Origin of the sequence: Mesorhizobium sp. M1169, assembly GCF_040318345.1 — a bacterium.
Lineage (GTDB): Bacteria > Pseudomonadota > Alphaproteobacteria > Rhizobiales > Rhizobiaceae > Mesorhizobium.
In genome coordinates this window covers 1-56470 of record NZ_JAMYME010000038.1, presented here as the reverse complement: position 1 = coordinate 56470, position 56470 = coordinate 1, and the positions used below count along the sequence as shown (strand labels likewise).

The 56470-nt window shown below is 60.3% G+C and carries 51 protein-coding genes and 8 pseudogenes; 25 read left to right on the top strand and 34 right to left on the bottom strand.

Annotation, left to right across the window (positions count from 1 at the left end; all coding sequences use genetic code 11):
* Positions 1 to 267 precede the first annotated feature (267 nt).
* Positions 268 to 2088 carry a heavy metal translocating P-type ATPase gene (locus tag NKH41_RS27265; protein WP_352515814.1) on the top strand — a complete coding sequence of 607 codons (1821 nt, stop codon included), beginning with the start codon at positions 268 to 270 and terminating at the stop codon, positions 2086 to 2088.
* Positions 2089 to 2254: 166 nt separating this feature from the next.
* Here the strand turns inward: NKH41_RS27265 and NKH41_RS27260 are convergent, their stop codons facing one another.
* The 10 genes and pseudogenes from NKH41_RS27260 to NKH41_RS27210 all read right to left on the bottom strand — a co-directional run bounded on the left by NKH41_RS27260 (position 2255) and on the right by NKH41_RS27210 (position 11106).
* Positions 2255 to 2857 carry a sulfotransferase family protein gene (locus tag NKH41_RS27260; RefSeq protein WP_352466294.1) on the bottom strand — a complete coding sequence of 201 codons (603 nt, stop codon included), beginning with the start codon at positions 2855 to 2857 and terminating at the stop codon, positions 2255 to 2257.
* Between the two features lie 177 nt (positions 2858 to 3034).
* Positions 3035 to 3181 carry a hypothetical protein gene (locus NKH41_RS27255; RefSeq protein WP_352453916.1) on the bottom strand — a complete coding sequence of 49 codons (147 nt, stop codon included), beginning with the start codon at positions 3179 to 3181 and terminating at the stop codon, positions 3035 to 3037.
* 296 nt (positions 3182 to 3477) lie between these two features.
* Positions 3478 to 4518, bottom strand: a complete 1041-nt coding sequence (locus NKH41_RS27245; protein WP_352466293.1) for a sulfate/molybdate ABC transporter ATP-binding protein — start codon at positions 4516 to 4518, stop codon at positions 3478 to 3480.
* 131 nt (positions 4519 to 4649) lie between these two features.
* Complete coding sequence (locus tag NKH41_RS27240) at positions 4650 to 4808, bottom strand: hypothetical protein (protein ID WP_352466292.1); 159 nt, start codon at positions 4806 to 4808, stop codon at positions 4650 to 4652.
* A gap of 47 nt (positions 4809 to 4855) precedes the next feature.
* A pseudogene (cysT, locus tag NKH41_RS27235) lies at positions 4856 to 5602 on the bottom strand (sulfate ABC transporter permease subunit CysT); the annotation flags it as partial.
* On the bottom strand, positions 5599 to 6627 hold the full coding sequence (locus tag NKH41_RS27230; protein WP_352453290.1) for a sulfate ABC transporter substrate-binding protein: 1029 nt from the start codon (positions 6625 to 6627) through the stop codon (positions 5599 to 5601). The pseudogene cysT and the gene NKH41_RS27230, both read right to left, overlap by 4 nt.
* 184 nt (positions 6628 to 6811) lie before the next feature.
* A pseudogene (locus tag NKH41_RS27225) lies at positions 6812 to 7239 on the bottom strand (UbiA family prenyltransferase); the annotation flags it as partial.
* A 349-nt stretch (positions 7240 to 7588) separates the two neighbouring features.
* Positions 7589 to 7854, bottom strand: a pseudogene (locus NKH41_RS27220) (hypothetical protein).
* A gap of 1279 nt (positions 7855 to 9133) precedes the next feature.
* Positions 9134 to 9847, bottom strand: a pseudogene (locus tag NKH41_RS27215) (IS6 family transposase).
* 362 nt (positions 9848 to 10209) lie between these two features.
* Positions 10210 to 11106: a LysR family transcriptional regulator gene (locus tag NKH41_RS27210; protein WP_352453291.1), complete on the bottom strand. Its 897-nt coding sequence runs from the start codon at positions 11104 to 11106 to the stop codon at positions 10210 to 10212.
* Positions 11107 to 11185: 79 nt separating this feature from the next.
* Here NKH41_RS27210 and NKH41_RS27205 point away from each other — a divergent pair, with 79 nt between their 5' ends.
* From NKH41_RS27205 to NKH41_RS27185, 5 genes are all read left to right on the top strand, one after another.
* Positions 11186 to 12400: a trans-sulfuration enzyme family protein gene (locus tag NKH41_RS27205; protein ID WP_352453292.1), complete on the top strand. Its 1215-nt coding sequence runs from the start codon at positions 11186 to 11188 to the stop codon at positions 12398 to 12400.
* A gap of 29 nt (positions 12401 to 12429) precedes the next feature.
* A complete protein-coding gene (locus tag NKH41_RS27200) occupies positions 12430 to 13464 on the top strand; it encodes a transporter substrate-binding domain-containing protein (protein WP_352466291.1) in 1035 nt (344 codons plus the stop codon).
* 68 nt (positions 13465 to 13532) lie between these two features.
* On the top strand, positions 13533 to 14648 hold the full coding sequence (locus NKH41_RS27195; protein WP_352466290.1) for an ABC transporter permease subunit: 1116 nt from the start codon (positions 13533 to 13535) through the stop codon (positions 14646 to 14648).
* A gap of 3 nt (positions 14649 to 14651) precedes the next feature.
* The gene (locus tag NKH41_RS27190) at positions 14652 to 15743 is read left to right on the top strand and encodes an amino acid ABC transporter permease (protein WP_352515815.1); all 1092 of its coding nucleotides are present in this window, start codon (positions 14652 to 14654) and stop codon (positions 15741 to 15743) included.
* Between the two features lie 44 nt (positions 15744 to 15787).
* Complete coding sequence (locus NKH41_RS27185) at positions 15788 to 16537, top strand: amino acid ABC transporter ATP-binding protein (protein WP_352466289.1); 750 nt, start codon at positions 15788 to 15790, stop codon at positions 16535 to 16537.
* Between the two features lie 48 nt (positions 16538 to 16585).
* Here NKH41_RS27185 and NKH41_RS27180 read toward each other — a convergent pair whose 3' ends face one another.
* Positions 16586 to 16924 carry a hypothetical protein gene (locus tag NKH41_RS27180; protein WP_352453299.1) on the bottom strand — a complete coding sequence of 113 codons (339 nt, stop codon included), beginning with the start codon at positions 16922 to 16924 and terminating at the stop codon, positions 16586 to 16588.
* Positions 16925 to 17082: 158 nt separating this feature from the next.
* Here NKH41_RS27180 and NKH41_RS27175 point away from each other — a divergent pair, with 158 nt between their 5' ends.
* Both NKH41_RS27175 and NKH41_RS27170 read left to right on the top strand, forming a co-directional pair.
* On the top strand, positions 17083 to 17913 hold the full coding sequence (locus NKH41_RS27175) for a hypothetical protein (protein ID WP_352547716.1): 831 nt from the start codon (positions 17083 to 17085) through the stop codon (positions 17911 to 17913).
* Entirely contained in the window at positions 17895 to 18512 is a 618-nt protein-coding gene (locus NKH41_RS27170) for a hypothetical protein (protein WP_352547714.1), read from the top strand. The genes NKH41_RS27175 and NKH41_RS27170 overlap by 19 nt, the downstream gene beginning before the upstream one ends.
* Positions 18513 to 18663: 151 nt before the next feature.
* Here NKH41_RS27170 and NKH41_RS27165 read toward each other — a convergent pair whose 3' ends face one another.
* Positions 18664 to 19254, bottom strand: a complete 591-nt coding sequence (locus NKH41_RS27165) for a TetR/AcrR family transcriptional regulator (RefSeq protein ID WP_352453301.1) — start codon at positions 19252 to 19254, stop codon at positions 18664 to 18666.
* Positions 19255 to 19309: 55 nt separating this feature from the next.
* Between NKH41_RS27165 and NKH41_RS27160 the strand changes: the two genes are divergently transcribed.
* A complete protein-coding gene (locus tag NKH41_RS27160; protein ID WP_352493445.1) occupies positions 19310 to 20326 on the top strand; it encodes a methyltransferase domain-containing protein in 1017 nt (338 codons plus the stop codon).
* 209 nt (positions 20327 to 20535) lie between these two features.
* On the opposite strand, the gene NKH41_RS27155 is transcribed toward NKH41_RS27160, so the two are convergent.
* The 7 genes and pseudogenes from NKH41_RS27155 to NKH41_RS27125 form a co-directional block, all read right to left on the bottom strand.
* A complete protein-coding gene (locus tag NKH41_RS27155; protein ID WP_352453303.1) occupies positions 20536 to 20829 on the bottom strand; it encodes an oligopeptide/dipeptide ABC transporter ATP-binding protein in 294 nt (97 codons plus the stop codon).
* Between the two features lie 448 nt (positions 20830 to 21277).
* Positions 21278 to 22264, bottom strand: coding sequence for an ABC transporter ATP-binding protein (locus NKH41_RS27150; protein WP_352453304.1), 987 nt, complete (start codon positions 22262 to 22264; stop codon positions 21278 to 21280).
* Positions 22264 to 23262 carry an ABC transporter ATP-binding protein gene (locus tag NKH41_RS27145; RefSeq protein WP_352453305.1) on the bottom strand — a complete coding sequence of 333 codons (999 nt, stop codon included), beginning with the start codon at positions 23260 to 23262 and terminating at the stop codon, positions 22264 to 22266. Before NKH41_RS27145 ends, NKH41_RS27150 begins: the two co-directional genes overlap by 1 nt.
* A complete protein-coding gene (locus tag NKH41_RS27140; RefSeq protein ID WP_023680719.1) occupies positions 23259 to 24152 on the bottom strand; it encodes an ABC transporter permease in 894 nt (297 codons plus the stop codon). Before NKH41_RS27140 ends, NKH41_RS27145 begins: the two co-directional genes overlap by 4 nt.
* 2 nt (positions 24153 to 24154) lie before the next feature.
* Positions 24155 to 25090: an ABC transporter permease gene (locus NKH41_RS27135; RefSeq protein WP_352466286.1), complete on the bottom strand. Its 936-nt coding sequence runs from the start codon at positions 25088 to 25090 to the stop codon at positions 24155 to 24157.
* Positions 25091 to 25099: 9 nt separating this feature from the next.
* A complete protein-coding gene (locus NKH41_RS27130; protein WP_502901344.1) occupies positions 25100 to 26617 on the bottom strand; it encodes an ABC transporter substrate-binding protein in 1518 nt (505 codons plus the stop codon).
* Between the two features lie 97 nt (positions 26618 to 26714).
* Positions 26715 to 27924: pseudogene (locus NKH41_RS27125) on the bottom strand (trans-sulfuration enzyme family protein).
* A 100-nt stretch (positions 27925 to 28024) separates the two neighbouring features.
* On the opposite strand from NKH41_RS27125, the gene NKH41_RS27120 reads away from it, so the two are divergent.
* Complete coding sequence (locus tag NKH41_RS27120) at positions 28025 to 28927, top strand: LysR substrate-binding domain-containing protein (RefSeq protein ID WP_352515817.1); 903 nt, start codon at positions 28025 to 28027, stop codon at positions 28925 to 28927.
* 57 nt (positions 28928 to 28984) lie between these two features.
* Here NKH41_RS27120 and NKH41_RS27115 read toward each other — a convergent pair whose 3' ends face one another.
* From NKH41_RS27115 to NKH41_RS27105, 3 genes and pseudogenes are all read right to left on the bottom strand, one after another.
* Positions 28985 to 29746 carry a recombinase zinc ribbon domain-containing protein gene (locus NKH41_RS27115; RefSeq protein ID WP_352547723.1) on the bottom strand — a complete coding sequence of 254 codons (762 nt, stop codon included), beginning with the start codon at positions 29744 to 29746 and terminating at the stop codon, positions 28985 to 28987.
* 60 nt (positions 29747 to 29806) lie between these two features.
* A pseudogene (locus NKH41_RS27110) lies at positions 29807 to 30658 on the bottom strand (recombinase family protein); the annotation flags it as partial.
* A gap of 24 nt (positions 30659 to 30682) precedes the next feature.
* On the bottom strand, positions 30683 to 30838 hold the full coding sequence (locus NKH41_RS27105; protein ID WP_156948310.1) for a hypothetical protein: 156 nt from the start codon (positions 30836 to 30838) through the stop codon (positions 30683 to 30685).
* Positions 30839 to 30952: 114 nt separating this feature from the next.
* Here NKH41_RS27105 and NKH41_RS27100 point away from each other — a divergent pair, with 114 nt between their 5' ends.
* Both NKH41_RS27100 and NKH41_RS27095 read left to right on the top strand, forming a co-directional pair.
* On the top strand, positions 30953 to 31531 hold the full coding sequence (locus NKH41_RS27100) for a putative toxin-antitoxin system toxin component, PIN family (protein ID WP_245278760.1): 579 nt from the start codon (positions 30953 to 30955) through the stop codon (positions 31529 to 31531).
* Positions 31528 to 31779, top strand: coding sequence for a hypothetical protein (locus tag NKH41_RS27095; RefSeq protein WP_023722511.1), 252 nt, complete (start codon positions 31528 to 31530; stop codon positions 31777 to 31779). Before NKH41_RS27100 ends, NKH41_RS27095 begins: the two co-directional genes overlap by 4 nt.
* Positions 31780 to 31861: 82 nt before the next feature.
* On the opposite strand, the gene NKH41_RS34245 is transcribed toward NKH41_RS27095, so the two are convergent.
* Both NKH41_RS34245 and NKH41_RS27090 read right to left on the bottom strand, forming a co-directional pair.
* Positions 31862 to 32290: a Y4oE-related protein gene (locus tag NKH41_RS34245; RefSeq protein ID WP_023722512.1), complete on the bottom strand. Its 429-nt coding sequence runs from the start codon at positions 32288 to 32290 to the stop codon at positions 31862 to 31864.
* Between the two features lie 111 nt (positions 32291 to 32401).
* Positions 32402 to 32908 carry a hypothetical protein gene (locus tag NKH41_RS27090; RefSeq protein ID WP_023722513.1) on the bottom strand — a complete coding sequence of 169 codons (507 nt, stop codon included), beginning with the start codon at positions 32906 to 32908 and terminating at the stop codon, positions 32402 to 32404.
* Between the two features lie 21 nt (positions 32909 to 32929).
* Between NKH41_RS27090 and NKH41_RS27085 the strand changes: the two are divergent.
* A pseudogene (locus NKH41_RS27085) lies at positions 32930 to 33165 on the top strand (helix-turn-helix domain-containing protein).
* Positions 33166 to 33505: 340 nt separating this feature from the next.
* Here the strand turns inward: NKH41_RS27085 and NKH41_RS27080 are convergent.
* Entirely contained in the window at positions 33506 to 34222 is a 717-nt protein-coding gene (locus NKH41_RS27080; protein ID WP_352547711.1) for a pentapeptide repeat-containing protein, read from the bottom strand.
* 1024 nt (positions 34223 to 35246) lie between these two features.
* Here NKH41_RS27080 and NKH41_RS27075 point away from each other — a divergent pair.
* The 3 genes from NKH41_RS27075 to tnpC all read left to right on the top strand — a co-directional run bounded on the left by NKH41_RS27075 (position 35247) and on the right by tnpC (position 37617).
* On the top strand, positions 35247 to 35459 hold the full coding sequence (locus NKH41_RS27075; RefSeq protein ID WP_352466278.1) for a DUF982 domain-containing protein: 213 nt from the start codon (positions 35247 to 35249) through the stop codon (positions 35457 to 35459).
* A 96-nt stretch (positions 35460 to 35555) separates the two neighbouring features.
* A complete protein-coding gene (gene tnpB / locus NKH41_RS27070; protein WP_023722957.1) occupies positions 35556 to 35900 on the top strand; it encodes an IS66 family insertion sequence element accessory protein TnpB in 345 nt (114 codons plus the stop codon).
* Positions 35901 to 35976: 76 nt separating this feature from the next.
* A complete protein-coding gene (gene tnpC / locus NKH41_RS27065; protein WP_352547709.1) occupies positions 35977 to 37617 on the top strand; it encodes an IS66 family transposase in 1641 nt (546 codons plus the stop codon).
* Between the two features lie 916 nt (positions 37618 to 38533).
* Here the strand turns inward: tnpC and NKH41_RS27060 are convergent.
* Genes NKH41_RS27060 through NKH41_RS27030 form a run of 7 tightly spaced genes read right to left on the bottom strand, consistent with a single transcriptional unit; the run spans position 38534 to position 47196 of the window.
* Entirely contained in the window at positions 38534 to 39529 is a 996-nt protein-coding gene (locus NKH41_RS27060) for a response regulator (RefSeq protein ID WP_031195385.1), read from the bottom strand.
* Between the two features lie 11 nt (positions 39530 to 39540).
* On the bottom strand, positions 39541 to 40563 hold the full coding sequence (locus tag NKH41_RS27055; protein WP_352469269.1) for a chemotaxis response regulator protein-glutamate methylesterase: 1023 nt from the start codon (positions 40561 to 40563) through the stop codon (positions 39541 to 39543).
* Complete coding sequence (locus NKH41_RS27050) at positions 40560 to 42863, bottom strand: hybrid sensor histidine kinase/response regulator (RefSeq protein WP_352934731.1); 2304 nt, start codon at positions 42861 to 42863, stop codon at positions 40560 to 40562. The genes NKH41_RS27055 and NKH41_RS27050 overlap by 4 nt, the downstream gene beginning before the upstream one ends.
* Positions 42860 to 43579, bottom strand: coding sequence for a chemotaxis protein CheW (locus tag NKH41_RS27045; RefSeq protein WP_051409790.1), 720 nt, complete (start codon positions 43577 to 43579; stop codon positions 42860 to 42862). Before NKH41_RS27045 ends, NKH41_RS27050 begins: the two co-directional genes overlap by 4 nt.
* Positions 43576 to 44829: a CheR family methyltransferase gene (locus tag NKH41_RS27040; protein WP_023722963.1), complete on the bottom strand. Its 1254-nt coding sequence runs from the start codon at positions 44827 to 44829 to the stop codon at positions 43576 to 43578. The genes NKH41_RS27045 and NKH41_RS27040 overlap by 4 nt, the downstream gene beginning before the upstream one ends.
* Complete coding sequence (locus tag NKH41_RS27035) at positions 44826 to 45290, bottom strand: chemotaxis protein CheW (RefSeq protein ID WP_023680840.1); 465 nt, start codon at positions 45288 to 45290, stop codon at positions 44826 to 44828. Before NKH41_RS27035 ends, NKH41_RS27040 begins: the two co-directional genes overlap by 4 nt.
* Before the next feature lie 7 nt (positions 45291 to 45297).
* On the bottom strand, positions 45298 to 47196 hold the full coding sequence (locus tag NKH41_RS27030) for a methyl-accepting chemotaxis protein (RefSeq protein ID WP_352516342.1): 1899 nt from the start codon (positions 47194 to 47196) through the stop codon (positions 45298 to 45300).
* A gap of 464 nt (positions 47197 to 47660) precedes the next feature.
* Here NKH41_RS27030 and NKH41_RS27025 point away from each other — a divergent pair, with 464 nt between their 5' ends.
* From NKH41_RS27025 to NKH41_RS27005, 5 genes are all read left to right on the top strand, one after another.
* The gene (locus NKH41_RS27025) at positions 47661 to 48899 is read left to right on the top strand and encodes a pilus assembly protein TadG-related protein (RefSeq protein ID WP_352493113.1); all 1239 of its coding nucleotides are present in this window, start codon (positions 47661 to 47663) and stop codon (positions 48897 to 48899) included.
* Between the two features lie 5 nt (positions 48900 to 48904).
* On the top strand, positions 48905 to 49345 hold the full coding sequence (locus NKH41_RS27020; protein WP_031195389.1) for a TadE/TadG family type IV pilus assembly protein: 441 nt from the start codon (positions 48905 to 48907) through the stop codon (positions 49343 to 49345).
* A gap of 40 nt (positions 49346 to 49385) precedes the next feature.
* Positions 49386 to 49739, top strand: coding sequence for a TadE/TadG family type IV pilus assembly protein (locus NKH41_RS27015; protein ID WP_352469275.1), 354 nt, complete (start codon positions 49386 to 49388; stop codon positions 49737 to 49739).
* 295 nt (positions 49740 to 50034) lie between these two features.
* The gene (locus tag NKH41_RS27010; protein WP_023680838.1) at positions 50035 to 50319 is read left to right on the top strand and encodes a PilZ domain-containing protein; all 285 of its coding nucleotides are present in this window, start codon (positions 50035 to 50037) and stop codon (positions 50317 to 50319) included.
* An 826-nt stretch (positions 50320 to 51145) separates the two neighbouring features.
* The gene (locus NKH41_RS27005) at positions 51146 to 51343 is read left to right on the top strand and encodes a hypothetical protein (protein WP_023722969.1); all 198 of its coding nucleotides are present in this window, start codon (positions 51146 to 51148) and stop codon (positions 51341 to 51343) included.
* Positions 51344 to 51596: 253 nt separating this feature from the next.
* On the opposite strand, the gene NKH41_RS27000 is transcribed toward NKH41_RS27005, so the two are convergent.
* A complete protein-coding gene (locus NKH41_RS27000) occupies positions 51597 to 51746 on the bottom strand; it encodes a hypothetical protein (RefSeq protein WP_352469339.1) in 150 nt (49 codons plus the stop codon).
* A 47-nt stretch (positions 51747 to 51793) separates the two neighbouring features.
* Positions 51794 to 52814, bottom strand: a pseudogene (locus NKH41_RS34240) (glycogen debranching N-terminal domain-containing protein); the annotation flags it as partial.
* Positions 52815 to 53294: 480 nt separating this feature from the next.
* On the opposite strand from NKH41_RS34240, the gene NKH41_RS26985 reads away from it, so the two are divergent.
* The 4 genes from NKH41_RS26985 (at position 53295) to NKH41_RS26970 (ending at position 55103) form a co-directional block, all read left to right on the top strand.
* Complete coding sequence (locus NKH41_RS26985; RefSeq protein WP_352469337.1) at positions 53295 to 53522, top strand: hypothetical protein; 228 nt, start codon at positions 53295 to 53297, stop codon at positions 53520 to 53522.
* A gap of 275 nt (positions 53523 to 53797) precedes the next feature.
* Positions 53798 to 54016 (top strand): hypothetical protein, encoded by a 219-nt coding sequence (locus NKH41_RS26980; protein WP_352469336.1) that lies wholly within the window; start codon positions 53798 to 53800, stop codon positions 54014 to 54016.
* A gap of 379 nt (positions 54017 to 54395) precedes the next feature.
* A complete protein-coding gene (locus tag NKH41_RS26975; protein ID WP_352469335.1) occupies positions 54396 to 54650 on the top strand; it encodes a DUF982 domain-containing protein in 255 nt (84 codons plus the stop codon).
* 207 nt (positions 54651 to 54857) lie between these two features.
* Entirely contained in the window at positions 54858 to 55103 is a 246-nt protein-coding gene (locus tag NKH41_RS26970; RefSeq protein WP_352469334.1) for a DUF982 domain-containing protein, read from the top strand.
* The last annotated feature ends 1367 nt before the right edge of the window (positions 55104 to 56470 follow it).

Genomic DNA, 56470 nt, shown 5'->3' with positions numbered 1-56470 from the left:
ACAGGATCGCCAAGCTTCGGGATTACTCTCGTCACGGTAGGGGCCGCCGACCGTCGCGCGCGCTGGGCGCGCTATTTCTCATCGCCGTTGGCCTCTATGTCGGATACCATGGCTGGACAGGACTATCCGCCGCGGGGGCCTGATGCGCTCATGCTTCAACTCAAGACCGCAATCCGAGATAGCGAGCCAATCATGAAATCCGAGACAGCAGCCACCGAAAGCGTTGAGCCGGCGCCTAAGACGGTTCCATCGGGTTGGCGAGTGTTGATGACGCGCGAACGCTGGACCGAAGTCGCGCGCATCATTTTTACCGGCTTGATGGCGTTGCTGTATTGGCAGCAGCTCATTCCAATACAAGCCTTGTGGGTGGCGGTTGCCATCGGCTTGTATCCGCTTGTCAAAACCGGCGCCGTTGATCTCGTAAAAGAGCGCAAGATCGGTACCGAAATATTCGTCACCATTGCCACGGTGGTGGCGCTGAGCGGAGGCGAGACCGTCGCCGGCGCGGTCCTCATGGTGATCATTTTGATCGCGGAGTTCATCGCCGATCTGAATATGGAACGAGCGCGAGCCTCGATCAAAGACCTGATCGGCTCAGTGCCGCAGGTGGCGCTTGTGCGGGACGCAGGTGGCGAACGCATGGTCCCGATCGAGAATTTGCGCGCGGGCGACGTTGTCTTGGTGCGGGCCGGCGAGAAGATCCCGGTCGACGGCACCGTCGTCGGTGGAGCGGCTTCGGTCAACGAAGCATCGATCACAGGAGAGAGCATTCCCAAGGACAAGAGCGATGGCGCCGATGTCTTTGCCGGAACCATCGTCGAATCCGGCGCCCTCGACATCGAGACCGAGAAGGTTGGTGCCGACACCACCTTTGCCCGCATCATCAGTCTGGTCGAGAATGCCGAAGCGGAAAAGGCACCCGTCCAGAAACTGGCGGATAAGGTCGCGTCATGGCTGATCCCGGTCGTGCTGATCTTCCTCGTTGCGGTTTATACCCGCGACGTTCGGATGATCGTCACTCTGCTGATTTTCACATCACCTGCCGAACTCGGATTGGCGACTCCTCTGGTGATTATCGCAGCCATTGCGCGAGCCGCACGCAGTGGAATTCTGGTCAAGGGGGGCGTCTATCTGGAGTCTTTGGCCAAGGTCGACGTCCTGGTGTTCGACAAGACAGGCACCCTGACGGCGAACAAGCCCGAGGTTGTCGGCGTGGAGATGCAGGACGGCACGCTTTCGGAAGCTGATCTGATCAGCCTTGCCGCCGCCGCCGATCGGCGCTCCGCTCACCCCTTGGCGAAAGCGGTCGTCAACTATGCCGCCCGGATGAAAATCGATGTCCCGGAACCGGAGCAGTACGAGCAGTTGCAGGCGCGCGGTGTGAAGGCGACGGTCTCCGGACGCACCGTGCTGGTCGGGAATGCATTGTTGTTGCGCGAGGCCGGCGTGCCGCTTTCCGATGCGATCGAAAAGGGCGGACAGACGCCGGTTCACGTCGCGGTCGATGGGAAATTCGCTGGCGTGATTTTTATTGCCGACACATTGCGACCAGGTGCGCGCGAAGCGCTGGCAAAGCTCCGTGCAACCGGGGTCAAGCGCATGGTGATGGTGACGGGTGACAATGAGGCCACAGCGCGGACCATCGCCAACGAGCTCGGCGTGGATGAAGTGCGTGCCAATCTGATGCCGCAGGACAAGGTCGCCGCCATCGCCGAATTGCAAAAGCAGGGCCATCGCGTGGCGATGGTCGGCGACGGGATCAACGACGCGCCGGCGCTGGCACGCGCCGATGTCGGCATTGCGATGGGGGGCGGCGGCACGCAGGCAGCGCTGGAAGCCGCCGACATCGCATTGATGAAGGATGACCTGGCAAGAATTGTCAGCGCCCGCGCGATTGCGCGACGCGCTTACCGGACAATTCAGGAGAATATCTTCGTCGGCGTTGGTGTTGTGCATGTTTTGGGCATTACCGCAGCGCTGATGGGCTGGATCGGTCCTATCCAGGCAGCGATTTTGCACTTGGGGCCAGATGTCCTGGTGTTCCTGAATTCGGCAAAACTGCTGCGCGTTCGAATCCAAGATGTTTAAGCGCATCTCTTTGAAGCCTAAGGCTTCGAACCGAACTAGCCAAAGCGGTCATTCGATTCGTCCGATCGGATGACTGCTACTGGCGCATGTGGTCGGTTGGCGCGTTCATAGATCAGATTGCCTGATGAGGCTCGGGAAGGTCCGGCCGGGGGTGGAAAACCGCCGTTCAGCGCCCTATGCGAGCACGAAATTCGGCAGTCGAATTGGTGCGTGGAAACGGTTCGGAAGGCAACTGTACATCGAGAAAGGCACAAAGCGGCTCCCATCCTTCGGAGACTTGATACGTGAGAAGGCGTTCAGGCGGCAGCGTTGATTTCACGGAAGCGTTATGTGCTTCATAGACAGCGATTGCGTGATCACGGTTATCAAATCGACCGCCAAAGACAGCGTTTCCAACCACCGCCACACCAAAGGACTGTGGATCATTGGTAGCAGCATCCATCGTGAGCCCTATTGTTTGCGCCATGCTGTCATACCAGGCTTCCGGGTCACGAACTGTCAGGATAACCTTTGCATGAGGGTAGTGGTCACTCACTTGGCGCCAAAAATGCGCCGTTGGCCAATCGACCGCGGAAAGATAGCCGGCATATGCCGCATCCCAGGTCGGGAGTTGTCCCTGGCCGGCGGCGCGCCACAGCGCCTTCTGCTCGGGATTGGCGTGGACATCTGCCATGTGATGACACGGCCCGAACCCAAGATGCTCCAACGCGAGCTTCAGCGAATATGTGCCAGTGCGACCCATGCCTGCACCAATGACATCTAGAGCCATGAGCACCCCAAGGAGATTTCAATCGGTCAAAATACCGCTGTTTTCTTTAATTCGCTATATCTTTGAAGGTCAGCTCCGAATCGCGTCAAGCCGTAGCGCGCGAAGGTCAGTATTGGAGAAGCGCCGGGAATGGTGGCTCCTGGCGCCGCTGTGGCGAAGACGCGTGGATCGACACCACTATCCGCTGACGCAGCGCTTGCTCCGGTCGATGACGTGGATGCCCATCAAAGGATGGGAGACAACCGACAGCGAGTTTCCGCCGGGAACGTGATCGCGGTCCACCAAAGCCATCTTGAACGGCAAGGCCGTGCAGACCTGCTCCATCAGGCTGCTCGACGTATACCGCGCGACATTCGAGCAGCGTGGACACAAGCTGGCAAGGCACGGGTTAGGCGCCGCGCTGTTGCAAGACACCGTTCTGCGCACGCGTTACGCCGCGACGACCTCGGGATTCGCGGCCTTCTTGTTCATGCCATATCGGACGAAGCGAAAGCCTTCTACGAGCACTACGGCTTTGCGGCTTCCCCGAAAAATCCGATGACCCTTGCGCTCTCGCTAAGGCGCGTTGAAAGAGCGGGCCGAAACGTCTTGTTGTGCACAAGTTGGTAATCGCCTCGTAATCAACCAGCCGGAAAAAGCTTCCAGCGCCGCGGCCTAAAAGCCACTCGAGTTTTCTGCGCCGCCGGATGGTCGACGGGCAATTCGATCTCGACCCGCTGGCGTTCGCCGCCGATTTCGAGCTCGACCCGCCTGGTGCCGGCGACGCGGCGGCTGGCGGCGACCGTGCCGGCGATGCAGCCGTTGCATTCGTCCACCAGTTCGACATCGTGCGGGCGAAAGAACAATGTCGCTTCGCCTTGCGGTGCGTGCGGCGCGGAGAGCCCGATCGGGCGGTCGGCGATCCAGACCTGGCCGTCCTCGACCTTGACCGGGATCGAGCTCGATTCGCCGATAAAGCCATAAACGAAGGGCGAGTTCGGGGTATCGTAGATCTCGTCGGCGGTGCCGACCTGCTCGATGCGGCCCTGGCTTATCACCACGACGCGGTCGGCAAGCTCCAGCGCCTCTTCCTGGTCATGGGTGACAAAGACCGTGGTATGGCCGGTGGCGTCGTGGATGTCGCGCAGCCAGCGGCGCAGTTCGCGGCGCACCTGGGCATCGAGCGCGCCGAACGGCTCGTCGAGCAAAAGCACGGCCGGTTCGATCGCCATGGCGCGGGCCAGCGCCACGCGCTGGCGCTGGCCCCCCGAAAGCTGCGCCGGATAGCGTTTTTCCAGACCGGAAAGCTGGACGAGGTTGAGAAGTTCCAAGGCGCGGCGGCGGATTTCCTTCGCCGACGGGCGTGACGGCCCGTGCCGGACCTTGAGTCCGAAGCCGATATTGTCGGCGACCGTCATATGGCGAAACAGCGCGTAGTGCTGGAAGACGAAGCCGACATTGCGCTCCTGAATCGACTTTTGAGAGGCATCCTCTTCGCCGAAGAAGATCTTTCCGCGGGTCGGCCGCTCCAAGCCGGCAATCAGCCTGAGCAGCGTCGTCTTGCCGGAACCGGAAGGTCCCAGCAGGGCGATCAGTTCTCCCGACTTGATGTCGAGCGAAACGTCGCGGAGGGCCGGAAACCGCTCAAACTCCTTGCGCACGTTGGCAACGCGAACTTCCATGCAAATCCCTTTTGTAGTTGATGCATGCCGTTATCCCAAAACCGGTTCCCACTTTTGGGCGACATCAAATCTTTGTTTTATGCATGTCGTTGTCCAAAAACCGCTACACACTTTTGGGCGACATGCATTTGTCAGTGTCCGCGCGTCGCGGCGATCTCGGCGCCGTAGCGCATCTCGAGAAGTGTTTTCAAGACCAGCGTGACGAGCGCCAGGCCGGCAAGCAGCGAAGCGACGGCAAAGGCGGCGGCGGCATTGTACTCGTTATAAAGGATTTCAACATGCAGCGGCATGGTGTTGGTTAGCCCGCGTATGTGGCCCGACACGACCGAGATGGCGCGATGACGATCAGAAGCGGCGCGATCTCGGATTTGAACGGCAGGTTGCCGGCGATGAAGATGACGGAACCGTACTCGCCGACGCCGCGCGCGAAGGCCAGCGCGAAACCGGTGACGATGGCCGGCGCCAGTCCGGGAAGCAGAACGCGGCTGATGATCTGGAAGCGATTGGCGCCGAGCGTTGCGGCCACTTCCTCCACCTCCTTGTCGATCTCCTCCATGATCGGCTGCACGGTACGAACGACGAAAGGCAGGCCGATAAAGATCAACGCGATGACGATGCCAAGCGGCGTATACGCGACCTTGATGCCGAGCGGCATCAGCAGGCTTCCGATCCAGCCGTTCGGTGCGTAAAGCGTGGTCAGTGCGATGCCGGCCACCGCTGTCGGCAGCGCGAAGGGCAGGTCGACCATGGCATCGGCGATGCGGCGGCCTGGAAAGCTGTAGCGCACCAGCACCCACGCGACGATCGTGCCGAAGACGACGTTGACAGCGGCGGCAATGAAGGCGGTGCCGAAGCTGATTTCAAGCGCGTTGATGGTGCGGCGATCGGTGACGATCGCCCAGAAGTCGGTCCAGCCGAGCGCCGCCGAGCGCCAGATCAGCCCGGACAGCGGAATGAGGAGGGTGAGGAAGGCAAGCGAGAAGCCGAGCGTCAATCCGAAACCCGGAATGACGCTCGGCTGTCTGAACCGCCACCCCGCCTTGGCGGGCGTGCTGTGGTCATGTCGTCCTGATCTAAATGCTATTGGGCCGGCTTATAGATCTGGTCAAATATACCACCGTCGCCGAAATGGTAAGGCTGCGCCTTCATCCATCCGCCGAAAATTGGATCGTCGATGCTGATCCGCTTGATTTCCGGCAGTTTGGCGAGATCCTCCGCAGGCACCAGGTCGGGCTTCGCCGGACGGTAGTGGTTCTTGGCGATGATCGTCTGGCCTTCCTTGGAATAGAGATAGCCCAGATAGGCTTCGGCAACTTTCCGTGTGCCCTTGGCATCGACATTGGCGTCGACAACGGCGACCGGCGGCTCGGCCAGGATCGAGGTCGGCGGGATGACGATTTCGAACTGATCGGCGCCGAACTCGTCCAGCGCCAGATAGGCCTCGTTTTCCCAGGCGATCAGCACGTCGCCCAGGCCCTTTTGCGCGAAGGTCACGGTCGAGCCACGCGCGCCGGTGTCAAGCACCGGAACATGGGAATAGAGGTTGCCGACGAATTCCTTGGTCTTGGCTTCATCGCCGCCATCGTTGGTGTTGGCCCAGGCCCAGGCCGCGAGGTAGGCCCACCGGCCACCACCGGAGGTCTTGGGATTGGACGTGATCACCTGGACGCTGTCCTTTGTGAGATCGCCAAAATCGTGAATGCCCTTGGGGTTGCCTTTGCGGACGAGGAGGACAATGGTCGAGGTATAAGGCGCCGAATTGTTCTCGAACTTCGTCCGCCAGTCGGGATTGATCTTCTTCGTTTTCGAGACGATCGCGTCGATGTCGCCTTGCAGCCCCAGCGTCACCACGTCGGCGTCGAGGCCGTCGATTACCGCGCGAGCCTGAGCGCCCGATCCCCCATGCGACTGCTGGACGGCGACGGTCTCGCCGGTCTCGGACTTCCAGTGGGCGGTGAAAGCCTCATCGAATTGCTTGTAGAGCTCACGCGTCGGGTCATAGGACACGTTGAGAATGGTGGTATCGGCAAACGCGAAACCGAGCGTGCCGAACTGGACAGATGTGGCGACCAGTGCGCCGAGCAGTTTCATGAAATGAGGTTTGGTCATTTCCGCCTCCGTTGAACTCGCGTCAAATCTACCGAATTGATAGAATTTAGATCAATGTTGCCTTTTTTGGCCTAGTGAAGCAATTTCTCGCCTATTTCACCCTAAATGAGGAATGTTTTTCCTCACATAACGTGACTCGGGATCCTGGGCTCCCGGACGCGATAACTAGAAACCGCCAGCCCTTCGGCAATACGCAAGTGGCGATCAGGCGCGTGTAGGGCGTCAGGAAGAGCAGGAGCGACGCCGCAAGCGCAAGCGGAATTGCCAGAAAGGCGATTGCTGGGACCATGCCGATCTGGCCGCTTGCCAGAGGGCGAAAGCGGGTCCGCTCAACGTGGCCGTCGAACCTGCGATCGGCAATGTCATTGATCGTGGACCCGGCGCTTCTCATCAGAAACGCGCCAAGGGTGAATAGCGCCAATTGCTGAACGGCGGGGATACCATGTGCCGCTTGGATCAATGCGGCCCAACAGGGAACAACGTCAGCCATATGCCCACTGGCCGATCCAGCCGCGCGAGCCGCGTGTAGGGCCGCCATGCACGCGGCAGCCGGCGATCCACCCAGTCACCTCTATGAATATCACTCAGGTCCGGTCGGCTCGAAGTCGCCATGAAGTAATCTTAATCCCGCGCAGAGAAAGGCATTTTCCTGTTCGGTTGAAGTGCCAAATTCGCAGCGTTGCGTATGCGCGCAATGGCAGCCTCGGGGTGGCAAGCGGAAGTCCAGCGTGAACGCGCGGAATAGTTGCTTTGCGGACCTGAGCCGGCATTAGGTTGCGCAAGCTGTAGCGGCTGATCTTGGCACGACCGAGACCAACGGCGGCGCTCACGCGCAGGACCGGCTCTTGAAGCCAGTGCCCAGCGGGCTCTACGCCAATAATGGGCGCTTTCCAGAATGACCGGAACCGCACGGCAATCGCTGAGCAAACCCTTCTAACCTTGGCCAGCGGAGCAATCACCTTTACGATTCGACCAGGATCACCAAGGACTCTGGCACCACTCCATCGAAGGCCATCGCATCCGCGGCTTCCTTGCTCTGCATAGCTTTCATCATGGCGTCCATGTCCGGAACGTCCATAAGAACGGCCACCCGGGTCGGATTTTGTGGATCTACAAATGTTCGTATGTTGGTCACGCCGAGCGGACCAAAAGCTCTTTGCGCTTCGGCGAGTCGAGCCAGTGCTTCGCTCCTTTTGTGATGTTATGGTGGCCAATGACTGTCGGCATTGCATCCTCCCTATCGTGACGGCGAAGTCCGGCATCGCCAAGAGTGCCAAGATCCATCCCCGTCGAACCACGGAGCGCCGTTTTGGTTGGACTGTCAATTATTTCGTTAAGGACGCGGAAGAACGATTCGGAGAGGGCGTTTCTTCCGGACGGTTCGACCTCAATGAACCAGGATCGCGGTCACGCGGCTGTGGCTATTGACATGTGACATGCGCAAACAGCCGGACAACAACTGCAAGGGCCCGCGTGGCAGATATGGGGATCCAGCGCGGGGGTCGGAAAGGGCAGTTGCGGGAGTAGGGCTGCCATTCATGACCCGGCGGGCCAAGGTCGTCTTCGGGTCGACTCCGGCCGTAGAGCGAAGGTCCGCTGTTGAGAGCGGCGGTGAGGGTCCGGTAATGGCGCTACTTACTCGTTCAGGTGGCCGCTACAGTTGATTGCTAGAGTTAGTCTAGCGTGTCCAAGCGCCATGAAGCGAGCTTACAGCCAAAAGGAAAGTCGGCGGCCCATTTTTCAATGAGCGTTGCCCGAACCCGCCGACCTGCGGATTGCCATTGGCCCCGCGATTCGCAGCTTTGCCGGAACGGAGGCGTGCCGTCTAGCAATGTAAGCGTGTACCATTTCAGCTGCGGAAGTTTTCAAGATCTCTGCCTTAAATCTTTCGGCCATCGCTCGCGCAATCTGTGCTGCCTATAAAGTCGCGCAGCACGAGGTGATCTAGGTTGCAGGGTTGGCGCGGCAAGCGTTCCTCGGCCAGGAATCAGGCGCCAGCGCTGAACAACGCAGCCGGGACGAGTTTCCGGATTCGTTACCGCCATCGGCGATTTGCTCACGGGCTTCGCAAGTCCACGGTGCACTCGTGAGACTCCTAATTGCGCTCCGCCGCGCCGAATGATTACGGAGTACTAGCCTGCCCAATCCCAGCGCGCCCAGAGTTCTGGCTCGCGTGTGAACCATTAGGCCGGCGGGACGTTGCTCTGCGGATCCAACAGCTGACGGCACGACCGTGGAGGAATCCAAGCATCATTCTACGCCTCAGAAACAAGACACGCCCGGTGCCTTGGCGAACTTTCCTTATGACCGAATGACCGTCGAGCGATTTCGGGGGCGTTTCCGCGAGCGAGGTGGAACGACGAGCGCAGGAGCTGGTTTGTGCCGGGAAAGACGGCGCCGCTACCTCTTTGGCGACCTCTATTCGACCCGCGGGAGCATCATCAACCCCAAGAGGTGATGTCACATAAACGGAGATGGGCTGTCGTTGTGACTTTTGGGAATGATTTCAGGCGATCACGCCGGCAGCAGCTTTCCATTGCGCCATGGCATTCAAGCGGTGAAGATGGATTTGAAAGGCGGAGCGTTTTGAACGGGGCGGGACGAAGAGATTGCGGACTGCAGAGAACGTCGAGACGAAACGCTGGAGGCTCCCCGGTGATCGAAAATCTTGTATCATCCGCTCTCGTTTTCGCAGTGGCACATGCGAATTCTCCGCTCTGTTGTTCAAGCCCTTGTGCGACCGGTGCTCGATGTCCGTCATGACTAGACGCCGCGCTGCTCCATAGGAGCCGAGCTTGTCGGTGATCATGCGCTTCGGCACCTGGCCCTGCTTCTTCAACAGCCGTGTCAGCACGCGCTTGGCGGCCTTAGTGTTGCGCCGGGTCTAGCCGATCTCGTCGAGCACATAGCCGTCCTGGTTGACGGCCCGCCATAACCAATGCTTCTTGCCGGCGATCATGATGGCGACTTCGTCGAGGTGCCAGATATCATTTCGACTGGGCTGCTTGCGGCGCAGGCGCCGGGCGTAGTCCAGCCCGAACTTCTTTCCCCACCGACGGATCGTCTCGTAGGAAACGACAATGCCGCGCTCCAGCAGCATTTCTTCGACACGACGCAGGCTCAGCGGAAATCGATAATCCAGCCACACCGCGTGGGCGATGATCTCGGGTGGGAACCGATGCCGTTTGTAGCTGATCTGCGAAGTGTTCGTCCCCAGCATCTATCGCAGCGATCCCTGACACGCGGTTACCGTGACAACGCCCCTGGGAGCGCCTGGACCAAATCGGGTGCCCAGTTCTAATATGTGGCGGGTGGTACGACGGGATCGCTCTACCGTCATCTCAGGAATGCATGGTGGGAAGACTCCCGAGGGCGACCTTGCGCATGTTCGAAGGTGGCCATCTATTTCTCTGGCAGGATAGCTCCGCGTTCGCCGAGATCGTCCGGTTTCTTGCAAACGAGGAAGCCGGCTAAAGGGCGAACACGAATTTGCGCCGTGCGAGGCTGCGTGAGGCCATGGACGTCCGCGCCTTACTGAGGCAAGACCGGTCGCGTCTATGTTTAGGCGGCGAGCCACATTGCCTATGCCTCGCTCGATAGCATATTGCGGGCGGCATAGAGTTCGCCAATGAAGTCGGTGATCAAGGTCGAATTGATGCCGTCCGGCGGGCGCAGGAGTAGCGCGCGGAAATTGACGGCCGGCTCGAATGGCCTGGCCAAAATACCGCCGATCATGCCGTCCGCAATGACGGAGGGATTGACCAAGCCGATTCCCATGCCCTTCGCTGCAAGGATAGCGATGGTCAGGCCGTAGGGCGTTTCGATCAGGATGCGCGGCCGTACCCCATGCGCGGCCAGGATCTTGTCCATCGCGAGCCGAGCCGTATCTTCCGGCGACAATGCCAGGAAGGCCTCGTCGGCGAGATCGGCCGGCGTGATTATCTGCTTCCGCGCCAGCCGGTGGTTCTTCGGCATTACACAGACGGCGCGCGGCGTGGTGAAGATGCTGTGCAGCACGCCGCTGGTATCGACCTCGTCGGCCGCGAGCCCGATATCGAAACTGCCAGAGGCGACCAGGTCGCGCACGATATTGGAGGTGCGGACCTGATAGCTGATTCGCACCTGCGGATGCCGGTGCGAGAACGCTACGATGGCGCGCGGCACCAGCCCATGCCCGAGTGCCGACAGGGAGGCGACGCGGATGGTACCGGTGCCGACCTCCTTGATCTGGGCCGCCCGCAGCTTGAGCCGGTCGAGCCCGACCAGGTTGGCTTTCACCTCGGCATGGAACAACTCCCCTTCGCGTGTCGGCACCAGCCTGCCACGAATGCGGTCGAAAAGCCTGAAGCCGAGTTCGGCCTCTAGCTTGGCTAGCGAACGGCTGATGGCCGGCTGCGAGGTATCCAGCAGCGCGGCCGCCGCGCCGGCGCCGCGCGTGATCATGATCGCGTTGAAGACATCGATGTCGCGCAGGTTCATAGTCAGCCCATATCAAAAGCGAATTAACTTTATCGCTGCGGTCATAGATGGCAATGGATGAGCCCGCTAAGTTTCGCCCATGAACCGACGCGACGACACTTCACATGTCCATCCTCCCAAGCGCTCCGAGGAACCGTTTCAGGCGGTGGCGATGCCGGTCGAGCGAGCCTCGACCGTGGTCTTTGACGATCTGGAATCGTTCGAGCGTCGCGTCGAGCGTCTGTACGACGGGTTCAGCTACGGACTTTACGGCACACCGACCAGCCGGCAGCTCGAGGATCATATCGCCGTGCTGGAAGGCGGATTGCGGGCCCTCGTCGTCCCGTCGGGCATGGCGGCCATGACGCTGGCGACCATGGCTGTCTGCCGTGGCGGCGAAAGGGTTCTGATCCCGGAGACGCTCTATGGCCCGGCGCGCGACATGGCAGAGCGTTTTCTTGGCCCCCTCGGGATCGAGGCGGTTTCCTACAATGCAAGGCTGGACGCAAGCATCGCGGCCATGATCGACGGCAGAACGCGGCTGGTTTGGGTAGAATCGCCTGGCTCGGCCACCTTCGAAGTCCAGGATGTGCCCGCCATCACAGCCGCGGCCCACAAGGCCGGCGTGCTCGTCGCGGCCGACAACACCTGGGCCTCGCATCTGCTGTTCAAGCCGCTCGCTCATGGCGTCGACATCTCCATGCAGGCGCTTTCCAAGCACGCCGGCGGCCATGGCGATCTCCTGATGGGTTCAGTCTCAGTGCGCGACGAGGCGCTGTTCCGACGCCTGAAGGACACGGCGCGCTTCCTCGGCTACGGGGTCTCGCCGGAGGATTGCGCGCTGTGCGAGCGTGGCCTGATGACCATGCCGGTGCGCGTGCGTCATGCCGACGCCACCGCGCGCAAGATCCTCGCCTGGCTATCGGAACGCCCGGAAGTCGCGCAGATCTTGCATCCCGCGGAGCCTGGCCATCCCGGCCACGCGGTCTGGAAGCGTGACTTCGCCGGATCGGCGGGCGTGTTCTCCTTCGTGCTGCGGCCGGAACTGGCGCCACTGCAATCCGATGTCCTGCGCAGCCTGCGGCTGTTCAGGCTCGGCGCAAGCTGGGGCGGCGTGCATTCGCTGATTGCCGTCAGCGATCCGCGCAAAGGGCGCGCCAGCCTCGATTGGCTGAAGCCCGGCCCGGTCTGGCGCCTGTCGATCGGCCTTGAGGCGCTCGAAGATCTTCTGGCCGACCTTTCCCAGGCCTTCGAACTCTTTGATGAAGCCCGGCGCAACGGAACCGCAGCAGCCGACGCCAAGGCCGCCGAATGATTAGAACCTCAACGAGAAGGGGAATGACTATGAAACATCAAGTTCTGAAATGGCTCACGGGTCTGGCGATAGGATTGGCCAGCCTGACTTCGGGCGCCGTGGACGCCAGCGCGCAGGCGGTTATCAACAAGATCAAGGAACGCGGCTATGTCAGCTGCGGCGCCAGCCAGGGCGTGCCTGGTCTCTCCCGGCCCGACGAGAAGGGGTATTATCGCGGCTTCGATTCCGATATCTGCCGCACTTTCGCGGTCGCCATCCTCGGCGACAAGGAGAAGATCCGTTACGTGCCGCTTAACGCAGGCCAACGTTTTCCTGCGCTGCAGACCGGAGAGATCGACGTTCTGTCGCGCACATCCACCATCACCTACAGTCGCGATACGGTTGTCCGCTTCGTCTGGATCAATCTCTACGACACGGACGGCATGCTCGTGCGCAAGGCCGACAATATTACCGAGCCCAAACTGCTGGACGGAAAGACCGTCTGCCTGCAAGGCGGTGGTAGCCTGACCGAGAAAGCGATCGAGGAAACCGAGGAAGAGTTCGGGATCGCGATGGAGAAAGTCTATTACGACTCGACCATTCAGGCGCGCGACGCCTTCTTTGGCGGCCGCTGCGATTCCTACGTCACCGACGGCACCGCGGCAGCAGGACAGCGTGCCGCGGTGGCCAAGAACCCGGACGACTACGACATCATCAAGGTCGGCAAAGCCGCCGAACCCAATGGCGTCGCGGTCGCCCGCGGCGACGATCAACTCTTCGACGTCGTGCGTTGGACATTGAATGCCCTGTTCTGGGCCGAGGCCAACGGCATCACCTCGCAAAACGTCGATGAAAAGCTTGCCTCGGGCAGTCCGGAAGTCAAAGGCGTGCTGGGTGAGGAGCCCGGTTTCGGCAAGCCGCTCGGATTGGACGACAAGTGGGCCTACAACGTCATCAAACAAATGGGCAACTACGCCGAGATCTGGGATCGCAATCTCGGCAAGGACAGCCCGCTGAAGGTCGAGCGCGGCCTGAACGCGTTGTGGAAGGACGGCGGCCTCAACTATCCTTTCCCTTGGGATTGAGCTGCACATGAAGGGGACGCGCCCGCCGTTCCCTTTCCCTGCCAACGCCGCGAACCGTCGAGGTCGAAATGCTGAGCGATGCCAAGACCAGATCGATCATCATCCAGTGTGCCCTGGTGGCCGTGGCTGCCGCCTTCGCTGCCCTGCTCGTCAGCACGACTTTCGCCAATCTCAGGGCACGCGGCATCCCGATCGGCTTCGATTTCCTGACGATGCCGTCAAGGATCGTCATCTCCGAAGCAATCCTCACTTACAAGTCGCGGGACCCCTATTACTGGGCGATCGCGACCGGGCTCGCCAATACGGTCTTCATCTCCGCGGTCGTCATCGTCTTTTCATCCGCGCTCGGCCTCGTCGTCGGCATCACCCGGCTGAGCAGCAATCCCCTGGCGGCGGGCACCTGCCGCGTATGGGTGGAGGTTGCACGCAATTCACCGCCGATCGTGCTTCTGATCTTTCTCTACTCGCTGTGGTGGAAGGTGCTGCCGCCGGTCGGCGAAGCGCTCAATCCCCTGCCCGGTGTTTACGCCTCCATGCGCGGCTTTGTGGTGCCGGCCGTCAGCATGGACGTCGCCACCCAGGGATTGCTCGTCATTGCTCTCGCCCTGGCACTGGCGGCCGCCGGCTGGGCGGCGGCGCGACGAGGATGGTTGCCGCCGCTGGCCGCGCCGGCGATCCTCACGGTGGGCGTTGCCGGACTATGGCTTGCCGACGCGAAGTTCTCCGTCGACTGGCCGACCTTCACCGGGTCGAATTTCAAGGGTGGCCGGGAACTGACGCCCGAACTCAGTACCATCCTCATCGGGCTGACCATCTACACCACCGGCTTCGTCGCCGAGATCGTGCGCGGCGGCGTGCTTTCGGTCGGCCGCGGTCAGTGGGACGCAGGTCATTCGCTCGGCCTGCCGCGCGGCAAAATATTGCGCCTGATCATCATCCCGCAGATGCTGCGGGTGATCGTCCCGCCGCTCAACAGCCAATACATCAACGTCGTCAAGAATTCGACGCTGGCGATCGCGGTCGGCTATCCGGACTTCCTTGCGGTGATGAACACCATCATCAGCAAGTCCAGCCATTCGATCGAGGGCGTCTTCATCATCCTCGGCGTCTATCTCGCCCTCAACCTGAGCCTGTCAAGCGCGGCCAATTGGTACAACCGTCGCATCGCCATCGTGGAGCGCTGAACTATGAAGGCCGTGTCTCTTTCCCTTCCGGCCGAGCCAATGCCAGGACAGATCCGCTTCGGCGCCTTGCGGCGGTCAGCCAAGCTCCTGTTCGGCACGCCGCTCAATGCCGCCCTGACGCTGTTGTTCGGCGTTCTGCTCGTCGCCACGGTACCGCCGATGCTGCGCTGGCTAATAATCGACGCCGTGCTGTTCGACCCCAATCCAGGCGCCTGCCGGGTTGCCACCGGAGCCTGCTGGAGCTTCATCTACGCCAAGTCCGGGCAGTTGCTGTTCGGCATCTATCCGCTCGACGAACGCTGGCGCCCGGCGATCGTCTGCCTGCTCATCCTGGCGCTGCTTGCCTGGTCGGTGCGGCCCGCCAGTTGGGCCCTGCGGCTGCTGGCGCTCTGGGTGGCAGCGTTCGTGCTGATCTTCTGGCTGATGGGCGGCGGCATCGGCCTGACCGAGGTTCCGACCTCGTCCTGGGGCGGCCTGCCGGTGACGCTCATCCTCACCGTCGTTGCCATCGGCGTCGCCTTCCCGGTCGGCATTCTCTTGGCGCTGGCCAGGCGCTCGACCATGCCAGCGATACGCATCGGCGCCGTGGTCCTGATAGAATCGGTGCGCGGACTACCGCTGCTGTCCATCCTGTTCGTGGCGTCGATCATGATGCCGCTGTTCCTGCCCGAGGCCCTGTTGCCCGACAAATTCGTGCGCGCGCTGGTCGCGCTCACCATCTTCGCCGCGGCTTATCTCGCCGAGGTGATCCGCGGCGGCCTGCAGGCCATCCCGAATGGCCAGTACGAGGCTGCGGCAGCGCTCGGCCTGCCCTTCTGGCGCACGCAATATCTCGTCATCCTGCCGCAGGCGATCCGGGTGGCGATCCCGGCGCTGGCCAACACCATCATCGTCATGATCAAGAACACCAGCCTTGTCCTGGTGGTCGGCCTGTTCGACCTGATCAGCTCCGGTAAAGCGGCGCTGGCTGACCCGGACTGGCCGTCGCCGGCGGCCGAGACATTCCTGTTCATCGGCGCGATCTTCTTCGCGCTCTCCTTCTCGTTCGCCCGCTTCGCCGACTTCCTGGAGCGGCGCGGCCCGACCGCTCACTAGGAAATGCCTTGATGTTATCGTCCGCCCCAACGCGCGCTCCGTCCATGACCGATCCCAGCGCTCCGCCCGCTATCCAAATGACCGGCATGAATAAGTGGTACGGAAACTTCCATGTGCTGAAGAATATCAACCTGACCGTCCATCGCGGCGAGAAGCTGGTGATCTGCGGTCCGTCCGGCTCGGGCAAGTCGACGATGATCCGCTGCATCAACCGGCTGGAGGAGCATCAGCAGGGGCAGATCGTCGTCGAAGGCGTCGAACTCAGCAACGATTTGAAGCAGATCGACGTAATCCGCAGTGACATCGGCATGGTGTTCCAGCACTTCAACCTGTTCCCGCATTTGACCATTCTGGAAAACCTGACACTGGCGCCGATCTGGGTGCGCAGGATGCGGCGCGGGCAAGCCGAGCAGACCGCCATGCACTATCTGGAGCGGGTGAAGATCCCGGACCAGGCGCATAAATATCCCGGCCAGTTGTCCGGCGGCCAGCAGCAGCGCGTCGCCATCGCCCGTGCGCTCTGTATGAGCCCGAAGATCATGCTCTTTGACGAACCGACCTCCGCCCTCGATCCTGAAATGGTCAAGGAAGTGCTCGACACCATGGTCGCGCTGGCCGACGATGGCATGACGATGCTGTGCGTCACGCACGAGATGGGATTTGCCCGCCAGGTCGCCGACCGCGTCGTCTTCATGGACCAGGGCGAGATCGTCGAGATGAACACGCCCTCCGAATTCTTCTCGCATCCGCGTCACCAGCGCAGCAAACTGTTTCTTGCCCAGATCCTGAACTAGCGAACCTCTCCCGCCAGCCCATGCGCCGGCCGGATGGGCAGACGCAAATCAGAAATCCATCCGGGGCCTGGTCAGCGCGCAGCGACCTGCCAGACCGCGACGCCGGCCCAGGATCAGGCCGGCGACGCCTTCGATGCTGCGCGAGATAATGTCGAACAAGCGCGGCCGACTCTCGAAGGAATACACCAGGCGTTCGCGAAACAGGATCGACAGCGCCGCGAGTTCCGGCCATTGGTAGATGTTCGGCCCACAACTTCTGCACGTCGACGATCCGGGCGCCTGGCGGTGGGCGCTCCGGTCCTGTTTCGACGATAATGCGCCGCCGGCCGGCGCAGGCACAGCTGCCACGTATTGCAGCAGACGGCAGAGGACGAGAACGTCGTCCACAACGCAACTCTCGACTCGAAGTCGTAGCTGCATCATATGGCCTGTTCACCAAGCGGGCTTTGGGGGCTAGCACGAAGTCGGGCACCCACTTTGGCACCTCCACTTGCGCGAGCAGTAGTCCGCTTTCCTTCGCAAATGCCATGTGGCAAGACGGATGGATGGCGGCGGACAGCGAACATAAAAGCATCTCTGCGAGAGCGTTGGGCATCGCATTATCAGCTGCTGCCCTCGTGCCGCATTTCACAACCCCAGCCTTTGCCCATGCTTCCGAGCGCGGCTATGTCATGCTCCTGCCGACCGGATATTATGTCGTGGGCGGGGCGGTGGCCGTAGCCGCGAGTTTTCTGGTTCTGGCTGTCCTCCCGCCCAGGCTGCTCGAACGCATTTCGGCATCCCGCCTGCCAATTGGTCAATTCGGCGACGCCGCGCGCATTTGGATCAGCACGCTCGCCTTCGCGGTTCTCGCCATACTCGTGGCGGCGGGAATTCTCGGCAGCCGAGATCCGCTGTCGAATCCACTTCCGCTAACGGTGTGGACGCTGGTCTGGGTCGGACTGACATTGCTTCAGGGCGTATTCGGCAATGTTTGGTCGTGGACAAACCCGTGGTACGGGCCGTGGCGCATTTTCTCCAGCGTCTTCCCGGCATTCCGCGATCGCACAATGCCACAAGGACTGGCTTACTGGCCGGCGTTGATTTTGTTTGCAAGCTTCGCCTGGTTCGAGCTGATCTATCCGGCGCCCGAAGATCCGGCGCGGCTTGCGTTCGCTCTCATGGCCTACTGGCTCTCGACCTTCGTCTGCATGATCATCTTCGGCTACGAAGGCTGGAGCCGGCGCGGCGAGTTTCTGTCCGCGTTCTTCCGCATGGTGTCACGCTTCGCCATCGTCGAAACGACGCCGGACCACCCAAGCGGGGGGCGTGGCCTGGAGCGAAATTGTGGAGCGCGCAAGCCTTGCCGGCGAGCGGTATGCTCTTTCTGTTGCTGACGTTGAGCTCGGTGTCCTTCGACGGTCTGTCGAAGACCTTCTCTTGGCTGGGCGCGAATGGTGTCAATCCGCTCGAATTTCCGGGGCGCTCGGCATTAGTCGGAATCAACAGCGCCGGTCTTGTGCTGATGTTTATCGCACTTGTCGCCGTGTTCTTCGCCGCAGTGTTTGTCGGTGAGCGGTTGGCCGGGAGCATCTCTTTCGGAAAAGCGGTCGGGCTCCTTGTCTGGTCGATCGTCCCGATCGCGCTCGCCTATCATTTTTCCCACTATCTGACGGCCCTCCTGGTGAACGGCCAGAATGCGCTCGTCGCTATTTCGGATCCGTTTGATCGGGGATGGAACCTATTCGGCACGGCGCACATGAATGTCGGGGCGGGAGTGATCATGGGCTCCGATGCAGCGTGGATCATCTGGAACTTTCAGGCGGCGGCGATCATCGGCGGCCATATACTTGCCGTTCTGGTCGCGCATGGGCTGGCGTTCCGTTTGCATCCGGCGCGCAGCCGCGCGGCGCTCAGCCAATTTCCGCTGACCGTTTTTATGGTCGGATATACGGTTTTCGGGCTGTGGCTGCTGTCCACGCCGACGGCCGTCTGACGGCCGCAAGCCACGTATCGGAGGCGTTGGTCGACAGACCTCACGGCGGTGTATCGCGACCTCAAGGACATGCGTCGAACAAAGCCGGTGGTTGGTGAATTGGCAACGCCGGCACTGCAACTGACTGCTTCACAGTTCTTCGGCCTGATATCTAAGCCGACGGGACGCCCTCGGTGGCCAGACGCCGGAAGATCTGGTCGACTTGTTGCGGCGGCAATTTGGCGCCGCCGTCGAGCCACCAGATCAGCACCGACAGAAAGGCACCCACGACGAACTGGACGATCAGTTCGTTCGGCACGACATCGGGGAGCTTCCTGTCCTTCTTTGCGGCAAGCTCCGCGCGCACGAGATCGCATAGAATCTCGCGGATGCTGCCGAGCACAATAGTCCCACCGCGGCCCCCGGCCAGAGCTCGGTAGAGATCTATATGTTCACGCGCGTGCTCGAACATACCGAGCACGAACCCCAAGCTGCGATCTTTCAGCTCGCCTGGCGCTGCAAGCGCATGCCGCTGGCGTTCGACCAGCATGGCGCGCAGATGATCGTCCAGGCCGCTGCGCTTGAGGTCGTCCTTGCTGGTGAAGTGCGCGTAAAAGGTCGATCGGCCGATGTTTGCCTCATTGCAGATGTCCTCGACGGTAATTGCTTCATATCCCTTTCTCAGGATCAAAGTGATCAGCGCATGGTGAAGAGTCGACCGGGTCCGGGCGACACGGCGGTCTATCGTCTTTTCCGTTACCATGAGCTTTTCCGGTCAGATGGCAGAGGACCGTGCGGTACCGGACATTCTGCCGCGAATGGTCGTTGACGCGTTCCCGGATATCATGTCAGTTTCCGAACATGATGTCCATCAACCGGCGAGAGTGGCCAAGGAGTCTCTGATGAGAAAACATGGGCATAACAACAGCGGAGCCGGCGCGCCCGGCCGCATCATACATTGGGCAGCACGCTACGATCTGATGACTTGGCTGTTCACCTTAGGCCGCGAACGCGCCTTTCGCGAAAAGATCCTCCGGTTGACGCAGCTCGAACCTGGAGAGTCCGTCCTCGATATAGGGTGCGGGACGGGAACGCTCGCTATACTTGCCAAGCAGCAGGTCGGGCCGACGGGCACCGTGCACGGGATCGATGCGTCACCGGAAATGATCACCAGGGCGGGTGCGAAGGCTCGAAGAGTCGGTCTGAAGGTCACCTTTGAAAAGGCCGCCGCCCAGGCATTACCGTTCCGGGATGCCGAATTCGATGTCGTAACGACGACGCTGATGCTCCATCATCTTTCTGCCGATGGACGTAATCAGATGGCTCATGAGATACACAGAGTCCTGAAGCCATCCGGTCGCGTACTCGCCGTCGACTTCGTGCAAGCGCCACAGGATGGAGGCTTCATCGATCGCTTCCACCATCACGGCGTCAGCACAGTCGACGACATCATAACGGAATTCCGGGACTCGGGTCTCAACATCGTCGCTAGCGGCGCGGTTGGCACGAAGAACCTGCAGTTCGTGCTAGCCACGGCGGCCGCCGACGTTGCCCGTATTCGCGATAGGTTTGTCGCTCTCGGCACGGAAGAACCCTCAGGCCCGGCACGGCCTGCAGCCATGAGCCACCTGCACACCATAGGCCTGGTGCTAGGCATCGTCGCGCTGATCGCCATGCACGCAGGCGCGCCCTGGTGGCTATCGTGGCGCGGTCTAAGCGACGCCTCAAATCCGATCTCTTACACAGTGATTGCACTCGTGGCCCTTTTCGTAATCTTCAAGATCGGATTGCTCGGTGGCCTGCATCGGTGGAGCAGAGGCCGCCGCCAGCGTTGAGGCCGCTTGCTATTACGACATCGCGTCTCGCTACGGCTTGTTGGACACGCAGGAGTTCACCTTTCACACCCGGACGCGAATCGCGCGTCCGCTCCGGTCTCCCCGCCTTGCGAGGGTGGTGGTAGGCCAATCTAATCCCGTCGCAGCGAGATCAGACGCTGGCAGACGGCGCTTAACGTTATTCTCGGAAGACCAACTGCCATTCGTTGTCAGATCACCGGGCGGTGATCACTCTCAGCCAGATGGCAGGCGGCGACGCCGCCATGAGGAACGGGACGCAGTTGGGGCTCGTCCAGCCGGCAGATATCCATCGCCACCGGACAGCGCGTGTTGAACCGGCAGCCCGGCGGTGGATTGCTCGGGCTCGGCGGGTCGCCTGCGAGGATGATGCGGCGGCGGTCGGCCTCAATGCGCTTTCCCAGCGATAGAGGGTCGAACGCGGCACTCCGACGGCCCGCGCTGCCTGCCCGGCATCCAGTCCGTCCCGCATCGCGCGCCGCCATCGCGCCACCGCGTCGCGTCTTCTCTCTGCTTCGATAGTTGGGGTCTTCGCGCCGAGAAGCCGCGACGCCCGGCCGGCGTTGCGTATAATATACCGGGCAGGCCAAAAACCTGCATGGGGTTCTCCTATGATTCGAGCTTCGCAACCCGAGTTACGGAGAACCCCTCCTCAACTGCAAGAATCTCATATCTGTCTGAGCGCGGTCACCAGTTTGACCTGCCAACCATGTCTCACGAGCAATGGCAGGCACTTAAGCCAACGCTACAAGAAGCGGAATAATAACCGGCAAGAGGTTCCTCTCGGCCCGCCTGAGTAACCAGGGCTGCCGACAGAGCGCTTTCCCACTCACTGCCGGCCCGGTACCGGAAGGAAGGAGCGCAAATCTCTGCTTCGCCACCAGAATGCGCAACGCATCAGGTCCCGCACGCTCAGCTAGATCTGACGTTTAATCATGCGGCCGAGACCCGCTTCGCGAATAGGTCGCCGGCGAACCTGCACGCCGCCTTGTGCATTGAGCTTACTTCTTGCGACACAGGCTCAGCCTCCGCACAAGCTTCCACTGAAAGGGGACACCGCGTCCTGAAGAAACAGCCGGAGGGCGGATTCGTCGGACTTGGGATTTCGCCCGTGATCAACGGAGGGTTGCGCCGACGTTCGGTGGCAGGATCAGCCTCGGGGACAGACGCGAGAAGGAGTTGGGTGTAGGGATGGCTCGGATTCCGGTAGACCTCTTCCGAGCTACCGCTTTCCACCACCTTGCCGAGATACATCACGTAGACCCGGCTCGCCGCCTGCCGGACAAGCGCGAGGTCATGCGCGATGAAGAGGCAGGACACGCCGAGCTTCTCTCTGAGGTCGAGGAATAGGTTCATGACCTGCGCCCGTATAGACAAGTCTAGCGCGCTGACCGGTTCGTCGCAGATTAAAACCCGCGGCTCTACGGCCAGCGAGCGCGCGATCGCGATGCGTTGCCTCTGGCCGCCTGAGAGTTCACGGGTGAATCTGTCCCGGACCGTCGTCGCCAGACCGACTTGGTTGAGGAGCTCAGCGATCCTCCCCTCGCGTTCCGTTTGCGAACGCAAACCTGCAATTATGAGGGCTTCGTTTATGGCTTCGCCCACAGTTTGGCGATCATTCAGCGATGCATAGGGGTCCTGGAACACGTACTGAACTGCCCGACGCGCTTCCCGCAGACGGCGTCCACTCAAGGAGCCGAGGTCGATGCCATCAAAAACGACACGTCCGGATTGGGGTTTTTCCAAGCCGACGATCGAACGGCCGAGCGTGGACTTGCCGCAGCCAGACTCCCCCACCAAGCCGACGATCTCGCCTTGATTGAGGTGGATTGAGACGTCGTTTACCGCTTTGATCGTTTGGCCACGTTTGGCGCTTGGAAAGCTGGTGACCAGATGCTCGACTTCGAGTACCGCGCTCATTATGCGCACTCCTTCGCCCGAATATTCAGAACGGGACAGGCGGCTGACACACCCGGAACTGCCGTCGGCAAGAACGGCGGTCGCCGCTCGCCGCAGGCATCCACAGCGTATCCGCAGCGGGGCATGAAAGCGCACCCTGTGATCGGCGCGCCAAGGATGGGCGGAACGCCCGGCAATCCACGGAAACGCGATCCGATTGCGTCCTGTTTCCTCGGAATTGCGTCGATGAGGCCCATCGTATAGGGATGCTGCGGCTGGGAGAGTACACGCTCGGTCGGTCCGGTTTCGACGTGGCGCCCCGCGTACATCACCATTACGCGGTCGGCCGAGCCCGCCACGACACCCATGTCATGCGTGATCAAGATCATGGCCATGTCCATTCTGGACTGGATTTCCTTCAGCAGTCGGAGGATTTGCGCCTGGACCGTCACGTCGAGCGCGGTGGTCGGCTCGTCGGCTACGAGAAGTGTCGGCTCGGCGGCAATGGCGATTGCGATCATGACACGCTGTCGGAGACCGCCCGAAAGCTCATGGGGATACTGCTTGAGGCGTATTTCGGGGTCGGACATCCCGACCATCTTGATAAGTTCAAGCGCCCGGGTTTCCGCAGCTCTTGCGGTCATGCCGAGGTGAAGCTCGGCTACTTCGGCTATCTGCCGTCCGACCCGGCGGGCGGGATTGAGCGCGCTCATCGGGTCCTGGAAAATGAAGCCAATGGATTTTCCGCGCAGGCTGCGAAGCGTTTCATTGTCCGATCCGACGAGCTGGCGGCTGTCGAACAAAATGGTGCCCGATATATCCGCCTGGACGCCCACGGGCATCAGGCCGAGAGGCGCAAAGCAGGTGACCGTTTTGCCGCTACCGCTTTCTCCCACAATCGCGAGGGTCTCTCGGCGGCTCAGTTCATAGGCTACTCCGTCGACTGGGCGGACCACGGTATGCGCCGTCAGCAGGTCTATGGTCAGATCTTTGACGCGGAGTATCGGTTCAGAACTCATGGCCGTGCCTCCTTGGCCCAGAATGCGGTTACCCGGCGGCGGGCCGCGAGCATCCGGGAGGTCAGCGGCTTCGGAACTCTGTTGAGGGCGACCGCTTCACCGAGGATGTTGAATCCGATGACAGCTAAAGTCAGGGTCAGTCCCGGCAGGATGACCTGGCGCGGATCGGACTCGAGATATGGAAGCGCGTCGACCAACATCTGTCCCCATTCAGGCGTCGGCGGCTGGATGCCCAGCCCGAGGAAGCTCAACGTTGCGATTGCGAGCGCGACTGCTCCGGCGTCGGCCGTGGCATATACGAGCACCGCCCCGATCGTCGTGGGAAGAAGATGGACAAAGTAAATGCGAACGGGACTTGCGCCCAATACTCTTAGGGCCTCCATGTGGGGCTTGTTCATGGTGTTGACAGCCACGGCCCGGCTAATGCGGGCGCTACCCGGCCACCAGGCGAGCGCGAGCGCGAGGATCATGTTCCAGTAGCTGACTCCGGCAATGCCGATCACCGCAAGTGAGACGATGAGGCTGGGGATTGCCTGGCCGACGTCAACGATGCGCATCAGCAGTTCGTCCGTCCAGCCCCGCCGGTATCCGGCAATCGTGCCGATGGCGATGCCGATGGCGTGCGCGCACACAAGGACGAGACAGACTCCGACCAGCGACGTCCGAGCCGCCACAATCAACCTGCTCAATGTATCGCGCCCGAGATGGTCGACTCCGAAGGGATGGGCGAGCGTCGGGCCCTGGCCAGCGATCAGCAGGTCTTGCGCATTGGGATCATGTGGCGCGATGTAGGGTGCGAGCAGTCCCAACAGAACGAACGCGCCGATAGTAAATACCGCCGAGCGCGGGAAGGCGCCAATGGCCTTCAGGAGTGGTCTGACTGGCTGCATGTTCAGCTCCTTTGAAGTCTAAGGCGCGGATCGGTCAGCGTAATGCAGATGTCGACCACGACGTTCAGGATGATGAAGAACGTGATGAAGACCAGAAGGCAGGCCTGCACGACCATGAAGTCGCGGAATCTCACCCCGGTCAGGAAGAGGTCGCCGATGCCCTGCCAAGCGAACAGAGGTTCGACAACGACCGCGCCCACGACCATCGTCCCGATCTGCGTTCCCAAGGCGTTCAAGTACGTCGGCGCGATGTTCGGGATCGCGTCGCGAACCAGAATACTCGTCCTTGACAGTCCTTTGCTCATGGCCGTTAGGACATAGGGTTTGGCCATCGCCTCCTCGAAGCCAACTCGGACGACGCGGCTCAGAACTGCTGCGGGAAGAAATCCCAGAGTGAGCCATGGAAGCACCCAACTGACGGGTCCGGCAAACCCGAAGGTCGGAAAGACGTGCCACGTGACCGAAAAGGCGTAGACCAGCAGTGCTCCGACGAAGAAGGACGGAGTCGAAGCGCCCAGAAGAGCGCTCCCTCGGGTGACCACGTCTGGCGCCCTATGTGCCCAGAGCGCGCCTACGAAGCCGACGAACAGGCTCAGCAAGAAAGCCACGACCGCTCCGCCCGCAACGAGGGTGGCGGTCGCGGCAAGGCGGCTCTTGAGGGACGCGCCGACCGCCTCGCCCGTCTTGTAGGAAATGCCGAAGTCGCCGTGGATCGCTCCGTTCAGCCAGAAGCCGTAGCGTTCGAGAAGCGGCTTGTTGAGCCCCAATTCCTCCTCGACCTTGGCGATATCGGCTTTGGTGGCCGTCGGCGTCCGCAGCTCGGCGATGAGTATCGCCACGTTGCCCGGAGCGGATACCACGAGCGCGAAGCATAGAACGGACGCCAGAAACAGCAACAAGACTGCGTTGCGGGCCCTTTTAGCGATGAAGGCGAACACGGCCGTATCCTACTCCGCCAGTGTGATATTCTCGTAGGGCATGTCGTACTCGGTCGCGGGGCTCTGGAAGCCCTTCACCCGAGCGGCATGCGCCCATATGCCCGGAACGAAGAGCAGCGGCGCGATGGCGTCGTTGTCGTGCAGCCAGTCATAGACCTTCTGCAGAGCTGCTTCCATCTCGCCTTCGGGCGCTGACATCGCGGCGAGCACCAACGGATCGAGGTGCTCGGGGTCGATGAAGAGCTTGCCGTCCACGCCGTTGTCATAGGTGGATAGGAACAGGCCCACCACAGTCCCGAAAGGTTCGTATGGCGCGCCGAACGTCTGGAAGAAAGCGAGATCGAACTTGCGCTCCGGAATGTCGCTGTGCCGCGACGCATGATCCACCGAGCGGATCGTGAGCGTGACGCCAATCTCCTGGAGCTCGGACTGGATCACTTCCGCGACGGATCGGGACCCCGGTACTTGCTCCTCGCTAACGACCAGTTCAATGGCAAGGTCCTTGCCGTCCTTCTGCCTGACAGGCCCCCCGACCCAGCCTGCCTCCTCGAGCAGCGACTTTGCGGTCTCGGTATCCCGCCTAGGCACATCGAAGCGCTTCCCCGAATACGGAACGGTTTCGGAGAACAGGTTGCCAGTGGAGGTCGCCAGACCGCGGTAAAGCACTTGCGAGATCGCAGCCCGGTCGATGCCGAGGTTGATCGCCTTGCGGACTTTCGGGTCCCTCAGCGCTTCGACGCGGGAAGTGTTGAAGGCCATAATCATTGTGGTGGTGCCGGGATCGATGACGACATCGATGCCCGCTCCCTTCAGCGTCTCTGCTTCCGTTGCGGTCAAAGGCGACACAAACGCTCCGCCGATCAGATCCACGTCGCCCGCGCGCAACGCTGCCATGCGGCCGCGCGAGTCCGGAAGGACTTTTACCTCAAGATATTTGAAAGAGGGCTTGTCACCCCAGTAGGCGTCGAAGCGCTCGAAGGCACTGCCCTCATTCCCGGCAGTCGCTTGATGCCACGGTCCCGTGCCGACGGGTGCCTTATAGCTACCGTCCCCAGAGACCGACTTGGGGCTGAGGAGCCTGACTGGCCGGACGTAAGCGAACTCCTGGAGCAGGCCGAGGACCGGTTCCTTGAACCGGACGTTGACGTGATCATCGTCGACGATGTCCGTTCCGGCGTAAAGCCGGGACGAATTCATCCAGTTGTTCGCTTCGAGTCCGATCCACCTCTTCAGGTTCCATTCCACCGCCGCGGCGTCGAACGGAGTGCCGTCGTGGAAAGTCACGCCCTTGCGCAAGGTGAGCTTAAGCAGCCTGCCCCCGTCTTCGACCGACCATTCGGTCGCCAGCCCTGGCTCGATCTTACCGTCATGGCCGTATTTAACCAGCGGCTCGAAAACGACGTCCTGAACGCCCCACAGGCCGGTGTATTTGTGAGGATTGATATCCCCGGCGGGCTTGGCGATCGCGATGCGAAGCGTGTCCTTAACCTCTGATGCCGCAACGATTGACGGCAGGATGGAGGATATCGCCGAAACTCCCAGCAGTTTTGAGACGCCCGCCAGGAAGGAGCGCCTGTCTAAATTCGTTGTTGTTGTTCATTGTCATTCCCCTTTTTGTGTTCACTCACAGCATTGATTGCCGGATGTTTTCTTTGCCGAACCGCTCGTCGTCGATCCGTGCTTGGATTTGGGCCAACATTTTCTCGAGATCGGCCATGAGTTCGTCGTGCGATTCCAACCCCACGCTGAACCGCAGAAGGAGGTCCTGCCCACTCCAAGTCGTCGCGGAGCGGTTGCTCTTCACGGGCATGGGGGCAACGAGGCTGCGTGTCCCACCCCACGAGGCGCCGATGGCGAACGTCTCTAGCGTATTGAGCGCCTCCGGCACGTGCGGCAGTGCTTCGGGAACCAATTCCACGCTGAACACTCCGCTCGCGCCGAGGAAGTCGCGCTTCCAGAATTCGTGCCCGGGAGAAGACGGCAGGGCGGGGTAGAGCACACGCTCGACGGCTGGGTGGCCGCGGAACCAGTTGATCATCGCCGTCGCGCCGTCGTGCGCGTGTTTCATTCGCACGCCAAGAGTCTCCATGCCCCGCAACACCAAAGAGGCGTCGTCGGGGGAAACACCGATCCCGGCGCGCCCCATAGTCGCCTTGAGCGCGTTGAAAAGCTGCTCGGAAGCCACCGTGATCGATCCCATCAGCACGTCGGAATGGCCCGAGATATATTTGGTGAGCGCTTCGGTCACGATGTCGGCCCCATGTACGAGGGGCTTGAAGTTAAGAGGGGTCGCCCAGGTGTTGTCGAATCCGACGAGCGCGCCGTGCCGATGCGCGATCTCGGCAATCCGCGGCAGATCCTGGACTTCCATGGTCGCCGGGGGACTCGCACCACACCAGTTTCGTGTTCCCGTCGATCCGATGTTCGAGCCCCTCGGGCGAAGTGGGATCGTAGTACTCCGCTCGGACGCCAAACTTTGCCAGATCGGTGTTCACAAAATCACGGACCGGGGGATAGGCCGTGTCCGCCACCAGTACCTTGTTTCCGGCATTGAGGACGGCGAGCATTGCGATTGCGTTTGCGGCCTGGCCCGATGGCGCGAGAAGCGTCCGGTGACCCTGCTCGAGCTGAGTGATCTTTTGCTCCAGTGTACGCGTCGTCGGGGTGCCGTAGAGGCCGTAGGAATAGCCGTCAGGCCCTCGCTGGCCGCGAGTGGCGTAGGCTGCGGCATCCGCGAATACGATCGTCGAAGCCCGATGGACGGCTGCACCCAGAGCCTCGAAGCCGTCTGTTTTGACTTTGGGGGTCACAACGCATTGAGTGAGATCGTTCATGCTTGCTCCTCATGTGTTGGAGACAGTTACAGCATGACAAAACCTATTCCGTCCAATATCAAGATCGGGATGTGCTATTCTCTCAGGTTATAGGTGCGCCATGAATCTTCGCCAGATCGAGGTCTTCCACGCCGTGATGACGATTGGAACCGCCTCACGCGCCGCGGAGATACTACGCATCTCACAACCTGCGGTGAGCAAGGCCGTCCAAGAACTGGAGCGCGACATCGGTTTCGCGCTCTTCCACCGCATCAAAGGACGGATGTCGCCGACGGCAGAAGGCAACCTGTTTTTCAGGGAAGTGGAGACCTCATTCTCCGGCCTCATCCATTTGAAAGGGGCCGCGGCGCGGATTCGCGACTTCGGTTCGGGGGAAATCCGGATCGCAAGTCTCTCCGCATTAAGTACGAATGTAATGCCAAAGGCATTAAAGGCATTTCAACACCGTCACCCTGACGTTGCGATCACCTTTCAGGCAAGGCTATCCTCGGAAGTCAAAGAACTCGTCGCCTCCGGCCAGTTCGACGTCGGCCTGGCGGCGGACGAGATCGATCTTGCGGGCGTCGAAGCCCACCCATTCCGGAACTACCGGGTCGCGATCGCCATGCCCAGGGGCCATCCGCTAGAGGGGAGGGAAGTGATCCGTCCCGCCGATCTCCATGGGCAGGCCTTCATCGCGTTGGCTCCGGAGGACACTACGAGACGGGAAGCAGAGGCCATCTTCGCTGATCACGGCATCAAGCCCAAAGTGGTTCTAGAAACCCCCTATTCCACCACCATCTGCTCGATGGTCAATGCGGGGCTTGGATGCGGAATGGTCAATCCTTTAACTGCCCTTCCCTATCTCAACGGAAACCTCAGCCTCCGTCCATTTCTCCCGGGAATCTCCTTCCGAACTCTTCTGTTGTTGCCACCCAACCGACGTCCATCGAGAGTAGTTAGCGACTTTATCGAGCAGCTGATGCGTATCGCATTGGAAATTGATGGGGCTGTCCAAACTTGACTTCACTTTCGTGAACGTCGGCTTCTGGGCCCCATGCCGTCACCCGCCAGGCCGCAATTAGGATAGCGCGCCTCGCTCAGCCGCAGCAGCGAAATTGTAACTGGGAGTTCGATGAGTGTGGGGAAGGCGGTAGCGCTCTCCCGCTACCATCACTGCAGCGCTAGGCGCTGTTCCTGGTTTACGATTTGGCAGGTTGAGAAGCTCCGCCAGCGCACCGCGAACTTTCAGCTCAACCTGTCCCCTACCCTCCGTCGGAATGATCTCGATCCCCGTGACCAGTGAGCGGATGATCCTCGCCGCCTGGTGCCGCTCACACTCGTCGGATTGCAACGCGTCCTGGAGCTCGGATACTTGCCGACGGTAAACCGTTACCGCAGCCGGATGAAACTCCGCAATGCTTTCCGCGGCCGCCATCGCCTGTAGCTCTCGGGCTAGATTCTCCTTTTCGCGCTCGAGGTCCAGTAGCTTCGATTTCATGCTGGTCGTCGCGACACCGTCAGCGATAGCATCGACGACGTTAGCGATCTGCCTGTCGATGCCGGCATGCCGCCTTTCGACTTCCCTTTGCCGCTCGCGGTTCATGGCGTTCAGTCGCTTATGCTCAGCATGATATTCAGCAAGGAAGCCCGCAATGGCATCTGGCGCCAGCAAGCGCCGCTGGATGCCTTCCAGCACACGCTTCTCAAGCTCGCCAACACGGATCGTTCTGTTATTGGTACAAGTGCCTTTCTCACGGTGCGCGGCACAAGCAAGCTGGTTCCTGTTCTTCACCGTATAGGAAGCGCCACAGCAGCCGCACCGCACGAGCCCCGAGAACATGTGCTTCGGCCGTCGGCGGTGATGGAGTTTCATGCCTCCATAAAGCTTCTTGCGGGCTTGCACTGCATCCCATAGCTCATCGTCGATGATACGCAGATGCGGCACTTCAACGACCTGCCAGGTTTCCGGCAGATTCGGCCGCGAGATGCGCTTCCCAGTCTCGGGATCCTTGCGCATTTGAAGACGATTGAAGACGAGCAGCCCGATTTAGGCTTCGTTGTAGAGAAAGCCGCTTCTCCGCTTGAGATTGCCATTGATGGTCGAGGCGCCCCACGCACCCCCAAAGGGTGATGGGATACCTTCCCTGTTGAGGCCTGCAGCTATCGTACGCGCCGATTGACCAGCCGCGAATTCCCGAAAAATCCGACGCACGACCTCGGCTTGATCCTCATCGATCTCGCGCAGACGGCGGATCGGTTCGCCGCGTTCATCGAGTTTTTTGACCACGCGATAGCCGTAAGAGAGGCCGCCGGCGTTGTAGCCGTTCAATATGCGGCCGCTTTGGCCCCGCCTGATCTTGGCGGCTAGGTCGCGCAGGAACAACGCGTTCATCGTTCCTTTCAGGCCCACGTGCAGTTCGTCCACGGCGCCCTCAGAGAGAGTGACGATCCTGACACCGGCAAAGCGCAGTCGCTTAAAGAGGCCGGCTACGTCCTCCTGGTCGCGTGACAAGCGATCGAGTGCCTCGGCTAGAACGATCTCAAATTGCCCGCTTTGAGCATCGGCGAGAAGCCGCTGGATGTCTGGTCGACGGATGACGCTTGAGCCGGATATCGCGGCATCGACATAGGTTTCAACGACAGTCCACCTCTCCCTGGCCGCGAGCTCTCGGCAAAGCCGCAGCTGATCCTCGATAGAGGCTTCGCGCTGGTTGTCGGATGAGTAACGAGCATACAGCGCGACACGGGTCATGAACCGCTCCTCTTCCTCTCTTTGTTAATGGCCGCCGCCGTCCCCACCCTCCCCTTCTGACGGTGTTTTTTCAAGAGGATGAACTTTGTTGTCGTTGGCCCCCTGCAATTCCTCGAAATGCTCCCGAGCAACCCGCCGACCCAACAAACGGGCGATCGACAGGACGGCTCGTTCAGCCATGTCTCGTGCCGACATCTCAGCCCTGTAGTCATGGCTTGCGCTGTCGCTCCCAGGTTTGGCCTCGTCCACCATGGCATGCCCGCTCTTCTGTGTAGATCAAGGGCATTGAGCGGCGTGATGATCAGCAAGACAAGTTCAGTTGCGGCGCGGTCGTACGGTGGCGTGCAAATACTTGCGCGCTGCGATTTGGGAATTCCGAAACCAAGCCAAACTGCCAAAGCTCGAGCCTCTTGCAATATCGCACGCAATATCCAATATGCTTGCGTGAGACTGCTTCTCGATACGGCGACCATGGTGGCGGCGATCCGAAGCGATGCCGGCGCTTCGCGCCAACTGTTGGTGGCAGCTTTGGAGCGCCGGCTGACGCTGATCGCTTCGGTGCCGTTGATGATCGAGTACCAGGCGGTCATGACAAGGCCTGAGCACCTTGAGGCTTCCTGCCTGTCGGCTGGGGATGTGAACGCGTTGCTCGATGCGGTGGCGGCCGTCGCCGAGCCGGTTCGCCTTGTCTTCCTTTGGCGACCCGCCGTTCGCGACCCGGACGACGACATGGTGCTGGAAGCTGCGGTAAACGGACTGGCGGATGCTATAGTGACGTTCAACCTACGCGACTTCGGCAAAGTGGCCGAGCGCTTCGGTATCTTGGTCCTGTCGCCGGGCGAGGCGCTGAGACGATTGGAGAGAAAGACATGAGGAGAAGCAATTTCGCACTGCGGCTTCAGCTCTCGCTTCTGGATGAGGCGCGCAAGGTGGCGGAGAGCGAAGGCGTGCCGCTCAACCAGTTCATTAACGTGGCAGTCGCTGAGAAGCTTTCGGCGCTGCGCACGGAAAGTTACTTTCAGGAACGCGCTGCCCGTGCCGACCTTCCCAAGGCGCTGCATATCCTGAAACGGGCCGGCAAAGGGAAGGCGCCGATCAAGGGCGACGAATTGCCGGAGTAATGTACCCCGAGGGGTAGAGCGGTACGGCTCGTACCGGAGTTTTGCCTGCGTCCAAAGCGGCCGCCGGGCCGAAGACTGCCGGTCAAGGCTGGCGCAGCACGCGCCACAGCGATGCGGCTCTGGCCTTGACGGGCTGACTTCGGTCCGGCGTTCTCTCGACAAGCGGGCAGTTCTCTTGCCGGACATAATCTCCCCATCTATCGGGAAGAGTCTGGACGAGCCTTGCCGGACGCTGCTTCCGCCACGGCATTGGGCGAACCCGCTTGAAGAGGGCGAATACCCGAAACCAGAATCGATACTCCTGTGTCCGCCCGTCGCAATACGCCGACACGGCGCACCAGGCGATTGCGGTTGCGGCTGGCTTTCCCCACAGGGCTGTCGCTGCCTCTGCAGCTTCAGGCACGGTCCATTTCTGCACGGCGGCATCGCGGTTGAAGGCATCCAGCAGATCGGGATCGCTCACCGCCGGATGGTGAGATGCCGCAAGAGTGCTCTGCGCTGGCAATTCCATGGCGGTTGAAGGGTGACGTGAGGCAGACGCTTCGCCGCAAGTTGAGGGGTTCTCGGCTGACGCCGGAAGTTGGGTTGGATGGGCTTCATAGCTCGCCTCCTTCTTCGTCTTTCAGGCGCGGAAACAGCAGCCAGCCCGCCGCTTGCCGAGCTTGCGACGCTGCTCGCCGCGAATGAACTGTTCCGGCATCGTCTGCTCGGCGATGAGCACCAGATCGCTGAGCGCCGAGCGGATTTGCGGCCAGGGGAACACGGAGCATTCCTCCCAGGCTTCGCCCTCGCGCAACACGGCATCGAGCTTGCCCGCCACACCGGCGAGAGTCGTAGCGGGGGTCGTTGAGAACGCTTCCAGCAGATCCTGTGCCCGGTCGCCAGCCTCGCACTCGGCCTTGAGCGCGGCGGTGTAACCAGCCTCCTCGGCAGCTGCATCCCAGCGAGCCTGATGTGCCGCAAAATCAGCTTCGGCCTTCTCGCGGAGAGCTGCCATATCCGGCCCCTCGCCGAGCACTTCATTGAGCGCCTCGATCGAGTGGACCGCCACGTCCTCACCCTCGGGCACGCAGACGGTCGCACAAGGAAAGCCGACGCCGATATTGAAAAAGCGGCTATGGATCAACAAGAATCGTATCACGGTTACGAAATGAATGCAGTTCAGTGCAAAATGGCACGTGTCGCGTTGGGCTGGGGAACTCGAGAGTTAGCCCTAAACGCAAACGTATTTCCCGATACCATCGCGCGGTTGGAAAGAGGCGAACAGCTAAAGAATTCAACCCTCGCCGAAATTCGTGCAGTCTTCGAAGCGTCCGGGATCGAATTCATTCCAGAGAAGGTGGCGGCGCTGGTGTTCGCTTGTCACAGCGTTCCGCTGGCGCATGACAATCGGCTTTTTTGAGCCGCCGCACATGTGCGGCTAGCGGCCCAAATGGGCGCTTCAGCGCCAACAGGCGAACCAACACGTACGTCCGCAATGGGCCTGATCCCGGACCTTCGCACCGAGCTCTCACATGTCCGCTCGCGTGCTGGGTACCCTAGCGGCGGACGGTCTGCTCGGCCCCATTTCTGCCGCCTCGGACCGCGTGGGTAGTGGGAGAAATACGGCCCGATTCCATTCATCCGCTCCCGGCTGTCGCAAAAGTTGTATAGCGCAAACGATGACATAGGGGTTCTCAGTTTCATCCTGTCGGGCGCAGCATTGCCGCAGTTCGCTTGCCGACAACTATTCCTGCTGGAATTGACAGGGCCAATCTTCAGGCCTCGTCAAGCCAGAAGGCAACTCGGTCCGGGCGTCTCCGCAAGCCATGTTGAGCTGCCACTGGGACAGACCCACCGAATTGGAAAGGTCGACGCCCTCGATACGGGTCAGAAAGAAAAAGGCGCGGTCAAAGTCTATCGGCGCGGTGAACGTCGCTCCCCGGAAGTCCGCCCGTGCGAGATTGGCAAACGAGAAGCGGCTGCCGCTGATATCGGCGTCATGGAACTGGGCACGCCCCAATTCTGCCTTTGTGAAATCAACATTGGTCAGATTGGCGCCCTGGAAATTCGAGCGCTGTATTTCTGCGCTCGCAAACACAGCGCCCTGCGCGTCCATACGGCTGAAGTCGGTCCTGTAGGCCTCGATTCTGTCGAACCGGGCGCCTTTGGCGGTCGAGTCGGCCAGGGAAGCACGCACAAGCGTTGCCTTCTCAAGATTTGCCGCAAGGAGATTGCTGTTCCTGAGGTCGGTCGAAGTGAAATCAACACCGAACAGGTTCGCCCCGCTCAGGTCCTGTCCTTCTAGGATGAGAAGCTTCTTGTCACACTCGTGCCAATTGACGCCAGGCGTCGCGGCTGCGTCGCAATTTTGAGCGGCAGTGGCGTTCTGCCAAGCAAACACAGTGCAAACCGCTAGAACCAAGCCGGACGCGCCGTGAGCTCTGGTTCGTCTCAAAGTCATTGTTGCTGGACCTCTGCCACTCGCCGACACTCAACCTTACCACATCTGCTGACACTCGAGCCACGGTGACCACCGCCGTCACAGTTGGCGCATTTCTCATATTCAAGCTTTGATGTTAATCAACCGATCAACCCGCGCGTAGGGCGCGATTTGCGAGCGCCTCCCCATATCATCGGCGGTCCAGCAGAGATTCATTTGTCACAGGCCAGGCGCTTCATTCCGCAGGTATGCTTGACTAAGCCGAGGAGAGCGGTCGTTCAGGATGGCGCGGTCGCGTGCCAAGATTGGCCTCCGCTCTGGACGTTTGTCTCGCTAATGAGGAGCCTGCTCGGGTGCTGATCGCCACCGCCGGCGTCCGCTGCCGACAAGCGTGAATCCGCTTGGTTCCGCACCGGTCGGTACTTCCCGACGGCGAGGTTGACCCGGCACGGGGTGCTCGTCGCGTATCCTGATTCCGCTGTCGCATGAACCCCACGACTTCGCTTAGCGAGGCCGAAGTTGATCTCTGCCATCTACCAGGTCCAACCATCGACCCCGCATATTTGTGTCGTAAGCTGACGTGCCGCGAATACCCGTTTTCGGTAGGCGGGCTTTATGGCGGGCGCCCAACCTATTCTTGTATTTTTATTGATCTAAACAATGACTTATGGCGGTGAGGGAGGATTCGAACTCCGCGCTTGGAAGAGCGTCCTTCTCGTCCTCACCGTGCAGGCCGGTTACTCTGGGCGGCAGAGTGCCCTTCCGCGCTTCGTTTCCGATATCAGCGCCGGCAACTGACCAAGGCATAGCGGGCTCGTAACGATAAGGACGGTTCTCGCCATTTGAGGACCGCAACGGGTTGGCGAGTCTAGTCTGAGCGATCAAGCCCGCGCTCTGGACGAGGTCCCATCCTCACAGAATGTTCGCCCACCGGGCCAAACGTGACGCAACGGAACGGATGGTTCACCCGTAAGGTCTTGGGGAGATTGCGAAAGGAGACCAGCATATGACCTGCGAACGAGACGTCGGCACGTTCGAAGAGCCCGTGACCGTTTTGCTGTCCTCGGGCAAAGTCAGTGTTTCGAGCACCCGCGAAGCCGCCGAAATGCTGCTTTACCGCTGGCCCATTGGAGAAACCGGGCGCCGCATCCAGGCTCGCATGGCGTGCATGAAGGTGCTCGGCGGCGGCAGCGCACCGGAGGTAGCGCGCGTGGCATTTCTCAACGCCGCCAAGGAAGCGAAAATCCTGACTGCTTGACATCTCGTCAACGCGTGCCCCACCACTGTCCATCGTGCATCACTCTTGCAGCGGCCATTACATTTGTGCAAACATCGTGCGTCGATCTCGCAAGGCATGATCGCTTCCGGTGTGGTGGTTTACGTGTCGTGCCAGCCGGTCGACTTCCGCAAGGGCGCGGCAGCTTTGATGGCGCTGGTCAGGGATGGTGGCCTGGACCCGTTCTCGGGGGCGCTTCACGTATTCCGTTCGAAGCGTGCGGACCGGGTTCGCATCGTGTGGTGGGACGGCAGCGGGGTTTGTCTTTATTCGAAGACTCTGGAAGATCACAGCTTCTGCTGGTCTGCGATATCGGCCGCGCGCATGCGTCTCGACCACGCCCAGCTGATGGCGCTTCTGGCCGGGTTAGACTGGAAAAAGATCCGTCCGGCCAGGATCAGGCGGCCGTTATCGACGGGCTGAAACCGGCCTGCGGCAAGATGAATCATGCGGCTGGAACGGTTGGGAAAGCGGCTGTTTTTGTGCTTTGCTGCCTGCCATGGTTCTACCGGGTCTTGCCCTTCCCGACGACGTTGATGCGCTGAAGGCGATGATCCTTTCCATGGCTCGCGAGCAGGCTGCGAGCGAGGCCCGGATCGTAGTCGCCGAAGCTCGGATCGCAGCCTCCGAGGCGGAGGTCGCCCGGCTGAAGGCCGTCGAGAAGAGCGCCAACGAGCGGATTGCCAATCTCACGTCGATCCTGAAGGTTTTGCAGCGCACGCAACATGGCACGCGTTCCGAGCGGCTACGCCTGGCCATCGACGACGAGCAGGCCTCCTTTGCCTTCGAAGAGGTCGAGACCGGCCTTTCTGCGATCCGCAGCGAACTCGATCACGCAGTCAAGGGCAAGCCAAAGCGCGCAGCGCGTCCACGCAAGGGTTTTGCAGCTCATCTCGAACGCATCGAGGAAGTTATCGAGCCGGAAATCCCGGGCGACTGCGAGGGGCTGGAAAAGGTTCTGATCCGCGAGGATCGATCCGAGCGGTTGGACGTCGTGCCGCCGAAGTTCCGGGTCATCGTCACGCGCCGTCCCAAATACGCTTTCCGGGGCCGTGACGGCGTGGTCCAGGCTCTGGCGTCGGCGCACATCGTTGAAAGCGGCCTGCCGACGGAGCGGCTGCTCGCCTATATCGCCGTGTCGAAATACGCCGACGGCCTTCCGCTTTACCGGCAGGAGACGATCTATCTGCGCGATGGCGTTGAACTCAGCCGGTCGTTGATGGCGCAGTGGATGGGGCACCTGGGCTTCGAGTTGCAGATGCTCGCCGATTACATCCTTGAGCGCGTCAAGGAGGGCGAAAGGGTCTTCGCCGACGAGACGACCTTGCCCACCCTTGCCCCCGGAGCGGGGAAAACCACGAAAGCCTGGCTATGGGCCTACGCACGGGATGATCGACCCTATGGCGGAACCAGTCCGCCAATGGTTGCCTATCGTTTTGAAGACAGCAGAGGCGCGGATTGCGTGGCGCGCCACCTCGCCGGATTCAGCGGCATCCTGCAAGTGGATGGCTACTCGGCCTATACCAACCTGGTCAAGGCACGGGCCAAAGCCGGCAGCAATGAAACAATCCGGCTCGCCGGCTGCTGGGCTCACCTGCGGCGCAAATTCTACGACCTGCACATCAGCGGGATCTCGCAGGCCGCGACGGATTCGATCATCGCCATGACCGAATTGTGGAAGGTCGAGGACGAGGTTCGCGGCAAGGATGCCGGAAGCCGCGCCGCGCTCCGTCAGGAAAAGTCCGTGGCCATTGTCGCGAGCCTCTTCGATCTATGGGAAGCGGAACTGGGCAAGGTCTCCGGAAAATCCAAGACCGCCGAGGCGATCCGCTACGCGCTCACCCGGCGGGAGGCGCTGGAACGCTTTCTGATGGACGGTCGCATCGAAATCGACTCCAATATCGTCGAGCGTGCAATCAGGCCCCAGACGATCACGCGAAAGAATAGTCTATTCGCCGGCGGCCAAGGCGGTGGACGAACCTGGGCTACGGTAGCCACCTTGCTGCAATCCTGCAAAATGAACAGCGTCGATCCGCTCGACTGGCTCTCCCAGACCTTGACCCGCATCGCTCAAGGCTGGCCGGCATCCGAGATCGAAATGCTCATGCCTTGGAACTTTAGGCCTGACGTTATCGGCTGACCGCTTACGCGCGATCAGCCTATCACGTACGATTTGGCTTTGCAGGCGATGCGGCTGGCCCGCGGCTGCTGACTAGAAGCGATCGGCCGAACCAAAGAAGAGGCGCTCCCTTGTTTCGCGCCGTATCCCCATCTAGCCTGCACTATTGTCAGTTGAGGTGACGGGTATGAAACAGAATCAGGTTGGCATTCAGCGATCATTCGCAAGCAACGCATTGGCCATCGGGCTTTTGATATCGAGCATATCTCTGGCAGGGTGCACTACAGTCTCAAATAGCGGTGCGGATGGTCGACGCCGCCGTCCGGCACCTATACGGATATTGTCGTTGTGACGGTCACCTTTTGAGATAGGCGCATGGAGCCGGCGCTTGCTGGGGATTGCCCAGGCCCGGCACGATGCTCCGCCCGACCCCCTACTCGTGCCGGGCACACTCCTCCGGCTCGTTAGTCACTGCTCTCAAGCGGCTCCCCTATCTCGAAGACGCTCCCGCGTGCTGAGCAGGCGGTTGATCAATTGACAAGCAGCGTGTGATCGTAAGGTTTCGCCAGCAGTGGTCCTCCATCGCACCAGCCTCCCGCATCGGCTGCGGCGTCCGATACCCTGACGTGAGGATCACCTTCACGCAAGGAGATCGGTGGGCGTATCCGGGCGGGCGCGTTGCGCAAGTCTATTTCGCGCCAAAAGGGGCGAGGGATGTCCTAGATTAGACTGGACCAGCCGCATAAGCGTCGGAGGCGTACCCGTCGAAAACGAACTCGTGTTTGAGGTTCCGGTCCGCGGAACAGCAGTTATCCAGAAATGGAACTGACTTTGAACTGTTTCGCTTGCCCGGTTGACAATCGAGGGGTCCCGTTCGGCGATCACCAAGCCTTTAAACTGCACGAGCTGTAAGCCCGTCCGTAAAGCACCCTTACCTTTAGTCGTAATACACGACACGGTCCCGTCCTTCCGACTTGGCGCGGAAGAGCGCCAGATCGGCCGCCTTGATGAGGTCATTTGGCGTGTGGTTCTCATCAGGCACCATGGTTGCAACACCGACGCTGATTGTCACCCGCTCAGAACCGTGTGGAATGCTCAAGGCTCGCACGCTCTGCACGAGCCGCTCGGCCATAGCGCCCGACTGCGCCTGCAAAATATCGACCACCACCACGACGAACTCTTCGCCGCCGTAGCGCGCCGCGAGATCGGTCGAGCGGTTGCAACTGCTTTGGATTACACTGGCGACCTGCTTCAGCACCTCGTCGCCTGCCATGTGGCCATAGGTGTCGTTGTAGCGCTTGAAGTGATCGGCATCGATCATAAACAACGACAGCGGGCTCTTCGTGCGGACCGCGCGCTTCCATTCCGCCGCGAGATATTCATCGAAGTAGCGCCGGTTTCCCAGACCTGTGAGACCGTCAATCCGTGTGAGACGTTCCAGCTCGAGATTCGCGCGCATTAATTGCCGCTGGCTTTCTCGCAGGGCCCTGTATGCCTCCTCTCGCTGAACGTGGTCAAGATAGGCCCGGGAGTGATAACGGACACGAGCGACCAACTCGATACGGTCCGGCAGTTTGACCAAATAGTCGTTCGCTCCGGCCTCGAATGCCTCGCCCTTGATGGCCGGATCTTCTTTACTTGACAGCACGATGACGGGGACAGAATGCGTCGAGGAATTCTTTCGGTATTGCCGTACCAAGTCCAGCCCATCAACGCCCGGCATGACAAGATCCTGCAGGATGACCGTTGGCTTCACTTCGTCGGCAACTGTAGTCGCTTTGAGCGGATCGGTGCAGAAGTGGAAATCTATGTCCGGCTGGTTTGCGAGCGCGCGCCGGACCGCTTCACAGATCATTATCTGGTCGTCCACCAGCAGAACCATTGACGAGTAATTGTCTGCCAGGGGTGAGACGAGATTGGATTTGCCCGTCATAGAATAACCTTTCAGCAAGATGGGCCGCACGCCTCGATTAGGCGCGGGGCGATTGAGTCAAGCGGTAGGATCTCGACAGCGGCACCGATGGCAGCGGCGGCTTTGGGCATCCCATAGACCGCACTCGACGCGCTGTCTTGAGCGATTGTCAAATGCCCTTTGTCGCGTAGCAGCTTGAGCCCTTGGGCACCATCTCTACCCATGCCCGTGAGCAAGACACCGATCACGACACCCGGCCACCACTGCGCGGCGCTCTCAAGGAATACATCTACGGAGGGACGGTAGACGTTGTCGTGCGGCTTCGGGGTATAGCCGAGCTTGTGGGCTGACTTGAAGACGAGATGATCAGCCGTGGCCGCAATTAGAACGGTGCCGGCCTCGGGCTCATCTCCTTCGCGTGCCGGACGGATTGGAAGTGCCGCATGCTGGCCGAGCCAGTTTGCAAAACCGGGTACGAACTGCGCATCGAGATGCTGTACGAGAACTATTGCGGCCGTGAAATTGCTCGGAAATGCGCCGAGGATCGCGGCAACAGCTGCGGGCCCGCCCGCAGACGCGCCGATGGCAATAAGGTGCTGTGCCGATGACACAGACGGGGGCAATGTCCGTGTGCCCCAATTTGAAGACGGCGCATCACGTACGAGTTTGCTGATCGTCGTTATCTTCTTGATGAGAAGCTGTGCGGACCGTCCGGACCCCGGGCCGTCAGAGCCGATCGAGGGGATGTCGACCGCGTCAAGCGCGCCATACCCCATTGCTTCATAGACACCAGGAATGTTGGCCTCAATGCTCGCCGTGACCAGCAGAATCAGGCATGGCGTCTTCGCCATGATCCTGCGCGTAGCCTCGACGCCATCCATTTCCGGCATCACCAGGTCCATGAGGATCAGGTCCGGGAGGTCTCGTTGGCAGGCCTCTACTGCCTCACGCCCGTTAACGGCGATCCAGGCCACCTGATGTTCCGGGGTTGATACAACCAATCGCCGCAGAAGCTCGACCGCAAGAGGCATATCGTTGACGATAGCGATCCTCATTGATGGATACACACGCTGCGCCTCATTGTCGCCTGGCCGATCAGGTCGACGACTGCATGGAGCAGTGTCTCGTCGTGGAAACTCCCTTTAGTCAGGTAGTAGTCCGCGCCGGCGTCCAGACCTCGCCTGCGATCGTCTTCGCGATCTTTGTACGACACGATCATGATCGGGGTGTTCCCGAGCCGGCTGTCCTTCTTCATCAAGGTCACCAGTTCGATGCCGTCCATGCGCGGCATATCAACATCGGTGATAACAAGATCGAATGGTTCAGACCGTATGGCGTTCCATCCATCCATACCATCAATCGCCACCTCGACCTCATAGCCGTTATTGTCCAGCAGCTTGCGTTCGAGCTCACGTACCGTCAAAGAATCGTCGACCACCAGAACGCGCTTGCGCCGCCTAAGATCGGGGCTGGTAGTACCACGCCGCAAGGTGCGTAGGCCGCCGGATGACGCGAGCTTGTCTACTGATCGGATCAGATCGTCGACATCAACGATAAGCACGGGCGAACCATCTTCCATCAACGCCGCCGCGCTGATGTCCTTGACCTTGGCAAAGCGAGGATCTAGCGGCCGGACCACCAACTCGCGCTCGCCCAGGAAGCGGTCGACAATCAACCCGTGGGTTTCACCGTGATCACCATTAATCAGAACGACTGAAAGTTCATCGGCGTCTGCTTGCGGCTCAGCGCGGTCAAGAACCTCGTGCGCGGTGACTAGTCCGATCTGTCGATCCTCGAAGCGGAAATGCGGCCGGCCTTCGAGCAGTTCGATGCGCGTGCGCGGCAACTTTATCGTGCTGGCGATGCCTGCGAGCGGGAAGGCGTATGGCTCTCCGTCAATGTCGACGAGCAGCGTGCGGAGCACCGACAAGGTCAACGGCAGCTGTAGTTGAAATCGGGTTCCGAAGCCGAACTCTGAGGAGACGGTTGCGAGGCCTCGGACCTGCTTGGTCATCGCCTGTACGGCATCGAGCCCCACGCCGCGTCCGGAGATGTTGCTAACCGTCGCTTTCATCGAAAAGCCTGGCAGAAACAGAAATTCGAGCAATTCCGCTTCGGCAAGTCTGCCGACGGTCTCCTCTGTCGTCAGGCCGCGCGCCACGACCGTCTCGCGCAGCTTGTTCAGATCGATTCCCCTTCCGTCGTCCGCGACGATTATCTGCAGCAGGCCCGCATTGTGCCGTGCTTCGAGCCTGATGACACCTTCTTCAGATTTGCCGGCTGCTATACGTTCGTCGGTCGTTTCGAGCCCATGGTCGACAGCATTGCGGAGGAGATGGCCGAGTGGTGCCTCGAGTTGGTCCAGGATGTCGCGATCGATGCCAGTTGAGCCCCCGACGATGTCTAACCGCACGTTCTTCCCCAAGGTTCGGCCAAGGTCGCGCACCGTCCTTGAGTAGTGCCGGACGCCATCCTCGAAGGGGCGCATGCGACTCGCCAGCGTTTCGTCATAGAGTCGGTTCGCAAGGTCAGTGGCTCTGCGGTCAATCGAGTCCAATTCGTCAAGGCGCTCTGCGAGGAACGTCTGGCTCAGCCGAAGTTTTTGCAGCGCCTCTGCCAGTGCTTGCACCGCCCGATCGTCCTTAGGAATCTCGGCCAGTGCGTCGCCTAGCACGTCGAAGGCAATGGCCAGATCCGACTGAATCCGTTTCAGTCGAAGTAGGCCGCCCGTAAACGGCCTGAGGCGACGAGCCTCCATCAGGGACTCACCGGCAAGCCCTAGTAAGCGGTTTAGACTATCGGCCGTTACCCGCACCATACGGTCGGAACCGACGCCGCCATAAGGTTGAAGAAGTGGTTCCGATCGAGCGAGGACGCTCGTCTCCTTCGCCGAAGAGGCCCACGGCGCCTCCTGCGGGGCAGCATTTGAGCCGGCGAGCTCCGTCTCTGATGCTGTCGATGGGGAGGATGCCTGCTCAAGCGCCAGCAGAAAACCGGCTATTTCCAGTTTGGCGCTCTCATCGGCCGAGGCAGGCTCACTCGCTATGGATCCGAGGAGATCGACGCCTTTCAAAAGTGTATCGATGTGCTCGCGACTCAGGCTGAGACGCCCCCGCTGTGCGGCGACCAGGCACTCTTCCATCGCGTGCGCAACTTCCACCGCCGGCGTCAGATCGACGATCCGGGCCGCCCCCTTCAGCGAATGGGCAGCCCGCATGCAAGCGTCGAGACTCTGGGCGGACACGGGATCGCGTTCGAGCGCTAGCAGACCGGACGTCAGGGCCTGCGACTGCGTCTCCAATTCGGCCCGAAAGAGGTCGAGCATCGAAAATTGGCTGTAGTCCGCGCCGCTCATGCGATAGCTCGATCGAGCATGGCCAGCAGCAGCGCCTCGTCCAGACAACCGACCGCGCCCCTTCGCCACGAGACCATGGCTGCCGTCATGGTCGAGGACGCCTTGCCAACGGTAGCAGGCAAGGCAAGCTTGTCGCTCTGTTTGAATCGATAAATGCCGTGCATTTCGTCCACAGCAAAAGCAACGCGCTTGTCGCTGTTGCCGACGACGATAAGACGCGGAAATGCCTTGGTCCGCGTGTCCTGTACCCGCGTTTTGCGGTCGTCTACTCCGAGCAGTTTGGCCAACGAAATGCAAACCAGCAATTCGCCTCGAACATTGACAATGCCGAGAACCGCACTGTTCCTGCGGTGTGGCAGCGAATGAATGCTACGCAGCTCGGCCACTTCTTGGAAGCAGCCAACCGGAAGCGCCAGCCATTCCTCGCCGAGACGAAAGACAACGACCGTCTGAAATGCACTGCTCTCGGCATTCCCGACTGCTTCATCGGTCCTTGCCTGGGCAAAATGTCGGGCCCACTCGTCCCGATAGCCGGGCGGCAGCGGACGGTTCAGGAGGTTCCGTGCGATTTCCTTATAGGTCGGGCAGTTCCGGCAGTGGAGATGTTGCTCCAGTTCAGGGCACGATCTGTCACCACGAACGCCTATTTGCCGCCAGCAGTCGCCGATGGCAATGTCCGGCACCGATGATGCGCTACCGGGCTCAGCTGACGTCAAGTGCCGCTCCTTTTCCCAATCCGACCGAGCCGCCCGGTGAGTGCCTCGGCACCGGCGATGTCACCCTGCTTGCGAAGCAGCAGCGCAAGATGCGCGAGGGCTTCTTGATGGCGGGGTTCGAGATAGAGGGCCTTGCGATAGTTCTGGATCGCCTCGGAACGCGCATCTTCTGCATCCTGAGCTAGCCCGAGCAGATAGAAGATTTCCGGCGAAGGACCGTATTCCCCGAGATGCGTCAGCGCGAGTTCCTTTGCTTCCGCAACTCGTCCGGCATTGGCGGTGCGTTCTACAGAAGCGAGGCTTTGGGCCGCCCGCTCGGAAGGGTGGAAGGAGCGCTCCACTTTCGCTGCATTACTGGAGGCCGGCCGGATCGGGCTCAGCACTTTGCTGACGTCAGAGATAGGAGCAGGGGTGGCCGGACCGAAGCGCGACTTGGAGGGGGCAACCGTCCGGGGCGCCTTAGCCGGCTCCACGTTCGTGAACGCAAATGCCATCGGTAATCGCGCTGAAGCAAAGCCGTGCAGAATCGGAAGGCCTGATTCCGCTGGACCGACGAGCAGCAGGCCATCTGGCGCGAGGAGGGTCTTCAGACAAACCAGCGCGCGGTCTTGCAGGTTTCGGTTGAAATAGATCAGCAGGTTGCGGCAAAAAATAATGTCGTACGGTGCCGGCCCATACGAGGCCGCAGGATCAAACAGGTTGCCAAGCCTGAACCGGACTTGCTTCAGGACCCGCACCTCAGGCCGTAGTCCGCCTTCGGCCGCTTCGAGATAGCGCCCTCTGAATTCGAGAAAATCGCCGCGAAATGAGTTGCGCCCGTAGACCGCGCGCTCCGCGGCCGCGAGATTGCCCGTGCTCACGTCGACTGCGTCAATCTTGAAATCCTGTGCTCCGAAACCAGCATCGAACATGGCCATCGCCATCGAATAGGGCTCTTCGCCTGTCGAACATGGTAGGCTCAAGAGCATTATGGGTTGACCCGGCCGCATGCGCGCCCGTGCATGACGCGTCATTGCAGTGAAAGCTTCACGATCTCGGAAGAACCATGTCTCCGGTACGACAACCGCGTTGATCAGTTCCTGGAGCTCGGATGGGGAGCCAGCCAGCAACTGCCAATAATCTTGAAGCCCGCTGATCCGGCAGGCTGACATCCGCTCCCGGAGCGCGTGACGGATCACCGACAGACCGACAGTGCCGCTGTCCAGTCCAATCTTTTCCCTCAATAGCTGTTCGACCGCACCAAACATCATGAACTCATCGCGACCTGACGGAACAACGTTTTGCGAATGTCGTCCGATAGCAGCGCTTCGGCCCTGACCCACTGGACAAGTCCTCTATCGTCGGACGCCACGGGGCCCAAGTAGGGCGGAGTTCCCGCCTCCATCCCGGACGGCGCGAAGTCAGAAGGATCCCGCTCGAGCATATCGGTCGCTCGTTCAGCAACAAGCGCAAGCAGGTGGTTCTCACCATCCTTGGTTGGATAGCGTATCAGAACGATTCGTGTGCTCAGCACCAGCGCCGAGGGGCGGCCAAGCGCAAGCAGGCTGAGATCGATCATGGGAACGGGTAAGCCCCGGCAGTTGATTAGGCCTACTACGCCGTTCGGCGCGCCCGGCAGCGTTCTCACGCCAATGTAAGGCAGGACCTCTTCAACCTGCTCCATGTCCAGCACATACCGGTCGCCACCTATACAGAACCCGAGGAATAGCATAGTCGTCCTAGCTCGCAGGCACCTCTCGTAGCGCCCGCAGTTTGAAACGGGAAATGCTGCTGCGTAACCCGCCCGAAACCTGATTGAGTTCGTCGATCGCGAGCGTGGATTGCTGGAGGGATTCAACCGTTTGCTGAGCGGCTTCGCTCAATTGTATCAGCGTCTCACTGATCTGCGCTGCGCCCGTTGCCTGGGCCTGCATTCCTTCATTGGCGACTTCGAAGCGTGGCACCAAGCCCTGGACCTGCTGAATAATCTCGTAGAGTTGGCCGCCGACCTGCTGCACATCTTGCATGCCACGTCGGACCTCCTCGGAGAATTTGTCCATGCCCATGACGCCGGCTGCGACGGCGGATTGAATTTCCTTGACCATCTGCTCGATGTCGTATGTCGAGACGGCGGTTTGGTCGGCAAGCCGCCGGATCTCCGTTGCCACGACCGCAAAGCCTCGCCCATATTGGCCCGCCTTTTCAGCCTCGATTGCGGCGTTTAGCGAAAGAAGGTTGGTCTGGTCGGCAACCTTGGTGATCGTGGTCACCACCTGATTGATATTGCCGGCCTTCTCGCTCAGGATCGCAAGTTTGGAATTAATCGCGGTGGCGGCTTCCATGACGTGCTGCATGGTTGCCTCCATGCGTGCCAGCCCTGCTTGTCCGCCGGTGGCGAGCGTGGCGGTTTGCTCGGCGACCGCAGAAACTTCGCTCATCGTTCGTACGAGCTCATTGGAGGTTGCCGAGATTTCCTTCGCGGTCGCTCGGATTTCGGTCGTAGTGGCCGCGATCTCATTTGCGGTTGCCTGCTGTTCCTTTGAGGTGGCGGCCACCTCGGTTATCGATGTGTTGACTTGAATGCTGGATTTCTGAACCTGGCCTATCAGCGTGGTGAGATCATCGGCCATGGTGTTGAAGCCCTCAGCCAGCGTGTCAAACTCGTCCTTGCGCTTCAAATCGAGGCGCCCGCTGAAGTCGCCCAGGCGCATTACACGGACGAGATCGACCAATCGGCCAAGCGGGACACTAACGGCACGGAATAGAAGATAGCCGCACAAAAGGGCCAAACCGAGTGCTACGAGGAACCCGGCAATCAGGCCCAACTTCGCTGTGCGGACGATCGAACCTATCTTTTGGGTCGAGCTGTTTGCCTCTCCTCTATGGTCCTCGACCATGGCTTGCAGAGCCGATTGCAATTTCCGAAAGATCGGCTCCACATTGTTCTTGATGGCCGGGCGCTCGTTGGGGATCTCTCCCTTCGCCAACGCGGCACGACTGGCATCCAGTACGGCGGCTTCGGCTTGGCGGAATTGATCGGCGAGGTCCTTGACGACAGCGTAGTTCTGCTTGTCCAAATCGGACTCAATGGTCTCTTCATACTCGTCCATCGACCGTTGCAGGGCGTCGCGGTTCGCCTTGATGGTAGTCTCGAAAGCCCGCTTGTCGGCAGGATTGTCCTGAAGAGCATATTCCTGGAGAAGACTATGGGCATCCATCTGTCCCATCATGATCTGGGTGCTGTGATAGAGGTCCGGAAGAGTTTCCTTTTCCACGCTGGTCGCTTCTTGCTCCGTCTGGAGAAACCAAACGTATGTAATGATGGCCATAACCGACATGACAACCAGAACGGCCGCGAAACTGGCGAGTATGCGGCGGCGTATCGTCAAGCTGTTCATCGGGCTCAGTTCCGCCAGGGCGCTAATTGATTTGTTGGCACGACTAGCCCAGCACCGCGTTGCGACTATGCCGAACAGGCGAGATTCATTCGAATCGCGGAATCTAATATTGGAAACGTTTCTTTTCCGTTCACGTCGCGCCCACAAGCCGCCTGCGAACGGCATGTACGCGTCCAAACCAATGGCCGATCGCATCGGCCGCAACTGGAAAGTATCTCCCACATCGAGCGTGGCAACCAACTCCCCTCCATTGAAACGCTCGTGAGTCGCGCGTGTTCTCAGCGACGGATTGCTTCGAAGGCCTGGCAAGGGGGCGCGCTGTTTCGCGCGAGAGCGCACATAGCTCGAGGTGGAACTCCTGGAAGCGCCGTGCAATTGGCGCCTAGGGTTGTCAAAGTGGAGCGCGTGCAGGTGAGGCCTGCTTGCCGTGCACGCTTTGCGCTGGCGCAAATCTGATTTCATTTGTCGCGGCTATGGCCGTTAGCCTACCCACGAGGGCGAAACACTCGCAAAGTCAATCATCGAGACTGGAAACGCTAACCCGATACGCGACTGGCGCCGCCGGTTGAAGAGAGGGCCAGCGACCAGCAGCGTGCTCGCCGAGTGCGGCCGCGGGAACTTGTGCCGGCCGCGCCAAGGAGCGGATATATCAAATGGAGCGCAATTCTTAGCCATTCCTTCATCCATCTTTCGTTAAATACCCCATGGAAATGGGGCGCCCCATATCGAGGCGGTTGGTTCGGTGTTTGCGACGAGGCGTCGGGACGAGCGGCAACGTTGCTACTATTTTTGCCCTATCTTTGCCGATTGTCGTCGGCGCAGCGGGTCTCGGTATCGAGACCTCCTACTGGTACTTTAGCAGCCTGAAATTACAGGCGGTGGCGGATGCGGCAGCCTATGCTGGCGCTTTGGAAAAGGTTTCGGGATCTGACAAGCCAACGATAGTCGCCGCCGCGACACTGTCAGCGACGACGAACGGCTGGGACCCGTCAACAGGCACAATCGAAATCTTCACTCCCCCGTCCTCTGGCCCGAATGTCGCCCAAAAGGCCGTCGAGGTCATCGTTCATCAGACCCTCGATCGGTTTTTCACATCGATATTCACGCAAAACGCGATCGGCGCACGGGCAAGAGCGGTGGCTTTTATCACTGACGCCTCAAAGGCCTGCGCTTTGTCGCTCAATCGTTCCGCCCCGAGAGCGGCGCTGTTTTCCGGCAGTTCGACCATAAAAATGACGGGCTGCTCCGTCATGTCCAATTCCATTGCCGCCGATGCGATCAAGCTTCAGGGATCGGCAAACCTTCAGGCCGACTGCCTGATATCGGCCGGCGGTGTTTCGTTGAACAACCCCGTGACGACTGTTTGCGCCAGCCCGATAACCCAGGCCTTACCCGCTGGTGATCCCTTTGCCGACCTGCTGGCGCCACCAGCCACAACCCCCTGTCAAAACTCGAAATTGTCGACCCTGAACCCCGGGACATACTGCAGCGGGCTGAGCTTGAGCGGCAATGTTGCGCTCGCGCCCGGCGTGTACGTCATTCAAGGCGGTGATTTCAAGGCGAACGCGAACGCCAATATTTCCGGCGACGGAGTCATCATCTATCTGGCCGGCACATCGAGCGTCAGCATGAACGGCAACGCCACCGTCAAGCTTAGCGCACCGACGTCGGGCACGTATTCCGGTGTGCTGTTTTACGGCAACAGAGGCAACCTGGCGGGATCGAACACGTTCAATGGCACGGCGGACTCGCTTTTGACCGGCGCTTTGTATTTTCCAACCCAGGATGTCAATTTTCTGGGCAATTTCTCTGGCAAAGGTGGTTGCACGCAGGTCGTCGCCGGTACCTTGCAGTGGTCCGGCAACACGAGCATCAGCCAGGATTGCACGAGCCTCGGAATGCGCGACATTCCGGCGACGCAATCCGTTCGGCTTGTGGAGTAATCTTCGTGGAACGGCGATCCGTCCGGATGTTCCGGAGCGATTCGGGTGTTGCTGCGGTAGAGTTTGCGCTGATTGTGCCGATCCTTTGCCTGGTACTTCTTGGCGTTATTAACGGCTGGTCTTTCGTATCAAGCGCGTTGTCGATGCGTGCAGGCGTCAAAACGGCGGCGAACCTCGTGATGCAAGGCGCGGCCGACGACGCGGCTACCCAAGCCGTCGCCCTTTCGAGCTGGGAAAATCATCCCGATGACGCGCAGGTGACGCTGAGCCGGAAATATATGTGCGGGATCACCGTGGTCGATCCATCTGTCCTGTGCGACAGTTTGAAAGCTCCCGCGGTTTTCGTCGAAATCCAGGCGACAGCCACCTGGTTCCCGCCCTTCAGTTTTGGCGATTTTTCCCTCTCGCGCGGGATCAGCCACAAACAGGTGATTCGTGTCCGCTAAAGCGGGAGCCTTCATACGTGGGGTATCAGGCGGAGCCGCATTGGAGTTCGCGCTGATCGCGCCTATTCTGATAATGCTTTTGATCGGCATCTTCGCATTCGGCTGGGCTCTGAATGCCATGTCGAGTGTTCGCTATACTCTGGAAACGTCCTCACGAGCGCTGCAAATGAAGAACTCGCTGACCGAAGCCGAGATAAAAGCGATAGCCACGGCAAAATTGCTGAGTTTGGGATTAAGCGATGTCAACATAACAATAGCAATCGACGCCCCCAGCGGCGGCTTTCGAATGGCCCATCTGACCGCCAAATATGCGTTCGTGATTGAATTCCCGTATTTCGACCGGTATCCGATTAATTATGCGACAACCGTCACGGTTCCGTTGATTGGAACATAAGGCTCATTCTAGTCGGACGCCGCAGCTAGTTCTCCATCAAAAAACCTGCAGCGAAGCTCTTCCTTGCCGCAAGGTGCTTCACGCGGGCTTTGATCCCCGGCTTGACCCATTGTGGGGTCGCCGGCGGCCTTGGCAAGCCCTTTGGTAGGAGGCCGGCATGCTCCTGAAACGTACTTCCACAACCGATCCCGCATGTCACGCCGCCTCTGACGATAACGCTATGTTCATCAGCCAAGCTCAATTATCTGGCAGACCAAAAACTACACGAAGCGACAGACGCCGGGAATTAGGCGAAATGGCTGAAGACGAACAGAGGCGCCAACGCAGGCAGCGCGTCTTCAAGGGCGCAACAATCCTGACCGGCATGACCCATTCCGAGGTCACGTGCACGGTGCGCAACATGCATGCCGGCGGCGCCGAACTGAAGGCCTCGATCGACGCTCGCGTCCCCGACGAATTCCTGCTCTATGTGCCGACCGACGGCATCGCCTACAAGGCGGTGGTTCGTTGGCGTCGCGAAGACCGCATCGGCGTCATGTTCACCGGCACCGAGCCAAAGCCGCACTGGCACTACGGCTAAATCCCCTGAACCACACCTCGTAGCCGTATGCTGGGCGGTGATTGACCCCGTCCTTTGGACGCCTTGTTCCTCCTCCAGAATTTCTTCGACTTAGGTGGCCGACAACCATTCTGGCGCCGACTGACTGCTCGCTTCCATTATCGGTTTGCCGACCATCGTTGGAGATTTCAGAATAGCTACTGCTCTCGCCCTCTCCACCGTCCTGATGGTTTAAACAGTGCCCGTGCATTTCGAGACGGTCCGAGTCGTCGCGAGGATGCGGCGCTGGTGGGGTCGGTCTGCTCGTGTGGAACTGCTCGCATTCATCACGCCTGCGTTGGTCGCGCACCTGCTCGGTATTGGGCAGGGGTAATAAAAGGCGCTGTTCCCCCACAAGCAGAAAACCGGCCTCCCCCTTGCTTCGGCCTGCGGCCTGCAGCACCGACAAGGCACCCGCTAGCGGGTGCCGCCGTCCATCTTTTCATGCCGTCGCGAATCGTCACGTGATCGGTCCGAAAGGTGATGGTTTTGGTCCGTCGAGACGACAGCGACATTCGCCTGACTGGGAACGACAGGGTCAGAGTGCCTGTCATATCAGGGAACGTCGTGCAATTTGTCGACCAGCCCACAAAGTTCCAAAAAAACGGACCGTTCGCTTTGAGGTTGAGTTGCGCCTTAGTGCTTCCCTTGTGATCTTCCTCAGCGTCCGCTGTTTTGACACGGCGCGCATTGGTCATTCGGCCCGTCGCGCTTTTCTGCGGCCCGCCGTTTCGCCCGACATCAGGGAACGATATCGCCCCCCATGTATTAGAAACCCATGGACACTATGGAACCCCACGGCCACGGGATGGCGGCCGATCTTTTGACATCGGAAGTTGCCAATGCCAGGCAGCGCATCCACCGGACCGAGCTCGCGCTTCAACGCACTGAAGAAATGCTGGCCGAAAATCTCGCGCTGTGCAGCAGGATACGAACTGCGGTCGAGGCCGCAGACCGCTTGGTGAAGATCGATCCCCCCAGCTTTGAAGGACGTCGCGCGGGTTGAACTGGGCCGGCGGTTGATTCGTCGCGACCTTCAGGCCACCGGCACCACTCGCGCTCAAGCACGGCGGCAACCAGGTCGACAGACGGCGAGCGCAGCTCATGGTGCGCGGCCTGGTGCTCGCGAGGAACCTGTCATCGGGCATGCGCTCCACTGCCTCGAAATGCCATCGCGCGCGCGGCGCCAAGACGTGGGGCCTGAGGCCCCACACCCCCATTCCGTTCCGCTTCGCGGACGGACATGCTCGCTCCCTCGCTCATGCGGCACTATCCGGTGTTGAGCCATATTGCTTTTGAGAGTGAAGGATGCGGCTGATCGCCGTCGCATAGCGGCTGATCTCGGCGTCGATCTGGCTTGGGGTAAAGCCTCGGCGTTCGAGCTTCTTCCGCTCCGGTGCAACATGCAGCGACCAGTAGCGCTGTCCGGCTTGGTAGGTGCGAGCGTTCAGCGCGGTTGGTATGCTGCGAAGACGTAACCTTGCAGCTCGACTAAGGCGATCGGTCCCTTGGGAATAGTGCCGTCGGTATGGAAGATCGCATCGGCACTGTCCTTCCAGCCCTGATTGAAGAGGCCCGTATCCGCTGCCCTGCTGTAGGTAACGAACCCCTCCCCGTTGCGGGCTCCGACCTCTTCCATCCAAGCCGTGGCAGCACCCAGTGATTCCCAAATGCGATCGACAAAGTCCTCATCTCCGGTCCTGTCGGCGTAGGACGAAGCCAGATAGATGTGCAGCGGAGTGGTGTCGACGCCATCATAGTAACGGCCGAACGGCAACTCGCGAAGCACGGCCATCTTGCCCTTGCGCATTTCGTGCATGATCTTGCCTGGCTCCGCGTCTCCGAAGACGGAAGTCTCGGTCGATTGGTAGCGGGCGAGAAACGCCAGCACGCCACGGGCAAGCTCGGGATTGAGCCAGAGCATCTGCAAGGCGGAAATGACTCCGTCGCGACCAAAGGCGGTTGAGAACCATGGAATGCCGGCATACGGGTATGGTCCCGTCTCGAGGTCGGTTGTCAGGAGCGCGATGTCGGTACGTATGCGGGCCAGCCAGTCATTGAACACGCGTCCGGAACTGAAAACGGTGGCGCCTTGCCGGCGCTTTGAGCGAATCGCACATCGCGCTCGCGCAGCGGCGGCACGAAACCGGTCACTGGACGGAATCTCTTCGCCGTGACCGACCATCCAGATGGAGGATCCTGCGGTCACGGCTCGGCACGACAATGCGGAACTCGGCGTAACTGGAATGCACCTGATCCGGCTCCGCAATGACCGACTGGCGCGCTACATTATCAAGCCCTTCGTACCGAAATGTGACGCTTGCCTCACCAATCAGCGCGTCAGGGGCACGACCGCGACGGCTACGCGTGGTGCCGCGCACCTCGAACATGTCTCGGAAATCGGCATCGAAGTCGAGACGGACCGGCAACGCAATCTCGCGCGAGAAGTAGTTGGTGAAGGTAATGCGCTCGAGCAACGGGGGGTCTTCGCGCGAGCCAGTTATCCGGTCTCCCGCTCAGAAATTTCTACCAAATATTCCGACCTCCTGATGGAACCCATTCGTTGCGGGCGAGTTGCGGCTCATTGGGACGGACTTCCCGAACATGACAACGAGCAACAAAGCAGACCATCAGTCTGTCTCCGGAGCGTTTCGGAAACTGATCCGTTCCGAAGGCTATCGTCATCACGTACAAACGTTCTTAAATCTGGAGGTCGAACCAGAACTGCCGCCCACCCTACAGTCATTACTTGCGGCTATTGATCGGGCCAAACAGGGCCCGACGGAAGAAGGTCCCTAGCCGGCTGGCTGGGCGTCAGGTCAAAGAGTATAGAGGCTCGCTTCGTGGCTTGTCCCCCTGATTCCCACTCAGAAGTCTATCAAACATTCTTCTTGATTTTTCCCGACAGAGGATCATGAATGTTCCCCTTGGGTTCTCGCTGAGGTGGGAGGCCTTGTATGAACGTTTGGACGAACTGCCGACCCGACAAAGTGACTGCCAAACACCTTGTTCACGAGCTGATCCTACAAGCCCGTCGCGGCCAAATCATCTCCGTCAAAGAGACTATCGCAGCGGTGCGCCGAGACGGGCCACATCTGGTGGAAAGTGACTGCGAGCTGGTGGAGCTTATCGTCGACCTTGCCCCAGCCTTTGGCATGTTCGTTGCGTTCGACATTCGCGAATAGCCTCGTAGCACCCCATTGGTTCTCCCCTGCGGTGTACGTCAGGACAGACCGACCTGGGATTGTGGGAGAAAGGCGGCTCGAGGCGCGTCAATAGGATCGAGGAGGAACATGGGGGTCTTCGCGAGCCGGTGTCCGATCCCCACCACAGAAATTCTACAAACATTCCTGACTGTGGCGGCCCAGCGCCGTACCAATTTGTACAATTCGTACATGGCCTTGATGCCGCTCAGGTAGGGAGTAGAGTCACCCTTCGGCGTGTCCCTGGGGAGGGCTGGATGAGCGTCGCGCGAAGGGTCGGTCCGTTTCTAGAACAAGCAATTACTGTACTCCTCAACAGGGCGGACCGTCGCGACACGGTCTCGATCAAAGCGGCACTACGCGAAGCTCGGGAGACTGCGCCTTATTTGGTGGCCTCCGACGAAGAACTAACCGAGGCAATCGTCGAGGCAGCAACTGCCATGGGCCTCTGCGTGGCTTTCGACGCCCAGGAGTAGCTGTCAGCCAACTTCGCTTGTCGTGACCTGGCAATGGCGACCGTGTGCTGCCATTCATTCTCGACATTCCGGCCTTGGCGTGACAGCCCTCACATTAACGCTCTCGCCGAGGACGAATAAGCATCGGATGCCGCAGATTTCCGAATGGTCCTTTGAGGCGATCGCCGCAATGGCTAGACCGACTACAAGCGAAATGACTAGGGCGACACCCACCGGAAGATGATGCATACCGGCTTCGTACCGACCGCTCGGATAAACGTCGATGAACGTTTGGAAACACCCGTCACGGACTCAGACCATCCCTAACAAATGGTTAGCCGTCCTCGTCGCTGAGCCGGTTCATAGAGAGGAAACCCGCTAGCCGCCCTAAGGCCCCTTCATGGCTCGCCACTGGTTCAACCCTCCGGTCCCCGTCAAGACCGAGCGTCCCGGGATCATCCGCAACGTCAACAACGCCGAGGCAGCCGGCGAGGAGCTGATGAAGTGGACCAAGCGTGGCCCTTGGTGGGACCTCGCGGTGCGCGTTTGCATGGCCTGCATTGCCGACGAGATGGAACCTGAGGAGGCCCGCAAGGCATTCCTGGCTGCTGCAAAAGAGGAGGGGACATTACTCCCCCCAATGACAACCAGCTAACTTGAACTGCGGTAAAGGTTCTCTGACCAACACCGCCTTCGCGAAAGGAGCCCGCCGCCCGTGAGAGAAAGGCGACGGACCCCCACAGCGGCTGCACATCCAAGAAGGACCGCTGCGAGTTCTAAACCCGCGAGGGCCTACATCGTTCCTTAGCTGCGGCTAAAGCGGGGTTGGTCAGCGGGCTCTTGGCGCTCTAAGTTCCCCCTTATGGGTCCCCTCTGGTTCGCTCCCCCGGTCTACGTGAAGACGAAACGTCCGGGCATTCGCAATGGGGTCAGCCACGTCGAGGGAGCCGCCGAGGAACTCATGGGGTGGGACACAAAGGGCCCGAAGTGGACCAAGGCGGTCCAATCCTGCGTCGATGCGTTCCAGGGCAGCGCCTCCCCCCAAGAGGTGCGTGAAGCCTTTGAGGCGGCTGCCAAGGAGGCCAACGTGTATCTCTCCCCTGAGTAGGAGGTATCATGGCGCCCATCTGGTTCGTCCCTCCGGTGTTCGTGAAGACTGAAACCGGTGTCAGGCATGGCTGCAACAATGCGAAGGAAGCCCTTGAGCAGCTCAAGATGTGGACCCGGCGAGGGCCTCGCTGGCATAAGGCGGTGACCCTCTGCCTCCAAGCTCGAGGCTTTTCCCTTCACCCGCTACGGACCGCGGCCGAGGCGGCGAGAAAAGAGCGGCTTCGGCAACTCAACGAGACAATGCGCTCAGACAACGGGCCGGACGGCTGGATGTCACGATGAAAGGAGAGCCCTCCACCGTGAGGCAGTGGGCGAAAACCTTGCATTTCATCACGTTTGCACCTCCCTCGACTTGAGCCATCACAAATGCTCTGATCCTCCTTCCTTGGGAGGGGGCAACCATGTTTCGACTCGTCGCCGCTGCGGCGATTGCCGGCATTCTGATGCTGACGGCGCCGATCGTCATGCGCCCGGATCCGCAATACCCTGGTCGACAATCCCGGTCGAGGGCTGCTGCAAGACGTGCTCCGCCGGCAAGGCGTGCGGCGATAGCTGCATCTCGAGGGAGAAGAACTGCCACAAGGCGCATTGGTGCGCGTGTGAAGATCACTAACAGCCCTGATACCGGCTGTGGACACGCCATTGTGCGAGCAGTGGGAGCGGACCCTATCAGCGCATGAAGGGACTAGGATACGCATGACGACGCTTCAATCCGCCATGTAAGTGCTTGTCCGCCGCCAGGGTGAACAGAATAAGGAACACCAGCGTGTTCTTGAGGAATTGTCGTTGAAGGCGGAAAGGAACTGCGTCCAGAAGAGAGGCGCATAGCGCCGTGACGTCATCAGATGGCTAGTCGTATGGCCGTTCGTGGCGATTTCCATTGGGGCGGCTTCCATTGGGCAAGACCGTTGAAGATCGTGGCCGTATCGATCAGCGGTCTTGCGCGGTTTGAGCTTCTTGTACTGGGAACCCGGTTAGACTTCGTTACTGCGGCTCAAATCGATCAGCGGCTTTTGGGGTGGGGTCTTCTAGCCGGTTCATGAAGCGGCTTGCGCCATGAAATTGATGGCGCCGTCATTATCGAAGCGGGCGAAATTGGCATGGTGAATGTTTGCAGGCGCTTGAACCCTTGGGAGCATAGCTGTTGGAGGTCATCGATATTGTCTTTTGGTTTCAGGGTGAGATTGCGCCGGCGTTTGTCTGTCTCCAGGCCGGATACAATCAAGCGGTCTTGCGACGGTCCGGACGAACGCAGCGTCAGCGCTGCTCCGCAGCAGCGCGCTGCAGACGGCGGTCGCCAGCCAGCTTGAGGCGCAGTTGCCGCAACCACTCGCCATCCTCTCCGAGCGGATCGCAGGACAGCTA

Excerpts from the sequence above, each read along its gene's own strand:
- NKH41_RS27265 (WP_352515814.1), top strand. The coding sequence starts at position 268 with ATGACGCGCGAACGCTGGACCGAAGTCGCGCGCATCATTTTTACCGGC.
- NKH41_RS27260 (WP_352466294.1), bottom strand. The coding sequence starts at position 2,857 with ATGGCTCTAGATGTCATTGGTGCAGGCATGGGTCGCACTGGCACATAT.
- NKH41_RS27255 (WP_352453916.1), bottom strand. The coding sequence starts at position 3,181 with ATGGAGCAGGTCTGCACGGCCTTGCCGTTCAAGATGGCTTTGGTGGAC.
- NKH41_RS27245 (WP_352466293.1), bottom strand. The coding sequence starts at position 4,518 with ATGGAAGTTCGCGTTGCCAACGTGCGCAAGGAGTTTGAGCGGTTTCCG.
- NKH41_RS27240 (WP_352466292.1), bottom strand. The coding sequence starts at position 4,808 with ATGCCGCTGCATGTTGAAATCCTTTATAACGAGTACAATGCCGCCGCC.
- NKH41_RS27230 (WP_352453290.1), bottom strand. The coding sequence starts at position 6,627 with ATGACCAAACCTCATTTCATGAAACTGCTCGGCGCACTGGTCGCCACA.
- NKH41_RS27210 (WP_352453291.1), bottom strand. The coding sequence starts at position 11,106 with ATGAACCTGCGCGACATCGATGTCTTCAACGCGATCATGATCACGCGC.
- NKH41_RS27205 (WP_352453292.1), top strand. The coding sequence starts at position 11,186 with ATGAACCGACGCGACGACACTTCACATGTCCATCCTCCCAAGCGCTCC.
- NKH41_RS27200 (WP_352466291.1), top strand. The coding sequence starts at position 12,430 with ATGAAACATCAAGTTCTGAAATGGCTCACGGGTCTGGCGATAGGATTG.
- NKH41_RS27195 (WP_352466290.1), top strand. The coding sequence starts at position 13,533 with ATGCTGAGCGATGCCAAGACCAGATCGATCATCATCCAGTGTGCCCTG.
- NKH41_RS27190 (WP_352515815.1), top strand. The coding sequence starts at position 14,652 with ATGAAGGCCGTGTCTCTTTCCCTTCCGGCCGAGCCAATGCCAGGACAG.
- NKH41_RS27185 (WP_352466289.1), top strand. The coding sequence starts at position 15,788 with ATGACCGATCCCAGCGCTCCGCCCGCTATCCAAATGACCGGCATGAAT.
- NKH41_RS27175 (WP_352547716.1), top strand. The coding sequence starts at position 17,083 with ATGGCGGCGGACAGCGAACATAAAAGCATCTCTGCGAGAGCGTTGGGC.
- NKH41_RS27170 (WP_352547714.1), top strand. The coding sequence starts at position 17,895 with ATGCTCTTTCTGTTGCTGACGTTGAGCTCGGTGTCCTTCGACGGTCTG.
- NKH41_RS27165 (WP_352453301.1), bottom strand. The coding sequence starts at position 19,254 with ATGGTAACGGAAAAGACGATAGACCGCCGTGTCGCCCGGACCCGGTCG.
- NKH41_RS27160 (WP_352493445.1), top strand. The coding sequence starts at position 19,310 with ATGGTCGTTGACGCGTTCCCGGATATCATGTCAGTTTCCGAACATGAT.
- NKH41_RS27155 (WP_352453303.1), bottom strand. The coding sequence starts at position 20,829 with ATGGCGGCGCGCGATGCGGGACGGACTGGATGCCGGGCAGGCAGCGCG.
- NKH41_RS27150 (WP_352453304.1), bottom strand. The coding sequence starts at position 22,264 with ATGAGCGCGGTACTCGAAGTCGAGCATCTGGTCACCAGCTTTCCAAGC.
- NKH41_RS27145 (WP_352453305.1), bottom strand. The coding sequence starts at position 23,262 with ATGAGTTCTGAACCGATACTCCGCGTCAAAGATCTGACCATAGACCTG.
- NKH41_RS27140 (WP_023680719.1), bottom strand. The coding sequence starts at position 24,152 with ATGCAGCCAGTCAGACCACTCCTGAAGGCCATTGGCGCCTTCCCGCGC.
- NKH41_RS27120 (WP_352515817.1), top strand. The coding sequence starts at position 28,025 with ATGAATCTTCGCCAGATCGAGGTCTTCCACGCCGTGATGACGATTGGA.
- NKH41_RS27115 (WP_352547723.1), bottom strand. The coding sequence starts at position 29,746 with ATGTTCTCGGGGCTCGTGCGGTGCGGCTGCTGTGGCGCTTCCTATACG.
- NKH41_RS27105 (WP_156948310.1), bottom strand. The coding sequence starts at position 30,838 with ATGGCTGAACGAGCCGTCCTGTCGATCGCCCGTTTGTTGGGTCGGCGG.
- NKH41_RS27095 (WP_023722511.1), top strand. The coding sequence starts at position 31,528 with ATGAGGAGAAGCAATTTCGCACTGCGGCTTCAGCTCTCGCTTCTGGAT.
- NKH41_RS34245 (WP_023722512.1), bottom strand. The coding sequence starts at position 32,290 with ATGGAATTGCCAGCGCAGAGCACTCTTGCGGCATCTCACCATCCGGCG.
- NKH41_RS27080 (WP_352547711.1), bottom strand. The coding sequence starts at position 34,222 with ATGACTTTGAGACGAACCAGAGCTCACGGCGCGTCCGGCTTGGTTCTA.
- tnpB (WP_023722957.1), top strand. The coding sequence starts at position 35,556 with ATGATCGCTTCCGGTGTGGTGGTTTACGTGTCGTGCCAGCCGGTCGAC.
- tnpC (WP_352547709.1), top strand. The coding sequence starts at position 35,977 with ATGGTTCTACCGGGTCTTGCCCTTCCCGACGACGTTGATGCGCTGAAG.
- NKH41_RS27060 (WP_031195385.1), bottom strand. The coding sequence starts at position 39,529 with ATGACGGGCAAATCCAATCTCGTCTCACCCCTGGCAGACAATTACTCG.
- NKH41_RS27055 (WP_352469269.1), bottom strand. The coding sequence starts at position 40,563 with ATGAGGATCGCTATCGTCAACGATATGCCTCTTGCGGTCGAGCTTCTG.
- NKH41_RS27050 (WP_352934731.1), bottom strand. The coding sequence starts at position 42,863 with ATGAGCGGCGCGGACTACAGCCAATTTTCGATGCTCGACCTCTTTCGG.
- NKH41_RS27040 (WP_023722963.1), bottom strand. The coding sequence starts at position 44,829 with ATGATGTTTGGTGCGGTCGAACAGCTATTGAGGGAAAAGATTGGACTG.
- NKH41_RS27035 (WP_023680840.1), bottom strand. The coding sequence starts at position 45,290 with ATGCTATTCCTCGGGTTCTGTATAGGTGGCGACCGGTATGTGCTGGAC.
- NKH41_RS27025 (WP_352493113.1), top strand. The coding sequence starts at position 47,661 with ATGGAAATGGGGCGCCCCATATCGAGGCGGTTGGTTCGGTGTTTGCGA.
- NKH41_RS27010 (WP_023680838.1), top strand. The coding sequence starts at position 50,035 with ATGGCTGAAGACGAACAGAGGCGCCAACGCAGGCAGCGCGTCTTCAAG.
- NKH41_RS27005 (WP_023722969.1), top strand. The coding sequence starts at position 51,146 with ATGGCGGCCGATCTTTTGACATCGGAAGTTGCCAATGCCAGGCAGCGC.
- NKH41_RS26985 (WP_352469337.1), top strand. The coding sequence starts at position 53,295 with ATGAACGTTTGGACGAACTGCCGACCCGACAAAGTGACTGCCAAACAC.
- NKH41_RS26980 (WP_352469336.1), top strand. The coding sequence starts at position 53,798 with ATGAGCGTCGCGCGAAGGGTCGGTCCGTTTCTAGAACAAGCAATTACT.
- NKH41_RS26975 (WP_352469335.1), top strand. The coding sequence starts at position 54,396 with ATGGCTCGCCACTGGTTCAACCCTCCGGTCCCCGTCAAGACCGAGCGT.
- NKH41_RS26970 (WP_352469334.1), top strand. The coding sequence starts at position 54,858 with ATGGGTCCCCTCTGGTTCGCTCCCCCGGTCTACGTGAAGACGAAACGT.